The sequence below is a fragment of the Streptomyces sp. Isolate_45 genome (assembly GCF_024721315.2).
In the GTDB taxonomy this organism is placed as follows: Bacteria; Actinomycetota; Actinomycetes; order Streptomycetales; family Streptomycetaceae; genus Streptomyces.
In genome coordinates this window covers 1-45719 of the sequence record NZ_JANFAK020000061.1, presented here as the reverse complement: position 1 = coordinate 45719, position 45719 = coordinate 1, and the positions used below count along the sequence as shown (strand labels likewise).

The following is a 45719-nucleotide window of genomic DNA, read 5'->3' as shown; positions in this document are numbered from 1 at the left end:
CCCCCCCCCCCCCCCCCCCCCCCCCCCCCCCCCCCCCCCCCCCCCCCCCCCCCCCCCCCCCCCCCCCCCCCCTCCCGCGTACCCAGGGGTTCCCCGCGCGCCGCGGGTCAGTGGTCGGAGTAGCTGAAGTCGCCCATGGTCCAGGCGCTGACGTCCGCGATCGAGACGCGGTACATCCCACCCGTCTCCGGGATCCCCACCGTGCCCTGAAGGATGCGGGCCACATGGAAGTGCAGATGGGTGGGCGGCCCCTCCCGGGGTGTGGTTGAGGTGAAGATGGCGGCGAACTCGCCCAGGCGGGCCGAGTCCGTCAGGACCTCCGACACCCGCTGCCTCCACACGGCTTCGGGAGCCAGCCGACCGGTGATGACAGCACCACCGGTGACCACGGTCAGGGACATCTGATTGCTCTGCCCGGACTCCACCAGGGCGGCAAGGTCAACGAGCAGCTCGTCAGGCTTCGACATGAGAGCCGATTTTATGCACCGGTCGTCCCGTCCTCTCGACCGGTAGCACTACCGGTCGAGAAGAGCCTTGACCGTCTTCCCGCCGGAGGCCCGACGGGTGACCGCGGTCGCTCGGGCGAGACGGTTGACCACGGGCCGGCCGAATCCACCGGTACCGCCGTGCAGGTCAGGGGCGCGCATACGCGGCGCGTGCGGGTCGGACACGACCAAGACCACGGTATCCGCGGCTTCTGCGGCCATCGCCGGCTGATGGAGACCGTCGAGGACGGCTCGCACGGCATCGCGCGCCTCTGCGACATCCGCCTTTGAAAGCACGGTTGCGACGCGCTCGGCCGCGCCCTCCAGAGCCCCTGACCTGCGGTGCAGTCCGCTCTGCGCATCCTGGGGCGGCCGTAAAGGTCTAGCTCTCCTCGGTGAGCACGAAAATCTATGACGGCTGGAGTAGACATTGGGCGGCAGCCTGGCTATGGTTTCTCTCGTAGCCCAGAGAGACAGCAGGGCTCGGCAGAGACGAACTGCCGGGCAGCAGTACCCGCAGTCGCAGTTCGCAGGACGGTGCGGTGGTGGAGTTCCGAAGCCAGGGTTGTTGCAGGACGGCGACGGGACTGACGACCGGACCGGGGGGCCCGCAGTGATCAGGGGCCGCCGGGAGAAGTACCGCAGTAAACGCAGTGGCAGTACCCGAAGTAAGTGCAGTGCGCAGTACCCAGCAGTGAAGTGAATGAGCAGCACCTCGGTGAAGGCGTCGGCTGCGGGCGCGCGCACCGGGAAGTTCGGCAGTGGGGTTCCAAGCCAGAGCAGACGCACGATGGGCGACGGGGCTGGCTGCCGGAGAGTGGCGCTGGGTCAGGCCACCGGCAGTACCGCAGTATCAGCAGTGCAAGCAGTAATCAGTTGATCACCGAGGGAAGAACGGAGGGGCCGAGCACCATCAGGATCGCCCGGGCGGAAGTCTGAGCCCGGGTACCGCAGGACATCGATAGTGAGGTGGTCTCCGGTCAAGCAACCGCGATCCCCGCATTCCCGGCAGCATGTCGGCCGGGTCGGCGGAAACACAGGGTCGGCGCAGTATCAGGGCCGACAGATGGTGTAGTAGTTCCTTCGGGGCCCTGGTGCCGTACGGCACCAGGGCCCCTCCACGCGTTCCATGAGAGAGGTTCAATGACAGCAGACGACTCGTTCGGCCGTCTCGACGACGACGATTACCCCGCCTACACCATGGGCCGGGCCGCCGCCATGCTCGGCACCACCCAGGGCTTCCTCCGCGCCATCGGCGAAGCCCGCCTGATCACCCCGCTCCGCTCCGAGGGCGGCCACCGCCGTTACTCCCGCTACCAGCTGCGCATCGCCGCCCGCGCCCGCGAACTCGTCGACCACGGCACCCCCATCGAGGCCGCCTGCCGCATCGTCATCCTCGAAGACCAGCTCGAGGAAGCCCAGCGCATCAACGCCGAATACCGCCGCGCCGCCGAATCATCCGCACCGCCACCCTCGGCCTGAGGCGAGGGTCCCCGCAGGCATCGGCATGCCGCCGCGCTCAGCGGGCGACGTTCGCGCAACCACCCCGCTCCGGTCGTCATCGTCGGGCCGTGGCTGCAAGCCGGGTTGTGGACGGAGTGCTATTCAGGCGCTGGTGCTTCCGTGAGGTCCGCCCCGGCGTCAGCGCTGCGCGTCGGCTTGATCGGTTCGACCAGCTCGGCCGCCCGCTCGACCATTCGGCAACCGGGTGGGAGTCCTCGGGGGCCTTCTCACTGTGCGATCCGGAGGGAGGGCCACTTGCCTCGTTCCCTCCGACCGTCGGCGCAAGGACACCCCGCCGGTTTCGATGTCGTCGCGGGACAGGGGCGCCGGCGCGGTGGCACGCCGAGGAGGCAGGGCGCGCGCCGTCAGGGGGCGGGGTAGGGCAGCTGGGGCAGGGCGCCGGAGGGCAGCGGGGCGGAAGGCACGTGCCCGGAGGGCAGTGGGGCGGAGGGGCCCTGGGCGCGCTGGGTGCCGAGGAGGTAGCCCGCCTGGAAGCGGCTCTTCACACCGAGGCGGTCCATGACCTCCGCGATGTGGCGGCGGCAGGTGCGGACGGACATGCCCATGCGGGTGGCGATCGACTGGTCGGTCAGCCCCTCGCTGAGCAGCAGGGTGATCCGCTGCTTCAGCTGCTCCGAGATGTCCGCGACCTCCTGGTTGTCCCATTCCACGGGGAAGGGGGTGGCGCTGACCCACCACAGCTCGAAGGTGCTCAGGATGAAGTGGATCAAGTGGGGTTCGCGCACCACGATCGCGGCGCCCGGGTTGCCCTCGACGCCGACCACGGCCACTTTCCGGTCGAACATCAGCAGGCGCAGGAACTGGTCGTCGAGCGTCCGCACCTCGGCGCCGCGCCGCGAGACCCGTTCCACGTACTCGCGGGTGCCCTGGGAGAAGCGGGCGGTGTGCTGGTACAGGGTCCGCATGGTGACGCCGCGCTCCAGCATCAGCTCGTCGCGGGCGATGGCCTCCTCCAGGACGTCGGCCCTGCGGCCGCCGCCGGGCTGGGACGTCAGGACTTCGTTCTCGCAGGTCGCGGCGAGTTCGGCGATGGTCGCCCGGGTGCTGCCGAGCGTCGCCAGGAACTCGACGGAGCCGCGCGCGTCGCGGGTGGCGGGCTGCTCCTCGTACACGCGGGCGAACTCCGACAGCTGATCGCGCAGGGCCTCGACGGTGGAGCGCTGTGCGCGGATGGAGCGCTCCAGCGGAGTGATGACGCGTTCGGTGGCGGTCTCCGGGTCGACTGCGACGAAGGCGGGGGGCGTCCCGCCCTCCTCGCGCATCAATCCCAGTTCGGTCAGTCGGTCGCAGGCGTGGCTCGCCTCGGTGAGGGTCAACCCCACCTCGGAGGCGATGTGCTCCACGGCGACGGGCGACTGGCGGAGCACGTGGCGGTACACGGCGTGCAAGTCGTCCGAGGAGGGCGGCGCCTCGGGTGTGTCCGCTTTTCGCGTGTTCATGTCTTTTCCTCCACTGCTCATCATGCTGACATGCATGTTAGTGAGCCACCGTGGAACGAGTTCAGGCCGCGACGGCCTGAAAGAGTGAGGGTGTGCCCGGGGGGCGCAGGGGGCTCCGACCGGCCTCCTCACAGAACTACCAAAGACGGATGGCACGATGAGGCACTTCACGACCGCGTTCCGGACCGCCTGCACGCTCGCCACCGTGGCTGTCGCGGGGGTGACCGTCGCCACCCTCGCAGGACAGGCGGCCGAACAGCGGCCGGCCGTGGTGCAGGCGGACACGGGCTGGGGGAGCCCCGCCCACAGGACCGCCGCCCTGATGGACACCGGCTGGGGATACCGCGCCGTCTGAAGTGCCTCGACCGGCCGTGAGAGAGATGAGGAACCCACCATGAGCAATCCCTTCGAGGACACCGACGGCACGTACCTCGTCCTGGTCAACGCCGAGAACCAGCACTCGCTGTGGCCCTCGTTCGTCGCGGTGCCGGAAGGCTGGACGACGGCTTTCGGGGAGGCCCGCCGAGAGGAATGCCTCACGTACGTCGAGGAGAACTGGACGGACATGCGGCCGAAGAGCCTCGCGGACGCGATGGCGGCTTCCGCACAGTAGACGAAACGCAATGCGGTAACGCCGAAAACACAGCACGTACGGGAATTGCCCCGGGCCGATCAACCGGCCCGGGGCAATTCCCGTACGTGATTTTCGAGGAGATCGAGGGGTCCGGACCGAGCGTCCGGCCCCTTTTTGCGTTGCGTGGAAACCCCGCCCCGACCGTGTCCGATTCTCCCGCTTGCAGCGCTTATGTCGAGTGCTCAGTTTGCTGTCATGCATTTTGCTGAGCCACCGAACCGCTCGTTCCGGGTGTTCTCGAATGCCAGGCTGAGGACATGGAATTCTTCGAGGTCGGGGGCACCTTGTCTTCTCTTGCCGATGCGCAGCCGTCACAGCCGTCACAGCCGTCGCAGGAAAACGTCGTGGCGTGGCTGTCGGGCGTATTCGGTGAGGTCCTCGGTCTCGCCGAATACGCCCCGGACGCCGATTTCTTCGACCAGGGCGGGGATTCGATCCTCGCGGCCCGGGCCATGATGCGCATCCGTGCCAGGACATCGGGCGAGGTGCCGCTGTCCTGGCTCTTCGAGCAGCGCAGCCCCCTCAAGCTCGCCGCCCTGCTGGAGGGCCGCGTCAGCCTCGGGGAGACGGAGCACACCCCCGCTCCCGGCCGGCACGTGGACGGGAACGCGCGGCCGCTGTCCCACGCCCAGGAGCGTCTGTGGCTGCTGCACCAGCTCGACCCACGGACTCCCGCCTACAACGAGCCGCTCGTGTACCGGGTCCGGGGGGACCTCGACGTCCCGGCGCTGCGCACCGCCCTGCGCCATCTCGCGGAGCGGCACGAGATCCTGCGCACCTCCCTGGTCCCGGTCGGCGACGGCGAGCGCCCCGTGCAGCGGGTCGAGTCCCCGGCGCGCGTGGACCTGGCCGTCGAGGACCTGCGCGGTGAAGGCTCCGCGGCCGCCGAGTCCGCCGCCGCGCAGCGGATCCGTACCGACCTCGCGACCCCCTTCGACCTGGCCGCCGGCCCCCTCTTCCGCGCCACGCTGCTGCGGACCGGCGACCGGGACGCGTACCTGCTGCTCACCTTCCACCACGTCGTCACCGACGGCTGGTCCACCGGGTTGGTCCTCGGCGAACTCGGTGAGGCCTACGGCGCGGCCCTCCACGGCCGCCCGGCGGCGCCGGCCGGGGCGCTACCCCTCCAGTACGCGGACTTCGCCGCCTGGCAGCGCGGCTGGCTGGAGGGCGGCGCCGGGGAGCAGCAGCTCGCCTTCTGGGAGCGGGAACTGGCGGGCGCGCCGGAGGTCTCGGTGTTCCCCGCCGACCGGCCCCGTCCGCCCGTGCAGTCCTACGACGGCGGCCACGTCCGCTTCGGGCTCCCGTCCGCGCTCGGCGCCCGCGTGGTGGCCGCGAGCCGGGAACACGACGTCACCGTCTACGTGATGCTGCTGTCCGCGTTCCTCCTGACCCTGCACAAGTACACCGGGCAGCGGGACGTAGTGATCGGCACCCCGATCGCCGGCCGGCACCACCCGGACGTCGACCGGCTCGTCGGGTTCTTCGCCAACACCGTCCCGTTCCGCTCCCGGTACGAGGGCCGGGCCTCCTTCGCCGAGTACGTGCGCACCGTCGGCGGTACCTGCGTCGGCGTCCTGGACCACCAGGACGTGCCGTTCGAGCAGATCGTGCAGCGGCTGAACCTCCAAGGCGTCACCAGCCACTCGCCGCTCGTGCAGACCGTCTTCGCGTACCAGGACCACGAGGAGCAGGAGCTGTCCCTCGACGGCCTGCGGACCGAGCCCGTCGCGGTGAACGGCGAAACCTCCCGCTTCGACGTGACCCTCTTCGTGACCCGGCGGCCCGACGGATCGTTCGACTGCGACCTGGAGTTCAGCGCCGACCTGTACGACCGCGCCACCGCCGAGCGGCTCGTCACGCACTTCCTCGGCCTGCTCGACCAGGTGCTGGACGCCCCGCGGACCGGCCTGGCCGGCCACCGGCTGTGCACCGCGGCCGAGCGGGACCGGCTGGCGGCCTGGAACGACACCTCCGCGGAGTTCCCCGCCGACCGCTGCCTGCACGCCCTGGTCGAGGACCAGGTCCGCGCGACCCCCGACGCCGCGGCCGTGGTGCTCGGGGACGTGGAACTGACGTACGCCGAACTGGACGCCCGAGCCAACCGGCTCGCCCGCCACCTCGGGCGGCTCGGCGTCGAACCGGACGACGTCGTCGGACTGTGCATGGACCGTTCACCCGAGCTGGTCGTGGGGCTGCTGGCCATCCTGAAGGCGGGCGCCGCGTACCTGCCGCTCGACCCCGAGGCGCCGCGCGCACGGCTGACCCAGATCACGGCCGACGCCCGCGCGCAGGTCTGCCTCACGCTCGGCCACCAGGCCGCGAACGCGCCCGAGGTGGCGCACGTGGTGCGGGTGGACGAGGACCGGGAGGCGTTCGCGACGCTGTCGGCAGACCGCCCGGACGTGGCCGTGACCCCCCGGAACCTGGTGTCGGTGTACTACACCTCCGGCTCCACCGGCGCCCCGAAGGGCGTCGCCAGCACCCACGAGGGCTGGGTCAACCGCATGGTGTGGATGCAGAAGCAGCACGACCTGCGGCCGGGCGAAACGGTCCTCCACAAGACGACGCTGACCTTCGACGACTCGGCCCTGGAGCTGTTCTGGCCGCTCATGTACGGCGGCCGCATCGCGCTGATCGAGCCCGGACTGCACCGCGACCCGCAGGCGGTGCTGGCGGCCGCGACGGCCTACCGGACCGTACTGCTGCAGACCGTACCCAGCATGCTGAACCTGCTGATGGACGGGGTCACCCCGGCCGAGCGGGCCGCCCTCTCCGCCCTGCGCAACACCGTGTCCAGCGGCGAGGCCCTCACCCCGGCGGCGGTGCGCCGGTTCCGGGAGACGATGCCCGGCGCCCTGCACAACACCTGGGGCGCGACCGAGGTGTCCATCGACTCCACGATCCGCACCTGCGACGCCTCGGACGCCGAGGACGCCGGCGCGGTCAGCGTCGGCGCGCCCTTCGACAACAACACGGTCCACGTCCTGGACCCGGCCTTCAACCCGCTGCCGCCGGGCGTCACCGGTGACCTCTACATCGGCGGCCTCGGGCTGGCGCGCGGCTACCTGAACGACCCGGTCAAGACCGCGCAGGCGTTCGTCGCGAGCCCCTTCGGCGACGGGGTGCGGCTCTACCGCACGGGTGACCAGGGCTACCTGCGGCAGGACGGCTCCATCAAGTTCACCGGCCGCAACGACCACCAGATCAAGATCCGCGGCATGCGGGTGGAGCTGGGCGAGATCGAATCCGTCCTGCGCGAGCACGAGCGGGTCCAGGACGCGGTGGTCGTGGCGCAGCGCACGGCCGCCGGCCACTACCGCCTCGCCGGGTACGTGACCGGCCGCGAGGCCGAAGCCGATCCGGACGTGGAGTCGCTGCGCCGGCACCTCGCCCAGTGGCTCCCCGACCACATGCGGCCGCCGTTCCTCGTGGTGATGGACCGCTTGCCGCTCAACGCCAACGGCAAGGTCGACCGGCACCGGCTGCCCGACCCCGCGCAGAACGCCGGACGGGCGGACGTCGGACGGGCACCGCTCGACGGGCCGGTGCAGCGGGCCGTCGCGGAGATCTGGTGCGAGGTGCTGGAGCTCGACGAGGTGGGCCCCGACGACAACTTCTTCGACCTGGGCGGCCATTCGCTGATCGCCACCAAGGTGACCGGCCGATTCCGTGCCCGGTTCGGTCTCGAACTGCCGCTGCGCACCGTTTTCGCCGCGCCCGGGCTGCGCGGATTCGCCGAAGAGGTCGACCGGCACCTGCGGCAGCAGATCAGCGGGATGAGCGTGGACGAGATGCGGTCGCTGCTGGAACTCCTGCGCTGAACAACGCCGGACGACAGCGGCCCGGCGGCCTCGCGGGCCGCCCGTACCTAGGATTGGGGACTTCGTGAACAGCGGACTGCCTGGAGCAGCCGAAGAGGAATTCTTCGAATTCCGCGCCTCGCGGGCGCAGCACCGCATGTACTTCCTTCAGCAGCTGGCGGGGGAAGCGCCGACCTACCACATGCCGCTCTTCTTCCGGCTGCGCGGCGAGGTCGACGGCGGGGCGCTGTACGAGGCCGCGCGCGTGCTGACCGAGCGGCACGAGGCGCTGCGGACCCGGTTCGCCGTCGAGGACGGCGAGCTGGTGCAGCTGATCGGCCAGGACGCCGTCTTCGAGTGGAGCGAGACGCACGTCGCCGAGCTCGCGGCCGACGGGGCGGCCGACGCCGGCACCGACGGCGTGGTCGGGCGCTGGATCCGGGACGAGGCGGCGCGCCCCTTCGACCTGGAGCGGGGCCCCCTGTTCCGGGTCGGGCTGCTGCGCGTCACGGACCGGGAGTCGGTGCTGCTCCTCGGCATGCACCACATCGTCTCCGACGGCTGGTCGTCGGAGATCATGCTCCGTGAGCTCGCCGAGGTGTACGCGGCCCGGGTGAGTGGACGCGGGGCCGTCCTCGCGGAGGTGGAGTTCCAGTACGCGGACCACTCCTCCTGGCAGGACGAGTGGATGGAAAGCCCCGCCGCTCGGCGGCAGGAGGAGTACTGGAAGGAGAAGCTGGCCGGCGAACTGCCCGTCATGCGGCTGCCGGTGACCCGGCCGCGCGGCACGTCGTCGGACCCGCTGCGCCGGGGTGCCTGCCTGGAGTTCCCGCTGCCCGCGGCGGCGCAGGGACTGCGCGGTCTGTGCGGCGGCGTCGACGCCACCTTGTTCACCGGGCTGTTGGCAGCCTTCAAGGTCCTGTTGAACCGCTACACGGGGCTCGACGACCTGCTGGTCGGCACCCCGATCGCCAACCGCCACCGCGAGGAGTTCGCGGCGACGGTCGGCCTCTTCGTCAACACCACGGTCTTCCGGACCGACCTGTCGGCGGACCCGACCTTCCGCGAGTACCTCGTCCAGGTGCGCGACTGCGTACGGGAGGCCCAGGAGCACCAGGACATTCCCTTCGAAGAGCTGGTCCGGCTGAAGAACCCGGACCGGGACGCGGAGTCCTCCCCCGTCTTCCAGGTGATGTTCGGGATGAACGAGGTCGGCGACCAGGGCCTGCGGTTGCCCGGGATCTCCGGGGAGTGGCTGGCGACGGACTCCGGCACCGCGAAGTTCGACCTGTCGCTCGACGTGGCCGACACCGCCGAGGGCCTCACGGCGGTCTTCGAGTACCGCGGCGACCTGTTCGAGGCGTCCGTCGTGGACGCCCTCGCCCGGCACTACGGGCAGCTGATCGAAGCCCTCGTCGCGGAGCCCGACGTCCCCGTCTCCGCCCTGCGGATGCTGTCGGACGCCGAGCACGCCGCGCTCACCCCGCCGCCCGCCGCCACGACGCCCGCGGCGTCCGTGCCGCGGCCGGTCCACGAGCTGTTCGCCGGGCGCGCGGCCCTTGCCCCGGACTCCGTCGCGCTCATCGACGGCGCCACCCGTGTCACGTACGGGGAGCTGGACCGCCGGTCCGACCGGCTAGCGCACCTGCTGCGCGAGCACGGCGTCCGCCCGGGCGTGATGGTCGGACTGAGCATGGGGCGCTCCGCCGACCTGGTGACGGCGCTGCTGGCCGTGCTGAAGGCGGGCGGCGCCTACGTACCGCTCGACCCGGCGTACCCGGTGGACCGGCTGCGCCACATGACCGAGGACTCGGGCCTGGCCACCATCGTCACCGACGGCGCGAGCCCGCGCTGGTGGGAGGCCGGGGCCGACGACGCCTGGTTCGAGGGGGCCGTGGTCGACCTCGGAGTCGGAGCGGAGCTCCTGGAGCGCTTCCCGGCCGCCCCGGTGCCGGACGGCGCCGGGCCGGACGACCTGGCGTACGTCATCTACACCTCCGGGTCGACCGGCCGCCCGAAGGGCGTGCTCGTCCCGCACCGCAACGTCAGTCGCCTGTTCACCGCCACCGACCACTGGTTCGGCTTCGGGGATCGGGACGTGTGGACGTTGTTCCACTCCTACGCCTTCGACTTCTCCGTCTGGGAGCTGTGGGGCGCCCTCGCCCACGGCGGCCGCCTCGTGGTGGTCCCGTACGAGACGAGCCGGGAGCCCGCGGCCTTCCTGCGGCTGCTGCGCGAACAGCGGGTCACCGTGCTCAACCAGACCCCGTCCGCCTTCCACCAGCTCATGCGGGCCGACGAGGCGGACGGCGGCGACCCCGGCGACCTCGCCCTGCGCTACGTCGTCTTCGGCGGCGAGGCGCTCGACCCCAACGCCCTGCGCGGCTGGTTCCACCGGCACGGCGACGCCACCCCGCAGCTGGTCAACATGTACGGCATCACCGAGACGACCGTGCACGTCACCTACCGGCCCATCACCTTGAAGGACGTCGAGGAGGGCAGCGGCAGCGTCATCGGCGAGCCGATCCCGGACCTGCGGCTGTACGTACTGGACCCGCGCGGCCGCCCGGTGCCCGTCGGGGTCCAGGGCGAGCTGTACGTGGGCGGCGCCGGCCTCGCCGACGGGTACCTGAACCGGCCGGAGCTGACCGCCGAGCGGTTCGTCCCCCACCCGTACGCGGCCGGGACGGACGAGCGGCTCTACCGTACGGGCGACCTGGCACGCCGCCTGCCGAACGGCGACCTGGAGTACTGCGGGCGCATCGACTCGCAGATCCAGCTGCGCGGCTTCCGCGTCGAGCTCGGCGAGATCGAATCCGCCCTGTCCTCCCACGACCTGGTCCACGAGGCCGTGGTGCTGCCGCACACCGACTCCGAGGGGGACACCCGGCTCGCCGCGTACGTCACCCCCCGGCCGGCGGCGACGGGTGCGGTGGACACCGCCCCGCTCGACCCGGAGGCGCTGCGCACCCACGTCGCCCGGCGGCTGCCCGCATACATGGTCCCCTCCACCTTCACGGTGTTGCCGGAGTTCCCGCTCACGGCCAACGGCAAGGTGGACCGCAAGCGGCTCCCCGAGCCGCGCGCCGGGCAGGGGAGCTCCGGGCGCGCGTACGCGGCGCCCACCACCCCCTCGGAGCGGATTCTGGCCGCGGTGTGGTCGCGCGTCCTGGGCGTCGAACGCGTGGGCGTCGACGACAACTACTTCGCCCTGGGCGGGGATTCGATCCGCAGCATCCGGCTGCTCGCCCAGGCGGGCGAGGCCGGGCTCCGGGTCGGCTTCCACGACCTGATGACCCACCAGACCGTGCGCGCGCTCGCCGCCCGGGCCGCGCGGGTCGACCCCGCGCGGGACGCCGTCGGAGCGCCGGCCGCGGGCCACGAACCGTTCTCCCTGCTGTCGGAGTCCGACCGGGCACTGCTGCCCGAGGGCCTCGACGACGCCTATCCGATGACCCGGCTCCAGCAGGGCATGCTGTTCCACGGCGACCTGTCGACGGAGGGTTCGGAGTACCACAACGTCTCGTCGTACCGCCTGGAGGCCCGCTTCGACGAGGGCGCCTGGCGGGACGCCGTCACCGCCCTGATCGCCCGGCACGAGATCCTGCGGACCTCCTTCGACCTGATCGGCTTCGAGGAACCGCTGCAGCTGGTCCACCGTCGGGTGTCCCCGCCGGTGACGTTCGAGGACCTGCGGGACCTCACCCCGGACGCCGCGGACATCGCGGCCGGCCGGCGCTTCGAGCACGAGAGCCGTGAACTCTTCGACTGGAGGACGGCTCCGCTGATCCGGTTCCACGTCCAGCGGCGTCCGGACGACACCCTCCAACTGTTCCTCACCGAGCACCACGCGATCCTGGACGGCTGGAGCGAGCGCTCCCTCTTCGCGGAACTCCTCCTGCGCTACGGCCGGGGACTGTCCGGCGCGCAGCCGTCGGCGGACCCGCCGCCGCGGTCGCGCTTCTCCTCGTACGTCGCGCTGGAGCGGGCGGCCACCGAGGACGAGGACAGCCGCCGCTTCTGGACGGACCGGCTGTCGGGCTCGACGCTCACCCGGCTGCCCCGGGGCCGGGTGGCGGCCGGGCGGCCGGCGGACACGACCGCCTTGATGGAGTTCACCGAACGCCCGGTCCCCGAGGAGGTGCACCTGGGCCTGACCGAGCTGGCCCGCACCCTCGGCGTACCGCTGCGGACGGTGCTGCTCGCCGCCCACCTGCGGGTCATGAGCCTGCTGACCGGCACGCACGACGTCGTGACCGGCGCCGTGTACAACGGGCGCGGCGAGGAGGCGGACGGCGACCTGACGCTCGGCGTGTTCCTCAACACGCTGCCGGTACGGATGCCGCTGCCGGGCGGGACCTGGTCCGACCTGGTGCGCCGGACCGCGGACCTGGACCTGGAGATCCTGCGGCACCGCCGGTACCCGCTGTCGGAGATCATGCGGCGGACCGGGGTGTCCGAGCCGTTCGAGACGTTCTTCAACTACACCCATTTCCACGTCGAGCAGTCGCTGGACGGGCAGTCGGAGGTGGAGGTCCTCGACTCCCACGGGGTGGCGCACACCAACTTCCCCTTCGGCGCGGAGTTCTTCCGGGAGGGCGCGGAAGGCGCGCTCGGCCTCGGGCTGCGCCACGACACCACCCGGTTCGACGCGGCGCAGATCGAGCTCTTCCACGGTTACTACGCCGCGGCGCTGGCCGCGCTGGCCACCGACCCGCAGGGCCGCTACGAGAGTGCCGACCTGCTCTCCGACGCCGAGCACCGCACGTTCCGGGAGTGGAACGACACCGCCCGGTCGTACGACCGGCCGCACGTGCTGCACACGCTGATCGAGGAGCGGGCACGGCTGACGCCGGGGGCGACGGCCGTCCGGTTCGAGGGCCGGTCGCTGACCTACCGCGAGCTGGACGGGCGCGCGAACGAGCTGGCGGGGCGCCTGCGCTCCCGCGGCGTCGGCCGTGGCGGGTTCGTGGCGCTGCTGCTGGAGCGCTCCCTGGAGCTGCCGGTTTGCCTGCTGGCGGTGCTCAAGTCCGGCGCCGCCTACGTGCCGCTCGATCCGGAGCACCCGCGGCAGCGGCTGCGCGGCATCCTGGAGGACTCCGGGATCGGCGTGGTCATCACGCTCGCGGAGCACGACGCGAAGGCCGCCGGGCCGGGTGTCACGCTCGTCCGCCCGGACGGCTCCGGGGCGGACGACCCCGCCGCCGGGGGCGACGTGGACGCCGCCGCCGCGGAGCCCGCGGGTCCCGGGGATCCGGCGTACATGATCTTCACCTCGGGTTCGACCGGCACCCCCAAGGGTGTGGTGGTGTCGCACCGGGCGATCGCCAACCGACTGCTGTGGATGCAGCAGGAGTACGGGCTGCGGCCCGGGGAGCCGGTGCTCCAGAAGACCCCCGCCACCTTCGACGTGTCGGTGTGGGAGTTCTTCTGGCCCCTGCTGGCCGGCGGCGTGCTGGTGCTGGCGAGGCCCGGCGGGCACCGCGATCCGTCCTACCTGGCGGAGCTGATCCGCGCCGAGTCGGTCACCACCGTCCACTTCGTGCCCTCCATGCTGCAGGCGTTCGTCGAGGACCCGGCCACGGCCGCGTGCACCGGGCTGACCCGGGTGATCTGCAGCGGCGAGGCCCTGCCCCACGACCTCCAGCAGCGCTTCCTGGCACGGTTCCCGGCGGAGCTGCACAACCTGTACGGCCCGACCGAGGCGGCCGTCGACGTCACGTACTGGAAGTGCGCCGACGACGGCAGCGGCGTGGTGCCGATCGGGCGCCCGATCGCCAACACCGAGCTGCACGTCCTGGACCGGCACGGCCGGCACGTCCCGCGGGGGGTGACCGGCGAACTCCACCTCGGGGGAACCGGACTGGCCGAGGGCTACCACCGACGCCCCGACCTCACCGGGCACGCCTTCGTCACGCACACCGACCACGCGGGGACGACGCGCCGCCTGTACCGGACCGGTGACCTCGTACGGCACCTGCCGGACGGAGCGCTGGAGTACCGCGGCCGCACCGACGCGCAGATCAAGCTCCGCGGGTTCCGCATCGAACTCGGCGAGATCGAGGCCACCTTGGCGGGCCACCCCGCCGTCGCGGAATGCGCCGTCCTGCTGCGTGAGGGGCGGCTCGCCGCCTACGTCGTACCGCGCCCCGGAGCCGACGCCGCCGCGTCGCTGCTCGCGGCCCACGCGGCGGGCGCGCTGCCCGGCTACATGGTGCCGTCCTCCTGGACCGCACTGCCCGCGATGCCGCTCACCGGCAGTGGCAAGCTCGACCGCAAGGCCCTGCCCGAGCCGATCGACACCGCGGCGGCGGACGACCGGCCGGCCGCACCCCCGCGGGACGCGGCCGAGGCACGGCTGCTGGAAGTCTGGACCGAGCTGCTCGGCGACCTGCCCGGGGCGCGGCGGCTCGGCGTGCACGACGACTTCTTCGCCGTGGGCGGTCACTCCCTGCTGGCGCTGCGGCTCGTCTCCCGCGTGAACGCGGTGTACGGGCTCGCGCTGGGGGTCTCGGCCGTCATCGAGAACCCGACCGTCGCCGGACAGGCCCGCCTCGTGCGGGGGGACGCCGCCGCGCGGACCGGCGGGGCGGTGCCCCTGCGGGCCGGCGGGGATCGTCCACCGCTGTTCCTCGTTCACCCCGCCGGCGGCAGCGTCCTGTGCTACCGCGAGCTCACCGCGGCCCTGGGGCCCGAGCAGCCCGTGTACGGGCTGGCCGCGGCCGGACTCGAAGGGGACGGCGGCGTCGCGACGAGCGTCGAGGAGATGGCCGAGTCCTACCTGCGGGCCGTCCGCGAGGTCCGGCCGGAGGGGCCGTACAGGCTGGGCGGCTGGTCCTTCGGCGGGCTCGTGGCCTACGAGATGGCCTGTCGGCTGGCCGCCGCCGGCGAGCGGGTCGAACTGCTCGCGCTGGTGGACACCGGCCACCCCGACGGCGCGGGCGAGCCGTCCGGGGCCGCCGCGCTCGTGGGCTTCGCGGAGGACCTGCTGCTCTGCGCCGGGCTCACCGTCCCCGGCGACCTGGCGGCGGCGCTCGCGGAGGCGGCCGCCGCCGGCCGGGAGGCGGAGGGCCTGCGGCTCGTCCACGGCGCACTGCTGCGGGCGGACGCGGGCGAAGGCCTGGACCCCGCCGCGCTGGCCCGTCACCACGCCGTCTTCCGGGCGAACCTGCTGGCCACGGCCGCCTACCGGCCGCCGGTCCCCCCGGGACCCGTACGGCTCTACCGGAGCACGGACGGAGTCCTCGCGGGCTCCGCACGGGCCTGGGAGCGAACCGCCGGCAGCGCCCTCACGGTGCGCGACCTCACCACCGACCACTACGGGATCGTGCGCTCCGAGCACGTCAGGGAGATAGCGAGAGACATGGAAGAGATCATGCCGGAAGGACCGCGCACATGACCGACAGGAGAACGACCCTGTGGCGGCACGCCGACTTCCGCAACCTGTGGTTCGGACTGACCGCGTCGCTGTTCGGGGCCAAGGTCACGGCCGTGGCGATCCCGCTGATCGCCGCCGTCTCGCTGTCGGCCACCCCGTTCGAGATGGGCGTGCTGGTGGCGGCCGAGGGGCTGCCCTACCTCTTCATCAGCCTGTTCGCCGGGGTGTGGCTCGACCGGAGCGCCAAGCGTCCGATCCTCATCCTCACCGACCTGGTGCGCGCGGCCCTCCTGCTGCTCCTGCCCATCGGCTGGGCGGGCGACTTCCTGTCCTTCCCGCTGCTGCTCGCCGTGTCCCTGGCGGTCGGCGCCTGCACCGTGGTCTCCGACATCGGAAGCGCCTCCTACCTGCCGCTGCTCATCGACCGCAAGGACCTGGTCTCGGGCAACAGCAAGCTGGAGCTGAGCGGTTCCGCCTCGGACATCGCGGGCAACGCGATCGGCGGCGGCCTGCTCCAAGTCATCTCCGCGCCCTTCGCGGTGATCGTCAACTCCGTCACGTACCTGGTGTCGGCCGTCTTCACCGCGCTCATCGGGCATCGCGAGACGAAGGCCGTCCCGGCCGGCCCGGCCGAGGAAGCACAGCCGGCCGACTTCTGGCGGGAGATGGCGGAGGGCGCGAAGCCCGTGCTGCGGAACAGGACCGTCCGCACGCTGGTCACCGCCACGCTCGTCTTCAACCTGTTCACGCTGGTGAGCGAGCCGGTCTTCCTGATCTTCGTCACCCGGACGCTGGGCCTCGAACCGTTCTTCCTCGGGCTGATCTTCGCCTCCGCCGGGGCCGGCGCCCTGGTCGGCGCCCTGGTCGCCGAGCGGGCGAGCCGACTCCTCGGACTCGGACGCGCGATGGTCCTGTCCCTGGGGATCGCGGGCCTGTCGGCGCTGCTCATACCGGTGGCCACCCAGCTCCCGCGGACCGAGGCGGCCCTGCTCATCGTGGCCATGCACTTCATCGACTCGGCCATGGTCATCGTCTACAACGTCAACCAGCGCAGCCTGCGATCGGCCGTCACGCCCGACCACCTGCAAGGCCGGATGAACGCCACGATCCGGATGATCGTGATGGGCGTGACCCCGGTCGGCGCCCTCGCCGGAGGGTTCCTCGGCGGCTGGATCGGCGCCCAACAGACCCTCGTGCTCGGCGCCGTCGGCGTCCTGCTCTCCGGCGTCGTGATCCTCCTGTCCGGCGTCCGATCGGTGCGGGAAATACCCGACGCCGTGCCCGTAGCGGCTTGAGGCGGAAGAACATGAACAACACGCTCAGCGGCCGAATCTCCAACGGCCCCAGCTCCCTCCTGCGCGACGAGCTCCTCGACCCGCAGTTCGCCTACGAGGCCGAGCACCTGCTCCCGTACTACGTGAAGATCGAGCGGGCGCTCGTCGCCGAGTACGCGCGGATGCGGCTCATCACCGAGGACCAGGCAGGCGAACTGGACGGCCTGCTCGCCGGCGCGACCCGGCAGGTCGTCGCCGGGCAACAACAGGCGAACATGTCCGACATCGCGTTCGCGCTGGAACGGCACGTGGAGAACGGGCTGTCCGCTCCGGTGCCGACCTGGCACCTGGACCGCAGCCGCAACGACCTCCAGGCCTGCGCCCAGCTGATGTTCGCCCGCGGCCGGCTCATCGGCGCCGCCGAATCGCTGCTGGAGTTCCACGAGGCGGCCCGGCGGCTGGCGGAGGCCACCACCGATCTGCCGATGCCCGGCTACACCCACCACCAGGCCGCCCAGATCATCACTCCGGGCTTCTACCTGGCAGCCCTGTCCGAGCACGTCCAGCACACGCTGCGCCGGCTGCTCGCCACGTACGACGGTTTCGACGCCTGCCCGCTGGGCGCGGGCGCCATGTCGGGCCAGGAACTGCCGTGGGATCGCGATCGGATGGCCGCTCTACTGGGCTTCCGGCGGGCCCAGCCCAACGCGCTGATGTCGGTCGCCTCCCGCGGCTGGGCCCTGGAGATCACCGCCGAGTTCGGGGTCTTCGGAGTGGCGCTGAGCCGGTTCGCGACGGACCTGCTGGCCTGGGGCAGCAGCGAGTACGGGTTCATCGACCTGCCCGACGAACTGTCGGGCATCTCCTCGGCCATGCCGCAGAAGAAGAACTTCCCGATCCTGGAACGCATCCGCGGCCGCAGCGCGCACCTGTCGTCGTTCCACATCGACGTGACCCTGGGGCAGCGCAACACGCCGTACTCCAACACGGTCGAGGTCTCCAAGGAAGCGGGGGCGCACGTCTACGAGGCCTTCGAGACGCTGCGCAGCACCCTGCGGCTGTTCACCGAGGTACTGCGCCACCTCACGTTCCGGACCGACCGGATGGCCGAGGTGTGCGAGCGGGAGTTCCTGGGCGGTTTCGCCCTCGCCAACTCGCTGACGCTGGCGGAGGAGATCCCCTGGCGGCGCGCCCAGGTGATCGCGGGCAAGTACATCGTCGCGGCGGTCTCGGCGGGCCTCAAGCCCGCCGACGGCGACCCGGAGCTGCTGCGCCGGGCCGCGGAGGCGGAAGGCCACGTCCTGCGCGATCCGGGCGCCGCGCTGGGCGACGCCTTCGACGTCGGGCGGGCGCTGCACCGGATGAAGTCGACCGGGTCGGCCCACCCGGACGCGGTGGGAGCGGCACTGGACGCGCAGCAGGACGAGCACGAGCGGCTCGTCCGGGAGTGGGCACAGCGGGCGGCGGCCGCCCGGACGACGGGGGAGGACCGGGATGGAAACGCAGACGCGCCCTACGGCGGCTGAGACGGGCGTGCGCGGCACGGGCACGGCGTTCGGCACCTTCGGCGAACTCCTGCAGGGCGTACTGCCCGGCACGGACCGGCACTTCATGGTGACCTTCCCGGTCGCCGCGTGGAGCACGGCGTTCTTCCGGCACGCCCCGGACTCGGAGAGCTTCGTGGTCTGGCCGCCGCACAAGCGCAAGGCGGTCCGCATCGCCGAGCTCGCGCTGGCCGCCGCCGGGCTCGGTGGGGGCGGTTCGCTGACCCTGGACAGCGAACTGCCCGAGGGCAAGGGGATGGCGAGTTCCTCGGCGGACCTGGTGGCCACCGTGCGCGCCGTGGGCGCGGCCGTGGGCACGACGTTCGCACCGGCGGCGATCGAATCGTTCCTGCGGCAGATCGAGCCGACCGACGGGGTCATGTACCCGGAGATCGTCGCGTACTACCACCGCGAGGCCGAACTGCGCGAGGGACTGGGCGTCCTGCCGTCGCTGACCATCGTCGCCCACGACGAGGGCGGACAGGTCGACACGATCGCGCACAACCGCGCCGCGCAGCGGGTCGACGAGGCCGACAAGGCGGAGTACGCCGTCCTGCTGGACGAGCTGTGCGCCGCCGTCCGGGCGCGGGACCTGCCCGCGGTGGGTCGCGTCGCCACCCGCAGCGCCGAGCTCAACGCAGCTTCCCGGTCCCGACGGACCCTGCCCGAACTGCGGCGGATCTGCGAGGAGACCGGTGGTCTCGGGGTGGCCTGTGCCCACAGCGGCACGTTGCTGGGCATCCTCTACGCCGGCGACGACCCGGACCTCGACGGGAAGGTCGCGGCCGCCCGCGCCGCCTGCGCCGCGCTGCCCGGCACGACCGTCGTGCACCGGTCGCTGGGCCACGGCGACGTGTGGAGCGCGAGCTCCGTGGAGGTGACGGCGCCGAAGGGCGCGGCGCCACAAGCACCCGCCGCACACACCGCGGGCACCGGGAACGCCGCACACACCACACACACCGCACAGATGCGCGCCGCGAGCAGCGCACACGCCTGGGGGGCATGAACATGATCTTCGACTCGATGAACGAGGCGATCGGCAACACACCGCTGGTCCGGCTCGACCTGCCCGCCTCCGAGGGCACGCGGGTCTACGCCAAGCTCGAACTCGCCAACGCCTTCGGCATGAAGGACCGTGTCGCCAAGAACATCGTGGCGGAGGCCCGCCGGCTCGGCGTGCTGCGGCCGGGCGCACCGATCGTGGAGAGCTCGTCGGGCACCATGGCGCTGGGCGTGGCCCTGGTCGGCCGCTCGCTCGGCCACCCGGTGCACATCGTCACCGACCCCCGGACCGACCCGACCACCCTGGCGAAGCTGCGCGCCCTGGGTTGCGAGGTGCACGTCGTGCCGGCCATGACCGACGGCGGCTGGCAGGGTGCGCGGCTGGCCCGGCTGGCGGAGCTCATGCGCGAACTGCCGGGCTCCTTCTGGCCGCAGCAGTACAGCAACCCCGACAACCCCGGCGCCTACCGGGTGTTGGCCGATGAGATCCTGCGTGACCTCGGTCCGGTCGACGTGCTGGTCGGCGCGGTCGGCAGCGGCGGCTCGCTGTGCGGGACGGCACGCGCCCTGCGCCGTACCCTGCCGGGCCTGCGCGTCGTCGGTGTGGACTCCGTCGGAAGCACCCTCTTCGACCAGCCGGACGTGCCCGGCCGGCTCCAGAGCGGGCTCGGCAACAGCCTCCACCCGAACAACCTCGACCGGACCGCGATCGACGAGATCCACTGGCTCAACGACCACGAGGCCTTCGCCGCCACCCGCGACCTCGCACGGGAGCAGCAGGTCTTCGCGGGCAACACCTCCGGCTCGGTCTACCGCCTGCTGCGCGAACTGGCCCTGAGCGCCGAGCCGGGCAGCCGGATCGTCGGGATCTTCCCCGACCGCGGGGACCGGTACGCCGAGACCGTCTACAGCGACGCCTACTGGGCCGAGCACCGGCTGGCGGAGCTGCCCCGCGCCGATGCCCCGGCGCCGGTGGGCTACGGCAGTCCCGTCCGATCCTGGTCCCGCGCCGGCCTCCACGAGCGCCCCGCCGGCAAGCGCCACATGCTCTTCGTCGAGGCCAACACCAGCGGCACCGGGGTCCAGGCCCTGAAGGCCGCGGCCGCGCTCTCCCTCACCCCCGTCCTGCTCACCAGCGCGCCGGAGCGGTACGCCGGTGCCGCGGAAACGGGCTGCGAGATCGTGGTCTGCGACACGAACCGGGTGTCCGCCCTGCGCACCGCCATCCAGGAGCGCTTCCGGCGCGAGGAGATCGCCGGAATCACGACGACCAGTGACTTCTACGTGCCCGGCGTCGCCGGACTGGCCGACTGGCTCTCGCTGCCCGGCAACCCCGAGGACGCCACCTCCCGCTGCCGCAACAAGGCGGAGCTGCGCCGGTCCCTCGAAGCCGCGGGCGTACCGCAGCCCCGCTTCGCCGTGGTGACGGACGTCGCGCAGGTCGGGGCGGGCGTCGCAGCCGTGGGCCTGCCGTGCGTGGTCAAGCCCGCCGACGACTCCGGCTCCAACGACGTGCTGTTGTGCTCCACGACCGCCGAGGCGACGGAGCACGCCGCCCGGGTGCTGGCGGTCGAGCACAACGTACGGGGGCTGCCCACGGCCCGCACCGTGCTGATCGAGGAGTACCTCGACGCCCCCGAGTACAGCGTCGAGATGTTCGGCGACGGCGACGGGCAGACCTGCGTCGGCATCACCGCCAAGTACCTCACGGGGACGCCGTACTTCGTCGAGACCCGGCACGTCTTCCCGGCCCCGCTGCCGGAGGCCGACCGGGCCGTGCTGGAGGCGACCGTGGCCCAGGCCCTGAAGGCGACCGGGATGCGCTTCGGGCCGACGCACACCGAGGTCAAGCTCACCCCCGGCGGCCCGGCCGTCATCGAGATCAACCCGCGGCTGGCCGGCGGGATGATCCCCGAACTGATCAGGCTGGCCACCGGATCGGACCTGCTGGAACAGCAGGTCCGGGCCGCCGCCGCGCTGCCGGTGGACCTCACCGCGCGGCACGACGGCCACGCGGGCATCCAGTTCCTGCTCGCCGACCGGCCCGGCACCCTGGCCGGCATCGACGGAACCGACGCGGTGACGGCCGCCGAGGGCATCGAGCGGGTGACCGTCACGGCGGCCGCGGGCGCGGAGGTCCGGCCCCCGCGCAACGCCTACGACCGGCTCGGCCACATCATCGCCCGCGGCGACGGAGCGGCGGACGTCACCGCCGCCCTCGACTCCGCCTTGCGCGGGATCGGCGTCCGGCTGCGTGCCGACGCGTCCGCGAAGTAACGAAGAGGAACCACTGATCATGATCGAACTGCGCAGCGACACCTTCACCCTGCCCACCCCGGCCATGATGCGGGCGATGAACGACGCCCCGCTGGGGGACGACGTGTACGGGGAGGACCCGACCGTCCGCCGGCTGGAGGAGCGGTCCGCCGAACTGACGGGCAAGCAGGCCGCCTGCCTGATGCCGAGCGGCACGATGGCCAACCTCGCCTCCATCCTCGTCCACGCCCCGCGCGGTTCGAAGATGCTGGTCGGCGCCGAGAGCGACATCTACATCTACGAGGCCGGTGGCGCCGCGGTCTGCGGCGGGGTGATGTACGAAGCGGTCCCCAACCAGCCCGACGGCCGGCTCCTGGTGTCCGACCTGGCCGCCGGCTTCCCCGACGACCCCGAGGACGAGCAGTTCGCCCTCCCCTCCCTCATCACCCTGGAGAACACCCAGAACCGCTGCGGCGGTGTGGTGCTCCCGCAGGAGTACATGAAGGAGGTGTGGGAGCTGGCCCACGAGCGCGACGTCGCCGTGCACCTGGACGGCGCCCGCCTGTTCAACGCCGCCGTCGCCCTCGGCATCCCGGCCAGCGAGATCGCGCAGTACGCCGATTCCGTGCAGTTCTGCCTCTCCAAGGGGCTCGGCGCGCCCATCGGATCCATGGTCACCGGCAGTCAGGACTTCATCACCGAGGTCCGCCGGGCCCGCAAGATGCTCGGCGGCGGCATGCGCCAGGCCGGCATCATCGCCGCGGCCGGCCTCGTGGCCCTCGACGACCCGGGCCGGCTCCAGGAGGACCACGACAACGCGCTGCGCCTGGCCCTGGGGCTCGCGGAGATCGAGGGCATCGAGACCGATCCCGCCGCCGTGCGGACCAACATCGTCATGTTCAAGGTCACCGACCCCCGCCACACCTGGCAGACGTTCGTGGAGGCGGCCGGATACCTCGGGCTGTCGCTGGCCGAACTCGGGCACGGCCGGCTGCGCGCCGTCACCCACAACGGCATCGGCACGGCGGACGTCGACGCGGCGCTGTCGATCGTGCGCAAGGTGCTCGGCGAAGGACGGGGCAACTGACATGACCACCCACGACCTCATCCCGGTCACCGCCCCGATCACCGCCCCGGTCACCGCCCCGGTCACCGCCGCGGACCCGGACGCCGCCGCCGACGCCCGGGACCTGCGGGCCGAACTGCTCGGCCTGCTGCTGGACAACAAGAAGGACGTCTTCGCGCCCTCCTCCATCCGCCGCGCGCCCCGCGACGGCCGGCTCCCCGCCTCCAGCGCCCAGGAACGGCTCTGGTTCCTCGACCAACTGCACGGCAGCAACGCCTCGTACAGCGTGCCGTTCGCCCTGCGGATCGACGGCGGCCTCCAGGTCCCGGCGCTGCGCGCCGCCCTCCAGGACCTCGTCGACCGGCACGAGATCCTGCGCTCCACCCTCTCCGGCACGGACGACGGCCTCTCCCTGACCGTCGCCGGCCGGCTGCCGCTCGACGTCCCGTGCGTCGACGTCCCCGCGCCGACGGCCGAGGAGGCCGAACAGGAGGTCCTGCGCCGGATCTCCGCCGAGGCACAGGTCCCGTTCTCGCTCACCGAGGGGCCCCTGGTGCGGGCCGCCGTCTACCGCACCTCCCCCGTCCGGCACCACCTCTTCATCAACTTCCACCACACCGTCACCGACGGATGGTCCGAAGGCGTGTTCTCGCGCGAACTGTGGCAGCTCTACGAGGGCCACGTGTCCGGCACCCCGGCCGTACTGCCCGAACTGCCCCTCCAGTACGCGGACTACGCCCTCTGGGAGCGCGACTCGCTGGCCGGCGGAGAGCTCCGCCGGCAGGTGGACCACTGGACCGCGACCCTGGCCGGAGAGCTGCCCACCCTCCGACTGCCCGCGGACCGCCCCCGCCCGGCCCGGCCCACCTTCGAGGGCGGCACCGTCCTGGCGGCCCTGCCGGACGACCTCGAAACGCGGCTGCGGGAACTGTGCCGCCGCGACGGCCTCTCGCCCTTCACCGTCCTGCTCACCGCGTTCAACGTCCTGCTGCACCGCTACACGCGGGAGGAGGACGTCATCGTCGGCGCGCCGGTCGCCAACCGGACCCGTCCGGAGTTCGAGGGCGTCGTCGGATTCTTCGTGAACACCGTCGCGCTGCGCTGCGGCGTCCCCGGCGACGCCACCCTCGCCGACGTCCTGCGCGCCACGCGGGAGACGCTGCTCGACGCGCAGGCCCACCAGGAAGCCCCCTTCGCCCGTGTCGTGGAGGAGGTCGCACCCGACCGCGACCTCGGGCTGAACCCCCTCTTCCAGGTGCTCTGCAACTTCCTCGACCTCCGCGAGGAGCCTGCCGCCCCCGGCCTCGTCACCAGCGTCCTGGAGGTCGAGGAACTCGTCACCCGCTTCGACCTCGAACTGCACTTCGAGGCCAAGGAGGAGGGCACGGTCTGCCGCTTCGTCTACAGCAAGGACCTGTACGACGCCGAGCGCGTCGAGCACACGGCCGCCCACTACCTGGCCGTGCTCCGCGCCGTCCTGACGGAGCCCGGCACCCGTGTCGACGAGGTCGAACTACTCTCCGCCGCCGAGCGGCGGCAGGAGCTCGACGTGTGGAACGCCACCGACGCGCCCCTCTCCCGCCTCTCCCTGCCCGAGCTGGTCGAGGCCCAGGTCGCCCGGACGCCCGGCGGGACCGCCGTGATCTTCGAGGGGCAGACGCTCACCTACGCCGAGCTCAACGCCCGCGCGAACCGGCTCGCCCACCTGCTGATCGCCCGCGGAGCGGGACCGGAGCGGGCCGTCGCCCTGCTGGTGCCCCGCTCGCTCGACATGATCACCGCGCTGCTCGCCGTGTTCAAGAGCGGCGCGGCCTACCTCCCGGTCGACCCGGACTACCCGCGCGAGCGCATCACGTACGTCCTGGAGGACTCCACCCCCACCCTGGTCATCGCGCACTCCCGCACGGCCGGCCTCGTCCCGGACGGCATCGACACCCTCCTCCTGGACGACGCCTCCCTCGTCGCCGAGACCGCGGCGCGCCCCGACACCGACCCCACCGACGCCGACCGCACCGCACCCCTCACCGGCCTCAACACGGCCTACGTCATCTACACCTCGGGATCGACCGGCCGCCCCAAGGGCGTGCTGATGCCCGCCGCCGGACCGCGCAACCTGATCCTTTGGCAGCGCGACACCATGCGCGGGATGACCGGCACCCGCACCGCGCAGTTCACCGCCGTCGGCTTCGACGTGTCCGTCCAGGAGATCCTGGCCAGCCTCGTCTCCGGCAAGACCCTGGTCGTCCCCACCGAGGACACCCGGCGCAGCGCCGAGCAGCTCGCCCGCTGGCTCGACCGCCACGACGTCAACGAGCTCTATGCCCCCGCCCCCGTCATCGACGCCGTGTACGAGGCCGCCGAGGAACTCGGGCTCGCCCTGCCCAGCCTCACCGACGTCCAGCAGGCGGGCGAGGCCCTGACCCTCGGCGACCGGACGCGCAGCCGCCACGCGGACCCCGCCCGCCGCCTGCACAACCTGTACGGACCCGCCGAGGCCCACGGGGCGACCGTCCACTCGCTGCCGGGCGACAGCTCCGCCTGGCCCGCCGCGGCTCCCATCGGCGGGCCGATCGCCAACACCCGCGTCTACGTCCTGGACGAGCGGCTGCGCCCGGTCCCGCCGGGCGTCGCCGGCGAGCTGTACATCGGCGGCGAGGGCGTCGCCCGCGGGTACGCCGACCGGCCGGGCCTCACGGCCGAACGGTTCGTCGCCGACCCCTACGGCCCGCCCGGCAGCCGCGTCTACCGCTCCGGCGACCTCGCCCGCAGACGGCCCGACGGCGAACTGGAGTTCCTGGGCCGGGCCGACCACCAGGTCAAGATCCGGGGCATCCGGATCGAGCCCGGGGAGGTCGAGGCGGTGCTGGCCAAGCACCCGTCGGTCGCCCAGGTCGCCGTGGTGGCGCGGGACGACCGTCCCGGCGGCAAGTACCTCGCCGCCTACGTCGTACCCGATCCCGAACACGGCTGGGACGCGGACGCGCTGCGGCGCCACGCCGAGGCGTTCCTGCTCAGCTCGATGGTGCCGACGGCCTTCGTGGCCGTCGACGCCTTCCCCCTGTCGCCGAACGGCAAGCTGGACCGCCGCGCCCTTCCCGCCCCGCCGCTCGACGCCGAACTGAACGGCCGGGCACCGCGCACGGCACTGGAACGGGAGCTGTGCGCCCTGTTCGCCGAGGTCCTCGGCCGGCCGTGGGACAGCGTCGACGACAACTTCTTCGCGTTCGGCGGCCACTCCCTGCTCGCGACCCGGCTGATCAGCCGCATCCGCTCGGAGCTGGGCGCGGAACTCCCCATCCGTACCGTCTTCGAGACCCCCACCGTCGCGGCGCTCGCCACGGCGATCACCGCGACCGGGACCGGGCCGGCCCGGCAGCCGCTGCTTCCCGCCGAGCGGCCCGCCGCCGTACCGCTGTCGTTCGCCCAGCGGCGGCTGTGGTTCCTGAACCGGTTCGAGGCCCAGCGCGCCGCGTACAACATGCCGACGGCGATCCGGCTGACGGGCGACCTGGACGTCCCGGCCCTCGAAGCCGCCCTCGGCGACCTCGTCGCCCGCCACGAGAGCCTGCGCACGGTCTACCCCGACGCCGAACACGGCCCCCACCAGGTGGTGCTGGCCCCCGAAGCGGCACGACCCGTACTGCGGGTGACCGGGGCCGACGAGGAGGACGTCGCCTCGGCGGTGGCCGGGGCCGCCGCCGAGGGCTTCGACGTCACCGTCGACCTGCCCCTGCGCGCGCACCTGCTCGTGACGGGACCGGGCCGGTACGTCTTCGTCCTGGTCCTCCACCACATCGCGGGCGACGGCTGGTCCATGGGCCCTGTCTGGCGCGACCTGTCGGCCGCCTACACGGCACGGCTGGCCGGCACCGCCCCCGCCGGCCAGAACCTCCCGGTGCAGTACGCCGACTACGCCATCTGGCAGCGCGACGTCCTCGGCGGCGAGGACGATCCGCGCAGCGCCGTCTCCCGCCAACTCGCCCACTGGCGCGACTCCCTGGACGGGATACCCGAGGAACTGGGGCTGCCCACCGACCGGCCCCGCCCGGCCCTCCCGTCCCACCGGGGCGGCACGGCGCCCTTCCACGTCCCGGCTGCGCTGCACCGGCGACTTCTGGAGGTCGCCGAACAGAGCGACAGCAGCCTGTTCATGGTGGTGCAGGCCGCCTTGGCCGCCCTCCTCTCCCGGCTCGGCGGCGGCACCGACATCGTGATCGGCACGCCGATCGCGGGTCGTACCGACGAGGCCCTCGACGATCTCGTCGGGTTCTTCGTCAACACGCTGGCGCTGCGCACCGACACGTCGGGCGACCCGACGCTCCGCGAGTTGCTGCGGCGGGTCCGCGACACCGACCTCGCCGCGTACGAGAACCAGGACGTCCCCTTCGAGCGGCTGGTCGAGGTCCTCAACCCGGCCCGCGCGATGGCCCGCCACCCGCTGTTCCAGGTGATGCTGGCCCTCCACAACAACACCGAGGACCTGCCGCACCTGCCCTCCGTGACCGCCGCGGCCATGCCGGTCGACCTCGACGCGGCCCTGTTCGACCTGCACTTCGACCTGACGGAGGGCCGCGCCGAGGACGGTGCGCCCGACGGCATGGACTGCTACGTCGAGTACAGCCGGGACCTCTTCGACCGCGAGTCCGCCGACGCCTTCGGCGCACGCCTGGTCCGGGTCCTGGAAGCCTTCGCCGACGACCTCGGACGGCGGGCCGCCACCGTCGACCTGCTGGAACCCGCCGAACGCGACCGCCTCCTGCTGCGGTGGAACGACACCGCCCGCCCCGGTTCGGCGGCGACGCTGACCGAACTGTTCGAGGAACGCGCGGCACGCACGCCCGACGCCACCGCGATCCGCGGGAGCGACGGCCGCGAGCTGAGCTACGCGGAACTCAACGCCCGGGCCAACCGGTTGGCACACCACCTGATCGACGCGGGCGCCGGTCCGGAGGACCTCGTGGCACTCGTCCTGCCGAGGTCGGCGGAACTGGTTGCCGCGGTCCTCGGCGTGCTCAAGGCGGGCGCGGCCTACCTTCCGGTGGATCCGTCCCACCCGGCACCACGGATCGCCGCCCTGCTGGAGGACGCGGCGCCCGTTGCGGTCCTCACCGCCGAAAAGGCCGCTGCCCTGCTCGACGGAACCACGCACCGACCTGCGGACCGGCCGTCGAACCGGCTCGCGAACCCGACCGACGCTGACCGGGTACGGCCCCTGTCCCCGTCCCACCCGGCGTACGTCATCTACACCTCCGGTTCCACCGGCCGCCCCAAGGGCGTGGTGATCGAGCACCGCTCCACGGTCAACTTCGTCCGGGCCACCAACGCCCACTACGCGATCACCGCGGCCGACACCCTGCTGCACTTCGCGGCGCCCACGTTCGACGTGTCGGTGCTGGAGATGTTCTGCTCCCTCCTGGCGGGCGCCACCCTGGCGATCGCCGACGCCGGCCGACGCCGCGACCCCGCGCTGCTCACGGAGTTCATGCGGGAAACGGGCGTCACGGTCGCCGACCTGCCGCCCGCGCTGCTCCCCCTGCTGGACCCGGAGGCCCTGCCCGGCCTGCGGATCGTCTCGGTCGGCGGCGAGGCGTTCCCCGGCAGCCTGGTCGCCACCTGGACCGGCGGCGGACGCCGGTTCATCAACAGCTACGGGCCCACCGAGAGCACCATCGCCGTCACCCTCATGGACTGCGTCGGCAGCTACGACCGGAACCCGCCGATCGGCCGCCCCATGGACAACATCCGGGTGTACGTCCTCGACGCGGACCTGAACCCGGCCCCCGAGGGGGTCGCCGGCGAGCTGTACCTCGCCGGCGACGGCCTGGCCCGCGGCTACCTGGGGCAGCCCGCGCTGACCGCGGGGCGCTTCGTGGCCTGCCCGTTCGGCGGCGCCCCTGGGTCCCGGATGTACCGCACCGGCGACCTGGCCCGCCTGCGGCGCGACGGAGTGCTCGAATTCCTCGGCCGCGGCGACGACCAGGTGAAGATCCGGGGCTTCCGCATCGAGCCCGGCGAGATCGAGGCGGTGCTCGCCGCCCATCCGTCGGTGGAGCAGGCCAGGGTCCTGCCCATCGACGTACCGTCCGCCGGTCGGCAGCTCGTCGCGTACGTGGTCCCGGCGCCCGGAGCGCGGCCGCCCACCGCGGAACTCCTGCGGGAGCAAGCCGCGTCGCTGCCCGAGTACATGGTGCCGTCCGGGTACCGCGTCCTCGACGCGCTGCCGATGACGCCGAACGGGAAGGTCGACCAGAAGGCGCTGCTGCGCCTCCCGGTCCTCACCGAGGGGCGCCCGTACACGGCTCCGGCGACGGAGACCGAGCGGGCGGTGGCCGGCATCTGGGCCTCGCTCCTCGGATGCGAACGGGTCGGCACGCAGGAGAGCTTCTTCGCGCTGGGCGGCCACTCGCTGCTGGTGATCCAGGCCGTGAACCGGATCCGCGCGCACTTCGGGGTGGCGCTTCCCGTCCAGCGGTTCTTCCAGGAGCCAACGGTCGCCGCACTGGCACGACTGGTCGACGCGAGCGGCGACCGACCCGCGACCGGCCCCGTCGACGACGGCCCCCGCGTGGTCCGCCGCGAACGCACGGCCCGGTCCCGGCGGTCCGTGGGGAGTGCCCGGTGAAGCCCCTGACGCGGGACGACATACGCCGCTCGCTCGTCAACATGTCGAAGAGCCGCGCCAAGGCGCTCACCATCCCGGCCCTCGACGACGTCGAATGGGACGGCCTCGACTTCTACGCCTGGGTGGACGGGCGGGACCTCAACCGCGCCTACCTCGTGGCCCGGGCGGCGGAGGACCGGCTCATGGGCGTCGAGCTGCGGGCCACCATCCGCAGCGCGGACTTCCGCCGGAAGTCGATCTGCGGGTTCTGCGCCACCGTCCATCCGGTCGGCGGCACGGCCCTGTTCTCCTCACTCAAGAGCGGCAAAGAAGGGCGGCTGGGCAACACCGTGGGAATCTACATGTGCCGGTCACTGGCCTGCTCCCTGTACGCGAGGGAGAAGATCCAGGCCCCGATGGGGCAGATGCACGAGACGCTCGACCGCGACGACCGCATCGCGCGGATCAGGATGAACCTGGAGGGCTTCCTCGCGAAGATCCTGCATTGACCCGCTCGTGACGAAGGCCCGGGCCGGCGACCCGGGCCTTCGTCGCGTCCGAACAGGTTCGACCGAACTCACACCAGCCCGGTTCGGGGGCCGGTGAAGCGGGCGGCCAGGGGGGACCCCGTGAGGTGGCCCGGGGGGAGTTCGCGGCCGTGGGCGACGAGGAGGAGGTCCTGGGCCGTGCCGTGGAGGGGGGTGCCGGCGCCGAAGGACCAGTCGAGGTCGGTGGCGCGCAGTTCGATCCCGTCGAGGTCGGTGCGGAAGAACCTGAGCGTCCGGGCGTCGACGCCGGCGAGCAGGACGCGCAGGCGGTCCTCGGGCACCCGCCGGTCGAGGCCGAGCGCGACCGTGACGTCCAGGCCGTGCACGACGTCGTGGGCCAGCGCCATCGGCAGGCCGCCGACCGGCGGGGTCCACGGGTGTCCCGCGTTGTCCCGCAGGAACGCGGCGAGTTGTCGGGGCGGGTACGCGGCCGCGTCCCGGCGTGCGCACCCGTCGGTCATCCGGTGGAGGCGTCCGCCCGCCCTGACGAGTTCCCGCGCCGTCTTCGCGAGGGAGTACCGGAAGCCCGTCGTCATGTGGGCCGCGACCTCACGCACCCGCCAGCCCGCGCACAGGCTGGGGGCGTCCCAACTCTCGGCCGGGAGACCGTCCAACAGGTCTGCCAGCTCCCGACGTTCGGCTGCGATGGCCGCTGCGAGTTCCGTGGTGTCCGCCATGCGTCCAGGGTGATCGCGAGGGCCCCAGAAGTCCAAGAGCCTTTTGTGCTCGCACCTAGAATCGCCGGTTATGGAGCTCCGGCAGTTGCAGTACTTCGTCGCGGTGGTGGAGGAGGCCGGGTTCACGCGGGCCGCCGCCCGACTGCACCTGGCCCAGCCGGGGATCAGCGCGCAGATCCGGCAACTGGAACGGGAGCTCGGGCAGCCGCTGTTGGACCGCTCGGGCCGCTCGGTGACGCCGACGGAGGTGGGCCGCGCCCTGCTGCCGTACGCGCGGGCCGCGCTCGCCGCCGTCGAGGGCGCCCGGCAGGTGGCGGACGAGTTCGGGGGGCTGCTCCGCGGCCGGGTCACCATCGGCGTGCTCTCCGGGGCCGCCGTCCACGAGTTCGACCTGGCCGCAGTCCTCGCCGCGTTCCACGAACGGCACCCGCGCATCGAGGTCGCCGTGACGGAGGACTCGTCGGAGCGGATGCTCGACGCGCTGCGGGAAGGCGGGCTCGACCTCGCGCTGATCGGGCTCGCGGACGAGGAACCACCGGCGGGGGTCTCCCTCCAGGTCCTGATCGACGAGCCGCTCGTCGCCGCCGTCGCGCCGGGCGACCCCCTGGTCGCCCTCGCCGCCGACACCGATGACGGGGACGTGCCGCTGGAGGCGCTGCGCGACCGGCCGGTGATCAGCCTGCCGCGCGGCACCGGCAGCCGCGGCGTCCTGGAGCGGGCCTGCGCGCGGGCGGGGTTCCGGCCGCGCGTGGTGTTCGAGGCGGCCGATCCGCGGTTCCTGGGGCAGCTGGCCGCCCGGGGGCTCGGGGTGGCCGCCGTACCGAGGCTTCCGGAGGACCTCGCCTCGGCCCTCGGCCTGCGGATCCTGGCCTTCGGCGAGCCGCGGCCGCGCGCCCGGGTCGCCCTCGCCTGGCGGAGCGACGGACCGACGGGGCCGGCCGCCGGAGCACTGCTGGAGCGCCTGCGGACCGAGCTCGCCGCCGGTGCCGGTGCCGGCGGCGATACCGACGCCACCGAAGCCGGCTGACCGGGCGCAACCGGTTGTGGAATAGTTGATTATCCGCATTTGAGCGATTCGGGCCCCTCGGGCCCCCCGGTCGGGCGCCGGACCGCCGCGCACGAGGGCTGTGATGCCGGCATGAGGAACCCCCCGTCCTACGACGCCCCGCACCACCGACTCCGCCGAACGGCCGTGGTCGCCCCCTGCACGGTCCTGCTGATCGTCGGCTGCGCCCTCCCGGCCGGCGCGAGCGCCGCGTCGGCGGACGGCTCGGCGGCCGGACCCGCGGCGACGGCGAGCGCGACGGAGACGGGCACCGCGCTCCCGGCGGCGCTGAAGCCCATCGATCCGGCCGCGCTGCGGTCCGCCGTGGAGGCGGCGGCGAAGAAGTTGCTGGTCCCGGGCACGGTCGTGCTGCTCCGTACCCCGCAGGGCACCTTCCGGACGGCCGTCGGCACGACCGAGCTGGGCACCTCCGACCGCCCCACGACGGCGGACCACTTCCGGATCGCCTCCAACACCAAGACCATGACCGCCGCCCTGATCATGCTGCTGGCGCAGGACGGGAAACTGAAGCTGGACGATCCGGTGTCCGCCTACGTCCCCGGCGTACCGAACGGCGAGCACATCACCCTCGCCGACCTGCTGAGGATGCGCAGCGGGCTCTACAACCACACCGACGCGCCCGAGCTGTCGGCGCGGATGGACTCCGAGCCCGGCAAGGCCGTGACACCGCGCGAGATGCTCGACATCGCGTTCCGGCACGCCCCGAACTTCGCCCCCGACGCGTCGTTCGAGTACAGCAACACCAACTACGTCCTGCTGGGCCTGGTCGCCGAGAAGGCGGGCGGCCGACCGTTGGCCCGGCAGCTCCACGACCGGCTGTACGCGCCGCTCGGGCTGTCGGGGACCTCGCTGCCCGCCCCCGGCGACACCACCCTGCCGAGCCCGTACGCGCACGGCTACATGTACGGCGGATCGACGTACGCGATGGTCGACAAGCCCTACCCCGCCGAACTGGAGGCGGCGGCGCGCTCCGGGAAGCTGAGGCCGGTGGACTACACCCACCAGAACTCCTCCTACGCCTTCGCGGCCGGCGGCGCCGTCTCCACCGCCGACGACATGAGCACCTGGATCCGGTCCCTGGTCACGGGCAAGGTCCTCGACCCCGCCACCCAGAAGCAGTGGCTCGCCGGCCCGCGGGCCGAGAACCCGGCCGCGCCCGACGGGCAGAAGTACGGGTACGGCATCTCCTACCAGCGCTTCGCCCCGAAGGCCGCGATGTACTACCACGGCGGCGAACTGCCCGGCTTCAACTCCTTCATCGGCCACGACCCGGACAACGACGTCACGCTCGTCATGTGGACGAACCTGACCCTGTCGCCCGACGGCAGGACGACCACCAACGCCATGCTGCCCACCGTCCTCAACCAGGTCTACGGCCTCTCGCTCCCCACCGTCACCGACTAGACGGCCCGGCCGGCCCCCGACGCCCCGGGCGCGCATGCACCCGATGGGCCCAACCGGACGTGCGCGGGGCGGTGCGGCACGTGCCCAATGGCAGAGGCGGCATTCCGCCCCAGCCATTCCCGGGAGTGCCATGACCCTGCCGTCCGACCCGCCCGCGCAGCCGGATCCCCCGAACCCGCCCGCACCGCCGAACCCGCCCGCGCCCCCGAACCCGCCCGCACCGCCGGACCCGCCCGCGGCACGCGAGCCCTCGGGTGCGGGACGGATCGCGCGGAGCGCCTTCTCCGCGGTCCTGATCACCCTCGCCTGCCTGTTCGTCCCGCTGTCCCTGATCACCGTCTGGGTGCACGACATCGTGCTGGACACCGGCCGCTACGTGTCCACCGTCGCCCCCCTCGCCTCGAACCCGGCGATCGAGGCGGCCGCCGTGCACCGGATCGGCGAGGCGGCGGACGTACGGATCGACGGGGCCCGCATCACCGCGGACCTCGCCAAGTGGCTGGAGGAACAGGGGCTGCCCCCGAGGGTCGGTACGGCCGTCAAGGCGCTCGGGCCCTCCCTCGACTCCGCCGCCGACGAGGCCGTCTCGAAGGTCGCGACCCGCTTCGTCGAGAGCGACCGCTTCGAGGCCGTCTGGACCGGCGCCAACCGCCTCGCCCACGAGGCCGTCGTGCGCGCGCTCACCGGCCACGGCCGCGGCGCGGTCGAGGTCGACGGCGGGACCGTCACCCTCAACCTGGGCACCGCCGTGGAGACCGTCAAGAAGGAACTCGTCGACGCCGGTCTCTCCCCGGCCGCGAAGATCCCGGACGTCGACAAGCAGATGGTCCTGTTCCAGTCCGACGAGCTGAAGAAGATCAGGGGCGCGGTCCGCCTGCTGGACGTCGTCGGCAACTGGCTGCCCGTCCTGACCGTCGCCCTCGCGGCGGCCGGCGTGCTGCTCGCCCGGCGCCGCCGCCGGGCCCTGGTGACCACCGCCCTCTGCGCGGCCGCCGCCAGCGTCCTGGTCGGCATCGCGCTGGTCGTCGTACGCCACATCTACCTCGACCGCCTGCCCGCCGAGGTGCAGTCCCCGGCGGCCGCGGCGGCGGTCTTCGACACGCTCGTCCGGTTCCTGCGGGTCGCCCTGCGGACCGCCGCCGTGCTCGGGGTCGTCGTCGCGCTCGGCGCGTACCTGACCGGGCCCGGCCGGCTGCCGCGCGGCGTGCGCGGCCGGGCGGAACGCACCGCCGACTCCACCGCCCGGTGGGGCGCCGCCCACGGGGTGCGCGGCGGGCGCGCCGGCACCTGGGTCGAGGCGAACCGGCGGTGGGTGACCGCGGTGGTGGTGGCCGTCCTCGCGATCGTGTTCGCGCTGTGGAACCACCCGACGGTGCTCACGGTGCTGCTGCTGGTACTGGTCCTGCTCGCGGTCCTCGCCGTGCTCGCCCTGCTGGCCGCCGCCGGCCGGGTCGGTGGCGGGAACCCGCGGCGACCCGGGGACGGGGGCGCGGCCCGTGCGGGCCCCTGACCGGCGACGACGGGGGTCGCTGTTCGGACGGCCCACGCGGGCGGTCCGCCGGGACCTGTCGCAGCTGATCTGCGCGGTCCTCGGACTGCTGCTGGGCTTGGTGACGCCGATGATGTCGGCGGGACCCCGGGTCGACGCCGGACGCGCCGCGAACCTGCTGTTCACCATCGGGTTCGGCGTGATCAGCCTGGTCAGCATCATCTACTCGATGCTGTTCCTGGTCGTGCAGTTCTCGGCGGGCGCCTTCACCCCGCGCCTCTCGCTGTTCCGGGACGAGCCGATCGTCTGGCGCGCCTTCGCCTTCACCGTCGGCGTGTTCGTCTTCTGCGTCACCTCGGGACTGTCCATCGGCGTCGGCCGCAGCGTCTCGGCCCTCGTCCCCTGCCTCGCCATGCTGGCCTCGCTGATCGCGATCGGTCTCATGCGGGCGCTGCAGATGAAGGCGTTCGGCTCGATCCAGCTCGGCCACGCGCTGACCTCCATCTGCGCCCGCGCCCACCGCCTGTTCGACGACCTGTACGACCAGCCGTACGCACCCGGTCGGTCGGCGCGCCCCCCGCCGGAGGACCGCCCCGGGGGCACCCCGGTCACCTGGTCGGGGCCGGCGGCCGTCGTCCTGCGGATCAACGTGCGCGCGCTGGTCGCCCTCGCGGAGGAACACGACTGCACGATCGCCTTCCGCGTCACCCCCGGCATGCCCGTGTGGCGGGGCACGGTGCTCGCCGAGGTGTCGGGCGGCGGCGGGCTGCGCGCGTCGACGCTGCTCGGCGCCGTGGCCACCGGGCCCGAGCGCACCTTCGACCAGGACCCCGACCTGCCGTTCCGGCTCCTCGCCGACATCGCGCTGCGGGCGCTCTCCCCGGCCGTCAACGACCCGGGGACGGCGGCCGAGAGCATGGACCGCACGGAGGACCTGCTGACCCGCCTGGTCGACCGCGAGCTCGACATCGGGCGGTTCCCCGACGGCGCGGGCCGGACACGGGTGACGATCCCGGTCCCCGACTGGGAGCAGTACGTCGCCACCGCGATCGACGAGCTCGCCTTCGCCGCCGCGGGCTCGCCGATGGCCCTGCGCAGGCTCCGCGACCTGCTGGCCCGGCTGGAGCAGCGCTGCCCCGCCGAGCGGCGCGCGGTCGTACGGGAGCGCCTGCGCCGGGTCGACCGTACGGGTGCCGGGGCCCATCCGCTGGTGTGGGCCGCCCCCACGGCCCCGTAGCGGTCCTCCGGGTCGCGCGGAGCGCGACGGCGCCTTCTCCTGAAGCCATGGAACCCGAGGCATCCGCGCCACCGGACCCGAAGGGCGTCACCCCCCGGCAGCTGCGCCGCATGCTCGTGGCGCCCCTGGGCCGGTCGGCGGCCTCGGCGGGCCTGCTCACCTGGCTGTTCTACCTGGCACCGCTGGACCACGAGGCCGGGATCACGACCGTGCTGCTGCTGGTCCTGGGCCTCGGCCTGTTCGGGGCGCTCGTCGTCTGGCAGGTCTTCGCCATCACCCACGCGACGCACCCGCGACTGCGGGCCGTGGAGGCGCTCGCAAGCGCCGTCCCGCTGTTCCTGCTGCTGTTCTCCGTGACGTACTTCGTGGTCTCCGAGAACGACCCCCTGTCGTTCTCGGAGACGCTGAACCGGACCGACGCCTTGTACTTCACGGTCACGGTGTTCGCGACGGTCGGCTTCGGGGACATCACACCCACCACCCAGACCGCCCGCGTCCTGACCACGGTGCAGATGATCTCCGACCTGATCGTGGTCGGAGTGATCGCCAAGGTGCTCTTCGGCGCGGTCAGGATCGGGATGCGCCGCCGCGCGGCGGGCGGGGCGACGGGCCCGGACGACGGTTCCGGCGGCGCGGGGCGCCACCCGGGTGGACCATCGAGGAAGCGGGAAAGGAAGTGATCCATGGCGGAGCCGCGAACCCCTTCCGAGTCCGCGCCGGCCGGCGGACAACCGCAGGAGGCCGACGTCCTGCGGCGGATCCTCCGCACTCCCGGCTACCTGAAGACACTCGTCCTGTGCGCCCTCATCGGCATCCCGGTCTCCCTGGCCGCGTTCTGGTTCCTGGTGGCCCTGCACGAGCTGGAGCACGTCCTGTGGGCCGACCTCCCCTCGGCCCTGGGCCTGACGGATCCGCCCTGGTGGTGGCCGTTCCCGCTGCTGCTCTTCGCCGGAACCGTCGTCGGCCTGATCGCCAAGCACCTGCCCGGCGCGGGCGGTGACGTCCCGGGGGCCGGGCTGCACACGGGGGTCGCCTCGTCGGCCGCGCTGCCCGGGATCCTGCTCGCAGCCGCGGCCTGCCTGCCGTTCGGGGCGGTCCTGGGCCCGGAGGCACCGCTGATCGCCCTGGGCGGTGGCCTGGCCCTGCTGTTCCGGGACCTGTCGAGGGCGCCGGCGACACCGCGCGGGCTGGCGCTGCTGGGCGCGGCCGGCTCCGCCGCGGCCATCGCGGCGATCTTCGGCAACCCGATCGTCGCCGCGGTCCTGCTGATCGAGGTGGCGGGCGTGGGCGGGCCCCAGCTGTTCGCCGTGATGCTGCCCGCCCTGCTGTCCAGCGGCATCGGATCCGTGGTGTTCACGGGGCTCGGGCGCTGGACGGGGCTGGGCACCGGTGACCTGTCCCTGAAGCTGTTCGTGCCGCTCCCCCGGCTGGACGTGCCGGACGTGTTCTGGGCGGTGGCCATCGGAGCGGCCTTGGCCGTCGCCCTGCGCCCCGTGTCGGTCGGGGCTTGGGCGATCGCCGGCTACGTCACGCGGCGGCCCTTCGTACGGACCGTGCTGTGCGCCCTCGGCGCCGCGGCCTGCGCCGCCCTGTACGCCCTGGTCACCGGCCGTTCGCCCGCCGAGGCCGCGTTGTCCGGGCAGGCGGCCCTCGCCTCGCTGGCCGCGGATCCGTACGCCTGGGGGGTCGGCGCGCTGCTCGCCCTCCTGCTGTTCAAGGGCATCGCCTACGCGCTGTGCCTCGGCAGCCTGCGCGGCGGCCCCGTCTTCCCCGGCCTGTTCCTCGGCGCCGCGGCGGGCGTGCTCCTCGCGCCCCTGCCGGGCCTGGGCATCGCCCCCGCGATGGCGGCCGGGATGGCGGCCGCCACGGCCACCATGCTGCGCCTGCCGGTGAGCAGCGTGCTCCTCGTCGTCCTGCTGCTCGGCAGCACCGCGATGATGCCCGTCGTGATCCTGGCGGCCGTGGTCGCCTTCGTCGTCACGGAGCTGCTGCCCGCGGGACGGGAGCCCGCGGGGCTGGAGACACCGGCGCCGGCCGGCGGGACGTGAGGGCCGCGGGTGCTTCGCGTGAAGGCCCCGCCCGGTTCCCCGGGCGGGGCCTTCACGCGTGGCGGGAGGACGGCCTCGTCAGCACTTGAGGCCGGACGAGGCGGCCGCCGTGGCCACGTCGAGGGTCTGGATCTTCGGCTGGAGCTGGGTCAGGGCGTCCTTGCCGGTGGTGTCGCCCGGCAGGTCCTCATAGGACTTCTTGAGGTCCTCGGCGGCGGCCTTCACCGCGTTCCGCTCCGCCTCCTTGAGGGCGGAGGTGTTCTCCTTCACGCCCTCCCAGTCGCTCTGGACGGCGTCGACGGCCTCCTTGATCTGGTCCTTGGTGGCGTTCGCGGGGTTCAGGGCCTTCAGCTTGGCGTTGTCGGCCCTCAGCGCGTTCAGGTCGGTGCAGAGGTCGGCCGCGGCCTGGGTGGCCTTGCTCGCCTCGTCGGAGGGCGAATTGTCGCTGTCGTCCGAGCACGCGCTCAGACCGAACACCACACTGACGCACAGCGTGGCGATCACCGGGAAACGCTTCATGGAGGGGACCTTCCTCGACCAGACAACCAGACAGGGACAGACAGGGCGGACGCACGAGACTTATCAGCACATATGCCTACATCCGCATCGATCGACACGTGACGCACCCGGACACCCTCCGTTCGGAGTCGCCCCGCCGCGGACCGTGGCGCGCCCCGCGCTCCCGCCCGCGCTCCCGCCCGCGCTCCCGCCCGGACGCCCACCCGCGCCGGGAACGCGCGGCATGCCGCCCGAACCCTCCTTCGGGGGCGCTCCGATATCTGTCACCGCGAGGTGAGAATTAGCCACAACGCCCGGTAAACATTTCTCACACATACGGTGGGCCCGAATTATTCATCCCACGGAACCGCCCTCACCGTGCTACTGTCGATACCAGTTGCAGTTGTGGTTCCCAAAACTCCAAGTGCCTCCACCGGATTCTTTCGGGTGGAAGCACTTCTGTATTTCCGGTGCATTTTCCGGACGGGGCGATCATCGCGGCGACACGGAGTCGGCACAGTGCGGACTCCGGGCTTTGCCCCCGAAGGAGATTTAAAATGGCATCTGGCACCGTGAAGTGGTTCAACGCTGAAAAGGGCTTCGGCTTCATCGAGCAGGACGGTGGCGGCCCCGACGTGTTCGCCCACTACTCGAACATTGCTTCCCAGGGCTTCCGCGAGCTCCAGGAAGGCCAGAAGGTGAACTTCGACATCGCGCAGGGCCAGAAGGGCCCGACGGCCGAGAACATCGTCTCCGCCTGACGCAAGCGCAGGACGAGCCGGGTCCCGCACCTTGGGGTGCGGGCCCCGGCTCGTCCTTTTTTCCACACGGGGGCAGGGCCCACGGCTCCGGAATGGAATTCCGTAAGAGCCTCCGCGGCCCGCCCGGCCGCATCGTTCGGCCCACCCCGTTCCATAGTTTTTCATCCGGCCCGTTCTCGCTATTCTCCGCGCGGTGCGTTTCGCTGCGGGAATTCCTTGATACGCGCCGCATCAAGGAAGGTTCCCCATGAACCGCACACGTACGAATGAACGATCCTCCCGCGGCCGCTCCGGCGGCGGCTCCTGGTCCTCCTCCACCCGTTCGGCCGCTCCCTCCCGCTCCGGCGGTGGCGGTGGCCAGGGACGGTCGGGCGGCTACGGCCGTCCGAGCGGCGGTTACGGCCGTCGGCCCGCCGCCCAGCAGGGGGAGTTCGCGCTGCCCGAGACGATCACCCCGGCACTGCCCGCCGTCGAGGCGTTCGCCGACCTCGGCATGCCGCAGCCGATCCTCGCGGCCCTCGTGGCCGGGGGCGTGACCGTTCCGTTCCCGATCCAGGCCGCGACCCTGCCGAACACGCTCGCGGGCCGTGACGCCCTCGGCCGCGGACGTACCGGCTCCGGCAAGACCCTCGCCTTCGGCCTCGCGCTGCTCTCCCGCACCGCCGGCCGGCGCGCCGAGCCCCGACAGCCGCTCGCGCTGGTCCTCGTACCGACCCGCGAGCTCGCGCAGCAGGTCACCGACGCGCTCACCCCGTACGCCCGCGCCGTCCGGCTGCGGCTGGCCACCGTCGTGGGCGGCATGTCCATCGGCCGGCAGGCCTCCGCGCTGCGCGGCGGCGCCGAGGTCGTCGTGGCGACGCCGGGACGCCTCAAGGACCTCATCGACCGCGGTGACTGCCGGCTCGACCAGGTGGACATCACCGTCCTGGACGAGGCCGACCAGATGGCCGACATGGGCTTCATGCCGCAGGTCACCGCCCTGCTCGACCAGGTCCGCCCGGGCGGCCAGCGGATGCTGTTCTCCGCGACCCTCGACCGCAACGTCGACCTGCTCGTGCGCCGCTACCTGCACGACCCGGTCGTGCACTCCGTCGACCCGTCGGCCGGCGCCGTCACCACGATGGAGCACCACGTGCTGCACGTCCACGGCACCGACAAGCAGGCCACGACCACCGAGATCGCCGCCCGCGAGGGCCGCGTGATCATGTTCCTGGACACCAAGCACGCGGTGGACCGGCTGACCCAGGACCTGCTGAACAGCGGCGTGCGGGCCGCCGCGCTGCACGGCGGTAAGTCCCAGCCGCAGCGCACCCGCACCCTCGCCCAGTTCAAGACCGGGCACGTCACCGTGCTGGTCGCCACGAACGTCGCCGCGCGCGGCATCCACGTCGACAACCTCGACCTGGTCGTCAACGTGGATCCGCCGACCGACCACAAGGACTACCTGCACCGCGGCGGCCGCACCGCCCGCGCCGGTGAGTCCGGCAGCGTCGTCACCCTGGTCACCCCGCAGCAGCGGCGCGCCATGACCCGCCTCATGTCGGACGCCGGGATCAGCCCCACGGTCACCCAGGTCCGCTCCGGCGAGGCCGAACTGCAGCGCATCACGGGCGCCCGCACCCCCTCGGGCGTGCCGGTCGTCATCACCGCGCCCCCGGCCGAGCGCTCGTCGCGCAGCGCCACCTCCCGCGGCGGACGCGGCCGCCCCTCGCAGGCCCGGCGTCGGCCGGCCCGCGCGCAGTCCGCGCTCGACGCCGCCGCGTAAGGTCCGCGACCCGGCCCGTGGCACACGGCCCGAGCCCTGAAGGCCCTGGTCGTGAGGTCCGGGCCGTGCGGCCCGCGGTGTGAGGCCACGGGCTCCGGGCCCTACGGTGGGGGCCGGGGCCCACGGCCCCGAGGCTCCCGGTCCGGGGCCCGGCACCGGCCGGGGCCCGACCACCGGGCCGTCCCCCTTCCTCCCCTGCTATTCCCTGTGAGGTCCCATGCGCTGCGTCATCGCCCGCTTCCCCTTCGACCTGACCAAGAGCGGCGTGCTGGAAAAGATGAAGGGCGTCAAGCCCGAGCCGGTCACCGGTGACTCCGTGATCATCGGGCGCCGCACCTACCCGGTGAAGCAGGTGGGCGAGGTCGTCACCCGGCAGGACCGCCGCGACTTCAGCGCCGCGGAGGTCATCCGGGCCATGACCCAGCTCGGCTTCACCTGCCGCACCCTCCCCGTCGAGCCCGTACCCGCGCCCGCACCCGCCCTCACCCCCCTCCAGCGGGCCTCGGCGGCACTCGGAACGCCGGTGTCCGCCTGACCCACCGAACCCGCCCGCAGGTGGGGACGCCGGCGTTGCCCCGAGGGTGGGGCGACGACGGAACCTGCGGATGGTGTTGAATTTCCTTCGGGGCCCCGGTGCCGTACGGCGCCGGGGCCCCGACACGTTCCCCGAGGAGGTGCGGATGACGGCGGACAACCCGCTCGGCGACCGACTGGAAGACGACGACTACCCCGCCTACACGATGGGGAGGGCGGCCGAGATGCTCGGCACCACGCCCGGGTTCCTCCGTGCCATCGGTGAGGCGCGGCTGATCACCCCGCTGCGCTCCGAGGGCGGCCACCGCCGCTACTCGCGCTACCAGCTGCGGATCGCCGCCCGGGCCCGGGAACTCGTCGACCAGGGCACTCCGGTCGAAGCGGCCTGCCGCATCGTCATCCTGGAGGACCAGCTGGAAGAGGCCCAGCGCATCAACGCCGAGTACCGGCGGGCGGCGGGACGACCGGACGACGACACCGGCTGACCTCCCGCGGGGCCTTCCGCGAGATCCCCGACATCGCGCGACCGCCCGGCCCCGGGCGGTCGTTCGGCGCATTCGCGCCACGTGTCGCGCGGACTGCCGGATACCGTCGCCCGGACGCCCCGAACGGACCGTCCGGGGCGACGGGCCGACCGAGCGACGGATCACGACGGGGATGTGACCGATGGACCAGGACGACCGGGGCGAGCGGGCCGAGCGGGCCGAGCGGGCCGAGCGGGCCGAGCGGAACGATCTGTTGGCGCGGCGTTTCGAGGAACACCGCGCGCACCTGCGGGCGGTGGGCTACCGCATGCTGGGATCGCTCGGCGACGCCGAGGACGCCGTACAGGAGACGTGGCTGCGACTGAGCCGGTCCGACGCCGGCGCCGTGGACAACCTCGGCGGCTGGCTGACCACGGTGACCGGGCGGATCTGCCTGGACATGCTGCGCTCCCGCACCACCCGGCGCGAGGAGCCGCTGGAGGTGGGGGACGCGCCGGTGCGGCTGCCCGACCCGGTCGTCAGCGGCCCCCACCGGCTCGACCCCGAGCAGGAGGTGCTCCTCGCCGATTCGGTCGGCATCGCGCTGATGATCGTCCTGGAGACCCTGTCCCCGGCCGAGCGGCTCGCGTTCGTCCTGCACGACATGTTCGCGGTGACCTTCGAGGAGATCGCGCCGGTCCTCGGCCGGACCCCCGCGGCGACCCGCCAACTCGCCGGCCGCGCCCGGCGCCGCGTCCAGGGCGCGGCTCCCGCCGCCGACGGCGACCCGACCCGGCGCCGGCAGGTCGTGGACGCCTTCCTGGCCGCCTCGCGCGGCGGGGACTTCGAGGCCCTGGTCTCCCTCCTCGACCCGGAGATCGTGGCCCGCTCCGACGGCGGCTCCCTGCTGCCCGGCGTGCTGCGGCGCGGCGCGGCCGACGTGGCGTCGCAGGCGATCGCCTTCGCCCGGTTCGCCGAATCCGCCTACCCGGCGCTGGTCAACGGCACGCCCGGGGTGGTGTCGATGGCGGACGGCAAACCGCTGTCGGTCATGGCGTTCACCGTTCGGGACGGCCGGATCACCGCGCTGGACATCCTCACCGACCCCGAGCGGCTCGCGCTGATCGACCTGCGCGCGGTCCTCGCCGGCTGACCGGGTCGGCGGGGGCGGGCGCCGGACTCGGGGTCAGTCGTCGAGCTGGTCGGCGAACCGCCTGAGCGCCCTGGCGCCCATGGGGGCCGTGAGGGGTGCCAGGAGGGGTGCCACCAAGGGTTCCAGGGCGCGGCCCACCGGGCCGGCGCCCGGCAGGCGCAGGGCGCCGAAGAAGGCGAAGCGGGTCCCGTCGCCCTCCGGGACGGCGGCCATGCCGCCCAGTACGAAGCGGCTCTGCATGAGGCACCAGCCCGGGCGCAGCACGACCTCGAACCGCGTCCGCAGGCCGAGGGGGCTGCGGGCGCGCGCTTCGAGGCGCTCGCCGGCGGCGGCCGTCACGGTGAAGTCGCCGATGTCGGTGATCATCCGGGGCAGTTGCCTCTCCAGGTCGCGGGCGAGCGCCCAGACCCGGTCGAAGGGGGCTCGGAGGTGTTCCTCCGCGTACCCGGCTCCGGGGGCGCTCCGGGCGATCACCCGGAGCCTGCCGACGGCGTCGAGTTCGGCGACGGGCCAGGTGTCCTTCAACGTTCCCACGCCTTCCGGAAGTTGCGCCGGGCCCGGAACAGGCGGGTCCGTACGGTGGGTTCGGGTACTCCGAGGAGCGCGCTGACGGAATGCTCGTCCAGCCCTTCGAGGTCGCGCAGGACCAGCACGGCCCGGTGGTCCGGGGAGAGCCGCTCCAGGACGTCGCGGACGTCGGCGGCGAGCTCCGGGTCGCCCCGCGCGGGTACCTCGTCGAGCGGATCGGGGACGGTGCGGGCGGCCGCGCGGGCGATGCGCACGGCCTCCCGTACGGCGATCACCCGGACCCAGCCGAACAGGGCGGCCGGGTCGCGCAGCCCGCCGATGTTCCGGAAGATCACGATCAGCGCCTCCTGCGTGGCGTCCGCCCCGTCCTGGAGGGCGATCGGGCCGCACAGCCGGCCGACGTAGGGGGTGAGCAGGTCCAGCAGTTCGTGGACGGCCATCCGGTCCCCGCGCCGGGCGGCGCGCACGAGCGCCGCCGTATCGGGCCGGGTCGCGTCGCCGGGGGCCACGGCGGTCGGTGCGCCGGACGGTGGCCCGGCGGGGCCGGTCCGCGGGATCCTCATGGCCGCTTCCTCCTTGACTTGGTCTCGGGAGGAAGAGCGGGCGGAGCGGCCGAACATTCCCGTGATCCGGGTCACACCGCCGGGGAGGCGACGGGTGTGGTGTCGGCGAGCGGGGAGGCACCGGCCGGGGCGGGAGCCGGCGGGGGCTTGAGCAGCGGGGGGTTGAGCCGGGCGAAGCCCTCCTGGCGCTCGTACGGGAAGTACGGGTACGGCGCCGGGCGGTGGCTCGCGGCGTCGAGGCGGGCCGTCTGCTCGGGCGACAGGGACCAGCCGACCGCGCCGATGTTCTGCCGGAGCTGCTCCTCGTTGCGCGCGCCGATGATGACGGACGAGACGGTGGGGCGCTGCAGCAGCCAGTTGATGGCCACCTGCGGGACGGTCCGGCCCGTCTCCCCTGCCACCTCGTCGAGGGCGTCGACCACGTCATAGAGGTGTTCGTCGTCGACCGGCGGGCCGTAGTCGGCGGTGTCGTGCAGCCGGCTGCCGGGCGGCAGCGGGCGACCCCGGCGCAGCTTGCCGGTCAGCCGGCCCCAGCCCAGCGGGCTCCACACGAGGGCGCCCACGCCCTGGTCCCGGCCCAGCGGCATGAGTTCCCACTCGTAGTCGCGGCCGACGAGGGAGTAGTAGACCTGGTGCGCCACGTAGCGGGGGAAGCCGTTCCGTTCCGAGGCGGACAGGGACTTCATCAGCTGCCAGCCCGCGAAGTTGGACACGCCCACGTACCGGATCTTGCCGGAGCGGACGAGCTGGTCGAGGGCGGAGAGAACCTCCTCGACGGGGGTGGCGGCGTCGAAGGCGTGCAGCTGGAAGAGGTCGAGGTGGTCGGTGCCGAGGCGGCGCAGGGCGTCCTCGGTCGTCTTGATCAGCCGGGAGCGGGAGGTGCCGGCGTCCAGGGGGCCGTCGCCCGTCGGCAGGCCCGCCTTGGTCGAAAGGAGCACCTGGTCGCGGCGGCCCCTGACCGCCCGTCCCAGGACCTCCTCGGAGGCGCCCTCGGAGTACACGTCGGCGGTGTCGAACAGGTTGATGCCCGCCTCCAGGCAGATGTCCACGAGCCGGCGCGCCTCCTGGGCGTCGGTGGTGCCCCAGGCCCCGAAGAGCGGCCCCCGACCGCCGAAGGTGCCGGCTCCGAAGCTGAGGGCGGGGACCTTGAGGCCGGACGTGCCGAGCTGCCTGTATTCCATGACGCTTCCCTCCAGAAAACAGTAACGGGACCGCAGACCCTTTAAGGTGATCCCAACGTAACACCACACCGCCACTAATGGAACCGGAGACCCGTTATGGCTTCGAGCGATGCCGCTGAACCGGGAACCGTCCGCCCCGGAGGCAGGACGGCCCGCGTCCGCACGGCCGTCCTGCGGGCAGCCGGGGACACCCTGGCCGAGCAGGGCTTCCACGCACTGGACCTGGCCGAGGTCGCCCGTCGCGCGGACGTCGGGAAGACCACCGTCTACCGCCGCTGGGGAAGCGTCGCCGCGCTGGTCGCCGACCTGCTGACGGACATGGCCGAACAGTCGCTGCCGCGCACCGAGACGGGCTCCCTGCTCGACGACCTCACGGCCAACGCGGACCTCGTCCGGCGCACGCTGACCGACCCGCGCCAAGGGGCCCTGTTCAAGGCCGTCATCGCGGCGGCCACGAGCGATCCGAGGACGGCCGAGGCCCTGCACCGCTTCTACGAGGTCCGCGTCGCGGAGTGGGCACCGTGCGTGCGGGAGGCCGTCGAGCGGGGGGAACTCCCGGCGGGCACCGATCCCGCCGAGGTGATCCGGGCCGTCTCCGCCCCCCTGTACTACCGGTTCCTGACCACCGACGCCCCCTTGGACGAACGCACGGCCACCCGCGCCGCCCACGCCGCCCTGGCGGCGGCCCGGGCGGGGGCGTACGCCTGAGCGGAGCCCGACGGGGAGGCACGGCCGCCGCCCGCGGGAACGACGCCGGCATCCCGCCGGGCGCGGTGGCGGCGGCACGGGCGCGCCAG

The 45719-nt window shown here is 72.9% G+C and carries 32 protein-coding genes; 24 read left to right on the top strand and 8 right to left on the bottom strand.

Annotation, left to right across the window (positions count from 1 at the left end):
- Positions 1-107 precede the first annotated feature (107 nt).
- Together NOD94_RS20655 and NOD94_RS20650 are read right to left on the bottom strand one after the other, a co-directional pair.
- Positions 108-467, bottom strand: coding sequence for a hypothetical protein (locus NOD94_RS20655; RefSeq protein WP_281207486.1), 360 nt, complete (start codon positions 465-467; stop codon positions 108-110).
- Between the two features lie 48 nt (positions 468-515).
- Positions 516-812 carry an ATP-binding protein gene (locus NOD94_RS20650; protein WP_281207487.1) on the bottom strand — a complete coding sequence of 99 codons (297 nt, stop codon included), beginning with the start codon at positions 810-812 and terminating at the stop codon, positions 516-518.
- Between the two features lie 816 nt (positions 813-1628).
- Here NOD94_RS20650 and NOD94_RS20645 point away from each other — a divergent pair.
- Entirely contained in the window at positions 1629-1967 is a 339-nt protein-coding gene (locus NOD94_RS20645; protein WP_281207485.1) for a MerR family transcriptional regulator, read from the top strand.
- 386 nt (positions 1968-2353) lie between these two features.
- On the opposite strand, the gene NOD94_RS20640 is transcribed toward NOD94_RS20645, so the two are convergent.
- Positions 2354-3448, bottom strand: a complete 1095-nt coding sequence (locus NOD94_RS20640; protein WP_281207484.1) for a helix-turn-helix transcriptional regulator — start codon at positions 3446-3448, stop codon at positions 2354-2356.
- A 157-nt stretch (positions 3449-3605) separates the two neighbouring features.
- Here NOD94_RS20640 and NOD94_RS20635 point away from each other — a divergent pair, with 157 nt between their 5' ends.
- From NOD94_RS20635 to NOD94_RS20585, 11 genes are all read left to right on the top strand, one after another.
- A complete protein-coding gene (locus tag NOD94_RS20635) occupies positions 3606-3803 on the top strand; it encodes a hypothetical protein (protein ID WP_281207483.1) in 198 nt (65 codons plus the stop codon).
- A 39-nt stretch (positions 3804-3842) separates the two neighbouring features.
- The gene (locus NOD94_RS20630) at positions 3843-4061 is read left to right on the top strand and encodes an MbtH family protein (RefSeq protein WP_281207482.1); all 219 of its coding nucleotides are present in this window, start codon (positions 3843-3845) and stop codon (positions 4059-4061) included.
- A 365-nt stretch (positions 4062-4426) separates the two neighbouring features.
- Positions 4427-7906 (top strand): amino acid adenylation domain-containing protein, encoded by a 3480-nt coding sequence (locus NOD94_RS20625; RefSeq protein WP_281207481.1) that lies wholly within the window; start codon positions 4427-4429, stop codon positions 7904-7906.
- Positions 7907-7970: 64 nt separating this feature from the next.
- Positions 7971-15284 carry a non-ribosomal peptide synthetase gene (locus tag NOD94_RS20620; protein WP_281207480.1) on the top strand — a complete coding sequence of 2438 codons (7314 nt, stop codon included), beginning with the start codon at positions 7971-7973 and terminating at the stop codon, positions 15282-15284.
- The gene (locus NOD94_RS20615; protein ID WP_281207479.1) at positions 15281-16558 is read left to right on the top strand and encodes an MFS transporter; all 1278 of its coding nucleotides are present in this window, start codon (positions 15281-15283) and stop codon (positions 16556-16558) included. The genes NOD94_RS20620 and NOD94_RS20615 overlap by 4 nt, the downstream gene beginning before the upstream one ends.
- Before the next feature lie 11 nt (positions 16559-16569).
- The gene (locus tag NOD94_RS20610; protein WP_281207478.1) at positions 16570-18063 is read left to right on the top strand and encodes a lyase family protein; all 1494 of its coding nucleotides are present in this window, start codon (positions 16570-16572) and stop codon (positions 18061-18063) included.
- Positions 18032-19087, top strand: coding sequence for a kinase (locus NOD94_RS20605; RefSeq protein ID WP_281207477.1), 1056 nt, complete (start codon positions 18032-18034; stop codon positions 19085-19087). Before NOD94_RS20610 ends, NOD94_RS20605 begins: the two co-directional genes overlap by 32 nt.
- The gene (locus tag NOD94_RS20600; protein WP_281207476.1) at positions 19084-21360 is read left to right on the top strand and encodes a pyridoxal-phosphate dependent enzyme; all 2277 of its coding nucleotides are present in this window, start codon (positions 19084-19086) and stop codon (positions 21358-21360) included. The genes NOD94_RS20605 and NOD94_RS20600 overlap by 4 nt, the downstream gene beginning before the upstream one ends.
- Before the next feature lie 19 nt (positions 21361-21379).
- On the top strand, positions 21380-22426 hold the full coding sequence (ltaE, locus tag NOD94_RS20595) for a low-specificity L-threonine aldolase (protein ID WP_281207475.1): 1047 nt from the start codon (positions 21380-21382) through the stop codon (positions 22424-22426).
- Position 22427: 1 nt separating this feature from the next.
- Positions 22428-29027 (top strand): non-ribosomal peptide synthetase, encoded by a 6600-nt coding sequence (locus NOD94_RS20590; protein WP_281207474.1) that lies wholly within the window; start codon positions 22428-22430, stop codon positions 29025-29027.
- On the top strand, positions 29024-29515 hold the full coding sequence (locus tag NOD94_RS20585) for an FBP domain-containing protein (protein WP_281207473.1): 492 nt from the start codon (positions 29024-29026) through the stop codon (positions 29513-29515). The genes NOD94_RS20590 and NOD94_RS20585 overlap by 4 nt, the downstream gene beginning before the upstream one ends.
- A 68-nt stretch (positions 29516-29583) precedes the next feature.
- On the opposite strand, the gene NOD94_RS20580 is transcribed toward NOD94_RS20585, so the two are convergent.
- Positions 29584-30231: a maleylpyruvate isomerase family mycothiol-dependent enzyme gene (locus NOD94_RS20580; RefSeq protein WP_281207472.1), complete on the bottom strand. Its 648-nt coding sequence runs from the start codon at positions 30229-30231 to the stop codon at positions 29584-29586.
- Between the two features lie 70 nt (positions 30232-30301).
- Here NOD94_RS20580 and NOD94_RS20575 point away from each other — a divergent pair, with 70 nt between their 5' ends.
- The 6 genes from NOD94_RS20575 to NOD94_RS20550 all read left to right on the top strand — a co-directional run bounded on the left by NOD94_RS20575 (position 30302) and on the right by NOD94_RS20550 (position 37475).
- Positions 30302-31258, top strand: a complete 957-nt coding sequence (locus NOD94_RS20575; RefSeq protein ID WP_281207471.1) for a LysR family transcriptional regulator — start codon at positions 30302-30304, stop codon at positions 31256-31258.
- Between the two features lie 111 nt (positions 31259-31369).
- On the top strand, positions 31370-32701 hold the full coding sequence (locus tag NOD94_RS20570; protein ID WP_281207470.1) for a serine hydrolase domain-containing protein: 1332 nt from the start codon (positions 31370-31372) through the stop codon (positions 32699-32701).
- A gap of 130 nt (positions 32702-32831) precedes the next feature.
- Positions 32832-34211, top strand: a complete 1380-nt coding sequence (locus NOD94_RS20565) for a hypothetical protein (protein ID WP_281207469.1) — start codon at positions 32832-32834, stop codon at positions 34209-34211.
- Positions 34198-35427: a DUF2254 family protein gene (locus tag NOD94_RS20560; RefSeq protein ID WP_281207468.1), complete on the top strand. Its 1230-nt coding sequence runs from the start codon at positions 34198-34200 to the stop codon at positions 35425-35427. Before NOD94_RS20565 ends, NOD94_RS20560 begins: the two co-directional genes overlap by 14 nt.
- A gap of 47 nt (positions 35428-35474) precedes the next feature.
- Entirely contained in the window at positions 35475-36107 is a 633-nt protein-coding gene (locus NOD94_RS20555) for a potassium channel family protein (RefSeq protein WP_281207467.1), read from the top strand.
- 3 nt (positions 36108-36110) lie between these two features.
- A complete protein-coding gene (locus tag NOD94_RS20550) occupies positions 36111-37475 on the top strand; it encodes a chloride channel protein (protein WP_281207466.1) in 1365 nt (454 codons plus the stop codon).
- Between the two features lie 78 nt (positions 37476-37553).
- Here NOD94_RS20550 and NOD94_RS20545 read toward each other — a convergent pair whose 3' ends face one another.
- Positions 37554-37994: a hypothetical protein gene (locus NOD94_RS20545; protein WP_281207465.1), complete on the bottom strand. Its 441-nt coding sequence runs from the start codon at positions 37992-37994 to the stop codon at positions 37554-37556.
- Positions 37995-38530: 536 nt separating this feature from the next.
- Between NOD94_RS20545 and NOD94_RS20540 the strand changes: the two genes are divergently transcribed.
- The 5 genes from NOD94_RS20540 to NOD94_RS20520 all read left to right on the top strand — a co-directional run bounded on the left by NOD94_RS20540 (position 38531) and on the right by NOD94_RS20520 (position 42650).
- Entirely contained in the window at positions 38531-38734 is a 204-nt protein-coding gene (locus NOD94_RS20540; RefSeq protein ID WP_030206327.1) for a cold-shock protein, read from the top strand.
- Between the two features lie 247 nt (positions 38735-38981).
- Positions 38982-40499 carry a DEAD/DEAH box helicase gene (locus NOD94_RS20535; protein ID WP_281207464.1) on the top strand — a complete coding sequence of 506 codons (1518 nt, stop codon included), beginning with the start codon at positions 38982-38984 and terminating at the stop codon, positions 40497-40499.
- Between the two features lie 217 nt (positions 40500-40716).
- Complete coding sequence (locus NOD94_RS20530) at positions 40717-41034, top strand: SCO5918 family protein (protein ID WP_281207463.1); 318 nt, start codon at positions 40717-40719, stop codon at positions 41032-41034.
- Between the two features lie 145 nt (positions 41035-41179).
- Entirely contained in the window at positions 41180-41518 is a 339-nt protein-coding gene (locus NOD94_RS20525) for a MerR family transcriptional regulator (protein WP_281207462.1), read from the top strand.
- A 181-nt stretch (positions 41519-41699) separates the two neighbouring features.
- Positions 41700-42650 (top strand): sigma-70 family RNA polymerase sigma factor, encoded by a 951-nt coding sequence (locus NOD94_RS20520; protein ID WP_281207461.1) that lies wholly within the window; start codon positions 41700-41702, stop codon positions 42648-42650.
- A gap of 33 nt (positions 42651-42683) precedes the next feature.
- Here the strand turns inward: NOD94_RS20520 and NOD94_RS20515 are convergent, their stop codons facing one another.
- From NOD94_RS20515 to NOD94_RS20505, 3 genes are all read right to left on the bottom strand, one after another.
- On the bottom strand, positions 42684-43184 hold the full coding sequence (locus NOD94_RS20515) for a hypothetical protein (RefSeq protein WP_281207460.1): 501 nt from the start codon (positions 43182-43184) through the stop codon (positions 42684-42686).
- Positions 43172-43741: an RNA polymerase sigma factor gene (locus tag NOD94_RS20510; RefSeq protein WP_281207459.1), complete on the bottom strand. Its 570-nt coding sequence runs from the start codon at positions 43739-43741 to the stop codon at positions 43172-43174. The genes NOD94_RS20515 and NOD94_RS20510 overlap by 13 nt, the downstream gene beginning before the upstream one ends.
- 71 nt (positions 43742-43812) lie before the next feature.
- A complete protein-coding gene (locus tag NOD94_RS20505; RefSeq protein WP_281207458.1) occupies positions 43813-44922 on the bottom strand; it encodes an aldo/keto reductase in 1110 nt (369 codons plus the stop codon).
- A 96-nt stretch (positions 44923-45018) separates the two neighbouring features.
- Here NOD94_RS20505 and NOD94_RS20500 point away from each other — a divergent pair, with 96 nt between their 5' ends.
- Positions 45019-45630: a TetR/AcrR family transcriptional regulator gene (locus NOD94_RS20500; RefSeq protein WP_281207457.1), complete on the top strand. Its 612-nt coding sequence runs from the start codon at positions 45019-45021 to the stop codon at positions 45628-45630.
- Positions 45631-45719 lie beyond the last annotated feature (89 nt).

Coding starts and splice junctions, on each gene's coding strand:
- NOD94_RS20520 (WP_281207461.1), top strand. CDS start 41,700: ATGGACCAGGACGACCGGGGCGAGCGGGCCGAGCGGGCCGAGCGGGCC.
- NOD94_RS20635 (WP_281207483.1), top strand. CDS start 3,606: ATGAGGCACTTCACGACCGCGTTCCGGACCGCCTGCACGCTCGCCACC.
- NOD94_RS20580 (WP_281207472.1), bottom strand. CDS start 30,231: ATGGCGGACACCACGGAACTCGCAGCGGCCATCGCAGCCGAACGTCGG.
- NOD94_RS20565 (WP_281207469.1), top strand. CDS start 32,832: ATGACCCTGCCGTCCGACCCGCCCGCGCAGCCGGATCCCCCGAACCCG.
- NOD94_RS20500 (WP_281207457.1), top strand. CDS start 45,019: ATGGCTTCGAGCGATGCCGCTGAACCGGGAACCGTCCGCCCCGGAGGC.
- NOD94_RS20600 (WP_281207476.1), top strand. CDS start 19,084: ATGAACATGATCTTCGACTCGATGAACGAGGCGATCGGCAACACACCG.
- NOD94_RS20645 (WP_281207485.1), top strand. CDS start 1,629: ATGACAGCAGACGACTCGTTCGGCCGTCTCGACGACGACGATTACCCC.
- NOD94_RS20590 (WP_281207474.1), top strand. CDS start 22,428: ATGACCACCCACGACCTCATCCCGGTCACCGCCCCGATCACCGCCCCG.
- NOD94_RS20605 (WP_281207477.1), top strand. CDS start 18,032: ATGGAAACGCAGACGCGCCCTACGGCGGCTGAGACGGGCGTGCGCGGC.
- ltaE (WP_281207475.1), top strand. CDS start 21,380: ATGATCGAACTGCGCAGCGACACCTTCACCCTGCCCACCCCGGCCATG.
- NOD94_RS20540 (WP_030206327.1), top strand. CDS start 38,531: ATGGCATCTGGCACCGTGAAGTGGTTCAACGCTGAAAAGGGCTTCGGC.
- NOD94_RS20630 (WP_281207482.1), top strand. CDS start 3,843: ATGAGCAATCCCTTCGAGGACACCGACGGCACGTACCTCGTCCTGGTC.
- NOD94_RS20525 (WP_281207462.1), top strand. CDS start 41,180: ATGACGGCGGACAACCCGCTCGGCGACCGACTGGAAGACGACGACTAC.
- NOD94_RS20615 (WP_281207479.1), top strand. CDS start 15,281: ATGACCGACAGGAGAACGACCCTGTGGCGGCACGCCGACTTCCGCAAC.
- NOD94_RS20610 (WP_281207478.1), top strand. CDS start 16,570: ATGAACAACACGCTCAGCGGCCGAATCTCCAACGGCCCCAGCTCCCTC.
- NOD94_RS20655 (WP_281207486.1), bottom strand. CDS start 467: ATGTCGAAGCCTGACGAGCTGCTCGTTGACCTTGCCGCCCTGGTGGAG.
- NOD94_RS20530 (WP_281207463.1), top strand. CDS start 40,717: ATGCGCTGCGTCATCGCCCGCTTCCCCTTCGACCTGACCAAGAGCGGC.
- NOD94_RS20550 (WP_281207466.1), top strand. CDS start 36,111: ATGGCGGAGCCGCGAACCCCTTCCGAGTCCGCGCCGGCCGGCGGACAA.
- NOD94_RS20505 (WP_281207458.1), bottom strand. CDS start 44,922: ATGGAATACAGGCAGCTCGGCACGTCCGGCCTCAAGGTCCCCGCCCTC.
- NOD94_RS20535 (WP_281207464.1), top strand. CDS start 38,982: ATGAACCGCACACGTACGAATGAACGATCCTCCCGCGGCCGCTCCGGC.
- NOD94_RS20570 (WP_281207470.1), top strand. CDS start 31,370: ATGAGGAACCCCCCGTCCTACGACGCCCCGCACCACCGACTCCGCCGA.
- NOD94_RS20555 (WP_281207467.1), top strand. CDS start 35,475: ATGGAACCCGAGGCATCCGCGCCACCGGACCCGAAGGGCGTCACCCCC.
- NOD94_RS20510 (WP_281207459.1), bottom strand. CDS start 43,741: ATGAGGATCCCGCGGACCGGCCCCGCCGGGCCACCGTCCGGCGCACCG.
- NOD94_RS20640 (WP_281207484.1), bottom strand. CDS start 3,448: ATGAACACGCGAAAAGCGGACACACCCGAGGCGCCGCCCTCCTCGGAC.
- NOD94_RS20575 (WP_281207471.1), top strand. CDS start 30,302: ATGGAGCTCCGGCAGTTGCAGTACTTCGTCGCGGTGGTGGAGGAGGCC.
- NOD94_RS20545 (WP_281207465.1), bottom strand. CDS start 37,994: ATGAAGCGTTTCCCGGTGATCGCCACGCTGTGCGTCAGTGTGGTGTTC.